The organism is Psychrobacter sp. Ps3, assembly GCF_022129275.1.
Taxonomy (GTDB): Bacteria; Pseudomonadota; Gammaproteobacteria; order Pseudomonadales; family Moraxellaceae; genus Psychrobacter; species Psychrobacter submarinus.
The window spans coordinates 57,672-115,342 of the sequence record NZ_JADQAL010000001.1 but is presented as its reverse complement, the minus strand read 5'-3'; the positions used below and the strand labels follow the sequence as shown (position 1 = coordinate 115,342).

At 44.6% G+C, this 57,671-nt stretch carries 49 protein-coding genes and 1 other RNA gene (2 of these 50 cut by a window edge); 22 read left to right on the top strand and 28 right to left on the bottom strand.

Translation table 11 applies throughout. From position 1 onward, the window contains the following. Positions 1-1,182, top strand: partial view of a sugar transporter gene (locus I3248_RS00505; RefSeq protein WP_238062146.1) — the 3' portion only. It extends 15 nt beyond the left edge of the window; only the last 1,182 of its 1,197 coding nucleotides appear in the window; its start codon lies off the left edge, out of view; its stop codon occupies positions 1,180-1,182. Between the two features lie 34 nt (positions 1,183-1,216). Here I3248_RS00505 and I3248_RS00500 read toward each other — a convergent pair whose 3' ends face one another. Then, the gene (locus tag I3248_RS00500; protein ID WP_238062145.1) at positions 1,217-2,344 is read right to left on the bottom strand and encodes an ATP-grasp domain-containing protein; all 1,128 of its coding nucleotides are present in this window, start codon (positions 2,342-2,344) and stop codon (positions 1,217-1,219) included. A gap of 239 nt (positions 2,345-2,583) precedes the next feature. Between I3248_RS00500 and I3248_RS00495 the strand changes: the two genes are divergently transcribed. Continuing rightward, a complete protein-coding gene (locus I3248_RS00495) occupies positions 2,584-3,852 on the top strand; it encodes a TerD family protein (protein ID WP_201601138.1) in 1,269 nt (422 codons plus the stop codon). A 95-nt stretch (positions 3,853-3,947) separates the two neighbouring features. Here the strand turns inward: I3248_RS00495 and I3248_RS00490 are convergent, their stop codons facing one another. The 3 genes from I3248_RS00490 to I3248_RS00480 all read right to left on the bottom strand — a co-directional run bounded on the left by I3248_RS00490 (position 3,948) and on the right by I3248_RS00480 (position 6,179). Continuing rightward, on the bottom strand, positions 3,948-4,559 hold the full coding sequence (locus I3248_RS00490) for a TerD family protein (protein ID WP_201601134.1): 612 nt from the start codon (positions 4,557-4,559) through the stop codon (positions 3,948-3,950). A gap of 115 nt (positions 4,560-4,674) precedes the next feature. Further along, positions 4,675-5,427, bottom strand: a complete 753-nt coding sequence (locus I3248_RS00485) for a TIGR00266 family protein (protein WP_201610252.1) — start codon at positions 5,425-5,427, stop codon at positions 4,675-4,677. Positions 5,428-5,603: 176 nt separating this feature from the next. Further along, on the bottom strand, positions 5,604-6,179 hold the full coding sequence (locus I3248_RS00480; RefSeq protein WP_025647412.1) for a TerD family protein: 576 nt from the start codon (positions 6,177-6,179) through the stop codon (positions 5,604-5,606). 328 nt (positions 6,180-6,507) lie between these two features. Here I3248_RS00480 and I3248_RS00475 point away from each other — a divergent pair, with 328 nt between their 5' ends. Beyond that, on the top strand, positions 6,508-7,173 hold the full coding sequence (locus I3248_RS00475) for a 7-cyano-7-deazaguanine/7-aminomethyl-7-deazaguanine transporter (protein ID WP_025647410.1): 666 nt from the start codon (positions 6,508-6,510) through the stop codon (positions 7,171-7,173). Between the two features lie 140 nt (positions 7,174-7,313). On the opposite strand, the gene I3248_RS00470 is transcribed toward I3248_RS00475, so the two are convergent. The 8 genes from I3248_RS00470 to queC form a co-directional block, all read right to left on the bottom strand. Beyond that, positions 7,314-8,384 (bottom strand): DUF475 domain-containing protein, encoded by a 1,071-nt coding sequence (locus tag I3248_RS00470; protein ID WP_238062144.1) that lies wholly within the window; start codon positions 8,382-8,384, stop codon positions 7,314-7,316. Between the two features lie 329 nt (positions 8,385-8,713). Then, on the bottom strand, positions 8,714-9,289 hold the full coding sequence (locus tag I3248_RS00465) for a TerD family protein (RefSeq protein WP_201557051.1): 576 nt from the start codon (positions 9,287-9,289) through the stop codon (positions 8,714-8,716). A 182-nt stretch (positions 9,290-9,471) separates the two neighbouring features. Next, positions 9,472-11,760, bottom strand: coding sequence for a bifunctional 23S rRNA (guanine(2069)-N(7))-methyltransferase RlmK/23S rRNA (guanine(2445)-N(2))-methyltransferase RlmL (gene rlmKL / locus I3248_RS00460; protein ID WP_201557049.1), 2,289 nt, complete (start codon positions 11,758-11,760; stop codon positions 9,472-9,474). Positions 11,761-11,903: 143 nt separating this feature from the next. Beyond that, entirely contained in the window at positions 11,904-13,091 is a 1,188-nt protein-coding gene (locus I3248_RS00455) for a mechanosensitive ion channel family protein (RefSeq protein WP_025647401.1), read from the bottom strand. Positions 13,092-13,201: 110 nt separating this feature from the next. Continuing rightward, complete coding sequence (locus tag I3248_RS00450; protein ID WP_238062143.1) at positions 13,202-14,707, bottom strand: dihydrolipoyl dehydrogenase; 1,506 nt, start codon at positions 14,705-14,707, stop codon at positions 13,202-13,204. A gap of 284 nt (positions 14,708-14,991) precedes the next feature. Continuing rightward, positions 14,992-15,492, bottom strand: coding sequence for a peroxiredoxin (locus I3248_RS00445; RefSeq protein WP_025647397.1), 501 nt, complete (start codon positions 15,490-15,492; stop codon positions 14,992-14,994). Positions 15,493-15,716: 224 nt separating this feature from the next. Then, positions 15,717-16,046: a hypothetical protein gene (locus I3248_RS00440; protein ID WP_025647395.1), complete on the bottom strand. Its 330-nt coding sequence runs from the start codon at positions 16,044-16,046 to the stop codon at positions 15,717-15,719. Positions 16,047-16,321: 275 nt separating this feature from the next. Continuing rightward, positions 16,322-17,101 (bottom strand): 7-cyano-7-deazaguanine synthase QueC, encoded by a 780-nt coding sequence (gene queC / locus I3248_RS00435; protein WP_025647393.1) that lies wholly within the window; start codon positions 17,099-17,101, stop codon positions 16,322-16,324. A 340-nt stretch (positions 17,102-17,441) separates the two neighbouring features. On the opposite strand from queC, the gene ttcA reads away from it, so the two are divergent. Next, positions 17,442-18,506, top strand: coding sequence for a tRNA 2-thiocytidine(32) synthetase TtcA (gene ttcA, locus I3248_RS00430; RefSeq protein ID WP_238062178.1), 1,065 nt, complete (start codon positions 17,442-17,444; stop codon positions 18,504-18,506). Between the two features lie 132 nt (positions 18,507-18,638). On the opposite strand, the gene I3248_RS00425 is transcribed toward ttcA, so the two are convergent. The 6 genes from I3248_RS00425 to ccoN form a co-directional block, all read right to left on the bottom strand. Then, positions 18,639-19,223: a FixH family protein gene (locus I3248_RS00425; protein ID WP_201601097.1), complete on the bottom strand. Its 585-nt coding sequence runs from the start codon at positions 19,221-19,223 to the stop codon at positions 18,639-18,641. Between the two features lie 150 nt (positions 19,224-19,373). Next, on the bottom strand, positions 19,374-20,786 hold the full coding sequence (gene ccoG / locus I3248_RS00420; RefSeq protein ID WP_238062142.1) for a cytochrome c oxidase accessory protein CcoG: 1,413 nt from the start codon (positions 20,784-20,786) through the stop codon (positions 19,374-19,376). Between the two features lie 306 nt (positions 20,787-21,092). After that, positions 21,093-22,193 carry a cytochrome-c oxidase, cbb3-type subunit III gene (ccoP, locus tag I3248_RS00415; RefSeq protein WP_238062177.1) on the bottom strand — a complete coding sequence of 367 codons (1,101 nt, stop codon included), beginning with the start codon at positions 22,191-22,193 and terminating at the stop codon, positions 21,093-21,095. Then, a complete protein-coding gene (locus I3248_RS00410) occupies positions 22,193-22,372 on the bottom strand; it encodes a CcoQ/FixQ family Cbb3-type cytochrome c oxidase assembly chaperone (protein WP_025647383.1) in 180 nt (59 codons plus the stop codon). The genes ccoP and I3248_RS00410 overlap by 1 nt, the downstream gene beginning before the upstream one ends. After that, entirely contained in the window at positions 22,372-23,010 is a 639-nt protein-coding gene (gene ccoO / locus I3248_RS00405) for a cytochrome-c oxidase, cbb3-type subunit II (RefSeq protein WP_025647381.1), read from the bottom strand. Before ccoO ends, I3248_RS00410 begins: the two co-directional genes overlap by 1 nt. A 9-nt stretch (positions 23,011-23,019) precedes the next feature. After that, on the bottom strand, positions 23,020-24,501 hold the full coding sequence (gene ccoN / locus I3248_RS00400; protein ID WP_025647380.1) for a cytochrome-c oxidase, cbb3-type subunit I: 1,482 nt from the start codon (positions 24,499-24,501) through the stop codon (positions 23,020-23,022). A gap of 1,153 nt (positions 24,502-25,654) precedes the next feature. On the opposite strand from ccoN, the gene I3248_RS00395 reads away from it, so the two are divergent. Next, on the top strand, positions 25,655-26,044 hold the full coding sequence (locus I3248_RS00395; RefSeq protein ID WP_238062141.1) for an SCP2 sterol-binding domain-containing protein: 390 nt from the start codon (positions 25,655-25,657) through the stop codon (positions 26,042-26,044). A gap of 183 nt (positions 26,045-26,227) precedes the next feature. On the opposite strand, the gene I3248_RS00390 is transcribed toward I3248_RS00395, so the two are convergent. Continuing rightward, positions 26,228-27,196: a hypothetical protein gene (locus I3248_RS00390; RefSeq protein ID WP_238062140.1), complete on the bottom strand. Its 969-nt coding sequence runs from the start codon at positions 27,194-27,196 to the stop codon at positions 26,228-26,230. A 516-nt stretch (positions 27,197-27,712) separates the two neighbouring features. Here I3248_RS00390 and I3248_RS00385 point away from each other — a divergent pair. From I3248_RS00385 to I3248_RS00375, 3 genes are all read left to right on the top strand, one after another. Further along, a complete protein-coding gene (locus I3248_RS00385) occupies positions 27,713-28,951 on the top strand; it encodes a lipoprotein-releasing ABC transporter permease subunit (RefSeq protein ID WP_238062139.1) in 1,239 nt (412 codons plus the stop codon). A 158-nt stretch (positions 28,952-29,109) separates the two neighbouring features. Next, the gene (gene lolD, locus I3248_RS00380) at positions 29,110-29,790 is read left to right on the top strand and encodes a lipoprotein-releasing ABC transporter ATP-binding protein LolD (RefSeq protein WP_025647375.1); all 681 of its coding nucleotides are present in this window, start codon (positions 29,110-29,112) and stop codon (positions 29,788-29,790) included. A gap of 182 nt (positions 29,791-29,972) precedes the next feature. Next, positions 29,973-30,278: a hypothetical protein gene (locus tag I3248_RS00375; RefSeq protein ID WP_025647373.1), complete on the top strand. Its 306-nt coding sequence runs from the start codon at positions 29,973-29,975 to the stop codon at positions 30,276-30,278. Positions 30,279-30,300: 22 nt separating this feature from the next. Here I3248_RS00375 and I3248_RS00370 read toward each other — a convergent pair whose 3' ends face one another. Then, positions 30,301-30,876 (bottom strand): DUF2062 domain-containing protein, encoded by a 576-nt coding sequence (locus I3248_RS00370; RefSeq protein ID WP_238062138.1) that lies wholly within the window; start codon positions 30,874-30,876, stop codon positions 30,301-30,303. 327 nt (positions 30,877-31,203) lie between these two features. On the opposite strand from I3248_RS00370, the gene I3248_RS00365 reads away from it, so the two are divergent. The 4 genes from I3248_RS00365 to I3248_RS00350 all read left to right on the top strand — a co-directional run bounded on the left by I3248_RS00365 (position 31,204) and on the right by I3248_RS00350 (position 37,665). Further along, positions 31,204-34,284, top strand: a complete 3,081-nt coding sequence (locus I3248_RS00365; protein ID WP_238062137.1) for a ComEC/Rec2 family competence protein — start codon at positions 31,204-31,206, stop codon at positions 34,282-34,284. Between the two features lie 384 nt (positions 34,285-34,668). Beyond that, a complete protein-coding gene (gene sppA, locus I3248_RS00360) occupies positions 34,669-35,730 on the top strand; it encodes a signal peptide peptidase SppA (protein ID WP_238062136.1) in 1,062 nt (353 codons plus the stop codon). Between the two features lie 152 nt (positions 35,731-35,882). Next, entirely contained in the window at positions 35,883-36,776 is an 894-nt protein-coding gene (locus I3248_RS00355) for an alpha/beta hydrolase (RefSeq protein ID WP_025647366.1), read from the top strand. A gap of 67 nt (positions 36,777-36,843) precedes the next feature. Continuing rightward, positions 36,844-37,665 carry a CPBP family intramembrane glutamic endopeptidase gene (locus tag I3248_RS00350; RefSeq protein ID WP_238062135.1) on the top strand — a complete coding sequence of 274 codons (822 nt, stop codon included), beginning with the start codon at positions 36,844-36,846 and terminating at the stop codon, positions 37,663-37,665. A gap of 96 nt (positions 37,666-37,761) precedes the next feature. On the opposite strand, the gene dusA is transcribed toward I3248_RS00350, so the two are convergent. The 3 genes from dusA to I3248_RS00335 all read right to left on the bottom strand — a co-directional run bounded on the left by dusA (position 37,762) and on the right by I3248_RS00335 (position 42,117). Next, positions 37,762-38,733, bottom strand: coding sequence for a tRNA dihydrouridine(20/20a) synthase DusA (gene dusA / locus I3248_RS00345; protein ID WP_238062134.1), 972 nt, complete (start codon positions 38,731-38,733; stop codon positions 37,762-37,764). A gap of 230 nt (positions 38,734-38,963) precedes the next feature. Further along, positions 38,964-40,265, bottom strand: a complete 1,302-nt coding sequence (locus I3248_RS00340) for an MFS transporter (RefSeq protein WP_238062133.1) — start codon at positions 40,263-40,265, stop codon at positions 38,964-38,966. A 145-nt stretch (positions 40,266-40,410) separates the two neighbouring features. After that, positions 40,411-42,117 carry a phospholipase D family protein gene (locus I3248_RS00335; RefSeq protein ID WP_238062176.1) on the bottom strand — a complete coding sequence of 569 codons (1,707 nt, stop codon included), beginning with the start codon at positions 42,115-42,117 and terminating at the stop codon, positions 40,411-40,413. A gap of 530 nt (positions 42,118-42,647) precedes the next feature. On the opposite strand from I3248_RS00335, the gene I3248_RS00330 reads away from it, so the two are divergent. The 4 genes from I3248_RS00330 to I3248_RS00315 all read left to right on the top strand — a co-directional run bounded on the left by I3248_RS00330 (position 42,648) and on the right by I3248_RS00315 (position 46,453). Next, the gene (locus tag I3248_RS00330; protein ID WP_238062175.1) at positions 42,648-43,841 is read left to right on the top strand and encodes an O-succinylhomoserine sulfhydrylase; all 1,194 of its coding nucleotides are present in this window, start codon (positions 42,648-42,650) and stop codon (positions 43,839-43,841) included. Positions 43,842-43,915: 74 nt separating this feature from the next. Further along, on the top strand, positions 43,916-44,245 hold the full coding sequence (locus I3248_RS00325) for a YbaB/EbfC family nucleoid-associated protein (protein ID WP_025647354.1): 330 nt from the start codon (positions 43,916-43,918) through the stop codon (positions 44,243-44,245). Between the two features lie 152 nt (positions 44,246-44,397). Beyond that, on the top strand, positions 44,398-44,991 hold the full coding sequence (gene recR / locus I3248_RS00320; protein ID WP_201610277.1) for a recombination mediator RecR: 594 nt from the start codon (positions 44,398-44,400) through the stop codon (positions 44,989-44,991). A 148-nt stretch (positions 44,992-45,139) separates the two neighbouring features. After that, entirely contained in the window at positions 45,140-46,453 is a 1,314-nt protein-coding gene (locus I3248_RS00315; protein WP_238062132.1) for an HRDC domain-containing protein, read from the top strand. Here I3248_RS00315 and I3248_RS00310 read toward each other — a convergent pair. The 3 genes from I3248_RS00310 to I3248_RS00300 form a co-directional block, all read right to left on the bottom strand. After that, positions 46,443-47,132 (bottom strand): alpha/beta fold hydrolase, encoded by a 690-nt coding sequence (locus I3248_RS00310; protein ID WP_238062131.1) that lies wholly within the window; start codon positions 47,130-47,132, stop codon positions 46,443-46,445. The genes I3248_RS00315 and I3248_RS00310 overlap by 11 nt on opposite strands. Positions 47,133-47,245: 113 nt before the next feature. Continuing rightward, positions 47,246-48,082 carry a UDP-2,3-diacylglucosamine diphosphatase gene (locus tag I3248_RS00305; RefSeq protein ID WP_238062130.1) on the bottom strand — a complete coding sequence of 279 codons (837 nt, stop codon included), beginning with the start codon at positions 48,080-48,082 and terminating at the stop codon, positions 47,246-47,248. A 171-nt stretch (positions 48,083-48,253) separates the two neighbouring features. Continuing rightward, positions 48,254-48,766 carry a peptidylprolyl isomerase gene (locus tag I3248_RS00300; protein WP_025647344.1) on the bottom strand — a complete coding sequence of 171 codons (513 nt, stop codon included), beginning with the start codon at positions 48,764-48,766 and terminating at the stop codon, positions 48,254-48,256. A 336-nt stretch (positions 48,767-49,102) separates the two neighbouring features. Between I3248_RS00300 and I3248_RS00295 the strand changes: the two genes are divergently transcribed. From I3248_RS00295 to I3248_RS00280, 4 genes are all read left to right on the top strand, one after another. After that, positions 49,103-50,854: a glutamine--tRNA ligase/YqeY domain fusion protein gene (locus tag I3248_RS00295; protein ID WP_238062129.1), complete on the top strand. Its 1,752-nt coding sequence runs from the start codon at positions 49,103-49,105 to the stop codon at positions 50,852-50,854. A 286-nt stretch (positions 50,855-51,140) separates the two neighbouring features. Continuing rightward, positions 51,141-51,779 carry a peroxiredoxin gene (locus tag I3248_RS00290; RefSeq protein ID WP_025647340.1) on the top strand — a complete coding sequence of 213 codons (639 nt, stop codon included), beginning with the start codon at positions 51,141-51,143 and terminating at the stop codon, positions 51,777-51,779. Positions 51,780-52,100: 321 nt separating this feature from the next. After that, complete coding sequence (locus tag I3248_RS00285) at positions 52,101-52,754, top strand: glutathione S-transferase family protein (protein ID WP_025647338.1); 654 nt, start codon at positions 52,101-52,103, stop codon at positions 52,752-52,754. Between the two features lie 175 nt (positions 52,755-52,929). After that, entirely contained in the window at positions 52,930-53,871 is a 942-nt protein-coding gene (locus I3248_RS00280; RefSeq protein WP_238062128.1) for an META domain-containing protein, read from the top strand. Positions 53,872-54,005: 134 nt separating this feature from the next. Here the strand turns inward: I3248_RS00280 and ruvC are convergent, their stop codons facing one another. Further along, on the bottom strand, positions 54,006-54,590 hold the full coding sequence (gene ruvC / locus I3248_RS00275; RefSeq protein ID WP_025647333.1) for a crossover junction endodeoxyribonuclease RuvC: 585 nt from the start codon (positions 54,588-54,590) through the stop codon (positions 54,006-54,008). Positions 54,591-54,778: 188 nt separating this feature from the next. Between ruvC and I3248_RS00270 the strand changes: the two genes are divergently transcribed. Continuing rightward, positions 54,779-55,408 (top strand): FxsA family protein, encoded by a 630-nt coding sequence (locus I3248_RS00270; RefSeq protein ID WP_025647331.1) that lies wholly within the window; start codon positions 54,779-54,781, stop codon positions 55,406-55,408. Between the two features lie 208 nt (positions 55,409-55,616). On the opposite strand, the gene ssrS is transcribed toward I3248_RS00270, so the two are convergent. Further along, positions 55,617-55,812: non-coding RNA, 6S RNA (gene ssrS / locus I3248_RS00265), on the bottom strand. Between the two features lie 258 nt (positions 55,813-56,070). On the opposite strand from ssrS, the gene gpmI reads away from it, so the two are divergent. Then, positions 56,071-57,671, top strand: partial view of a 2,3-bisphosphoglycerate-independent phosphoglycerate mutase gene (gene gpmI / locus I3248_RS00260; RefSeq protein ID WP_238062127.1) — the 5' portion only. The gene runs 40 nt beyond the window's last position; only the first 1,601 of its 1,641 coding nucleotides appear in the window; the start codon lies at positions 56,071-56,073; its stop codon lies off the right edge, out of view.

The following is a 57,671-nucleotide window of genomic DNA, read 5'->3' as shown; positions in this document are numbered from 1 at the left end:
GAGCCCAATTCCGCTTCTCGCCAAAGCAAATATTTTCAAGTGATATTAATGGGGGTGAGCGCTTTTGTCGTCAATACGACTGAGTTCGTGCCTGTGGCGCTATTGAGTGATATTGCCCAAGATTTTTCGATTACGACTGCAGAGACAGGCTGGATGCTGACGCTCTATGCTTGGGTGGTTGCCGCTATGTCACTGCCACTCATGCTGCTGACCAGTCGCCTCGAGCGTAAACGTTTGCTGCTTGCTCTATTTGCTGTATTTATCGCCAGTCACGCGCTATCAGTGTTTGCTTGGAGCTTTAACGTACTGCTCATTAGCCGCGTGGGTATCGCACTCTCGCATGCGATATTTTGGGCGATTACGGCTGCGATAGCCCTGCGAGTCGCACCGCAAGGCAAAAAAGCCTTAGCACTGAGTATATTAGCGACTGGCACATCTTTAGCACTTGTATTAGGAGTGCCTATAGGACGCATACTAGGTCAATGGTTTGGCTGGCGCACCACTTTTGCCGGTATTGGTATCATCGCTTTTATCGTCTTTATTTTGCAAGCTAAGCTACTGCCAGATCTGCCTAGTATGTTCGATGGCTCCTTTAGTAAGCTGCCTGAGCTGCTCAGAAACCCGCTGCTCATTTGTCTTTATTTATTCTGTTTTGTGGTGTTCACTGCTGACTACGCCGCTTACTCATACATCGAACCTTTTATGAGTAAGATCGGCACTATTAGTGAAAACCAAGTCACCTTTATATTACTCTTGTTCGGCGGTGCTGGCCTTATCGGTAGTTATATCTTTAGCCGCTGGAATGAGCGCTCAACCACAAGGCTTATGCTGATATCTACCGTATTGATACTGGCGGCGATGGTGCTGATGTTGTGGGCGGTCAGCTCGATCTGGCTAATGAGTATCGTGACGGTGGTTTGGGGCACAGCGATGATTTTGTTGATGCTAACCATTCAGTCTAAAGTCATCGAGATTGATGTCAATGCGCAAGATATGGTCATGGCGATGTTCTCAGCGATTATCAATTTAGGCATCGGAATGGGCGCGCTACTTGGCGGCTACGCGGTGACTTATATCTCCTTATCGAGCGTGGGCTTTGTCGGTGCGGCGATAGCAGCCCTTGCTCTAATAGTGATGGTATATATGGTTAGGCGCTTTCCTGAGCTGAGTCATAATAGCTGAGATAGTTTATCTTTTTGCAAGCACGCTACTGTCCTTATACGTCTGTTTCGACCTTGACGCTCGTCACGATAGAACGTATCTGACAAGGAGTGATTTGCTCAATACTATCACTAAGTTTTGGCTTGTCGGTTAAGCCGAGCCAATAGCCAAAGCCGATTTGGGTTAGATCGATACCACTATGGGCGGTGTAGCCAATACCGCCAGAGGGGCGAGAGTTAATCTCTAACACACAGTGCTGCCCCTCGTCATTCTGTTTGGTTTGTACGCTGACGATACCATCACAGTTAAAGGCTTTTATGAGCGCAGTGACGACTTCCATCACAGCCTTGTCGTAGCCTATGTGCTGAATTTTGCCCTCTTTGTAGCGGGTGACTGCCGCTAGTACCTCGCCATATTCACAGACCACATCGATAGAATACTCGCGCCCTGATAGATAGGGCATAAGCAACATAGGAATAGGGCGCTTGTGTACCATTTGGCTATTGGCGTAAGCGTTGACAAATTGCTCAGTGCTAATCTTTTTGCTGTCGGTGAAGTATAAATGCTCAAAGCTATCGTACTGACTGCCGCTATCGAAACTTGCGTCTAGTCGCCAAAATCCTTGTGCGAATATACCCGTCACAGGCTTTACGCATAGTCTTTGTTGGCTATGTTTAGCGAGCAAGGCTTTGAGCTCAGCGGTCGTATCAAAGCGCCAAGCGGTTGCCACAGGAATGTTATGTGCAAGGCAGTGCTGCATAAAAGCAAACTTATCATCGATAGTCTCAAGCGCCGTGACGCTAGTGGCTCCGGTTAGTAGCCGAATACCGGCTTGGGTAAATAAGTCTCTATGCGCCTCATAATCGCGACTATTACGGCCAGTCAGCAGTACTTTGACATGGTTTTTCTTAGCCTGTTCTAGTACGAACTGCCAACGCTCAGCAGGGGCTGGGTTGATGCTTATCTCTTTACTGGTTGCTGCTTTATATGGCTCACGAAAGATAGTATCAGCAAACTCAAATATCTCAGGACGGTCATGGCGATGTGAAGCGATTATGGTGAAAGGTGTTATAGATTGCGCCTTAAGCGCTTGCAGACTCTCAAGCATATCGCGCTGGCTCGATTGTCCTTCAGCAAGCCAAGCCGCTATTATTGGTTCACTGCCATTCATTTTATTAGCCATAACACTGTCCATGATTGTCAAAACTTTAAGAATACTTGTGGTCATTATATACAAATACGCTGACTGATAACTGCTTATAGTGCGCTCATTTTTAAAATAATTTTGCCCAAAGCTAAGCGATAAGTCGCTATAAAACTAGCCTCATATCCGTGCTAGTATATAATCATCTTCAAGTGAATCATCCACAAATGGCTTTCGCAGCTAGCTAAAAAGACTACAAATAGTAAAAGGACAATATAATGAGTCAAACCCAGCCGCAAGAATTAGTAGCGGGTGCTAATGCGCCGCTGCCTAATGACAATATTAGCATTCGTATTTTGAGTCATAACGCAATCGATTGCGCCGCTTATCGCCTAACTAGTAGCGGGAAAGTACGCGGTGACGGTGACATGATTTTTTATGGTCAGACGCGTAGCGATGATGGAAGCGTCAGCTTTCGCGGGCACGATAGCGATGGATTTTTTGATATTAACCTACCTGCACAAGCCAATGAGATTGAAAAAATTGCGCTGGCTTTTTCTAGCAATCAGACGCTCTCGCAATTAGGGGACGTCGATATTCAAGTGTTACAAGGCAGCCAAGTGCTAATAACTTGTCAGCTGAGTAGCGCAGGCCGTGATGAAAAAGCCATTATCTTAGCAGAGTGCTATCGTCGTCAAGGCAACTGGAAGTTTCGATTTATCGCGCAAGGGTTCAACGGCGGTCTGAAACCTTTATCTGAGCATTTCGGAGTAGAGATTGCTGATGAAGCACCTGAACAAAATCAGAGTCAATCACAAGCCATTAACACCCAAAAACCTAATCGCAGTACCCAAAGTAATGGTAATCAAAACACTGCTCAAAGCAATCCGCCGCCGATTCCAGCAAGCCCCTCAGTGAATCTAAGCAAGATTACTTTGACCAAAAATCAATCCAGTATTAACCTTACCAAGCGTGATGACTTCGGTAAGATAGCGGTCAATCTGAACTGGAATCAACGTCCGAATGCTGATAAAGCCGCGCCAAAAAAAGGCCTATTAGGAGATTTATTTAAGCAGCGCGGTTCAGGTGGTATCGATCTCGATATTGGCGCGATGGTGCATTTAAAAAACGGCGAGAAGACCCTAATACAAGCGCTAGGCAATCGCTTTGGTAACTTAAATGGCTCACCTTTTGTATTACTGCGCGCTGACGATAGAACGGGGCAAGTCAGCGATGGCGAATGGCTTGATATCAACGGTCAGCAGTGGTCGCAAATCCAAGAGGTGTTTATTTTTGCTTTCATTTATGAGGGCGTGCCTAATTGGGCACAAACCGATGGCGTAGTGACGATACATGTGCCCGGGCAGCCGCCAATTGAAACGCGATTGACCGAAGGCGCGGGGAATGCGCCGATGTGCGCAATTGCACGGCTCGTCAATCAGCAGGGCAGTATCAATGTCGAGCGCATTAACCAATACTTCAATGGACACAAAGAGATGGATAAAGCCTTTAATTGGGGTTTTAGCTGGAAGCGGGGTAGTAAATAGTAGTGGGGCAGAGTGAATGTTTGGAGCTTATAAAACAAACAGCCTAGCTATCTAGTATAGCTAGGCTGTTTTTTTGCAAAAATTCAAATTGACTTTTAGGCATGCGGAGCGATAGCAGGCATTAAGTCATGGAAGGTGCGGCCAGAAGCGGTCTCACCGATAGCATGCATTTTCCACTCATTATTATGGCGATAAACCTTTGCCATAATCATCGCGGTGTGTCCGCCTTGCGCTGAGAGGTTATAACGCGCTACCTCTGAGTTGTTACTAGCATTGACGATACGGCAAAAAGCATTTTCAACAGTTTCAAAAGTCTGACCGGTAAAGCTATTGACCGTAAATACTAAAGAGGTCACAGCAGCTGGAATTTTGGATAAATCAACATTGATGACTTCATCATCGCCGTCGCCCGCGCCAGTACGATTATCACCGGTGTGCAAGATACTACCATCTTTGGATTGGAGTTGACCGAACCAAATAGCATCGACAGCTTGCTTGTTGCTATCGAACATAATGCACGAAGCATCTAAATCGATAGTGTCGCCCCCGCCACTACCGCCACCAAATAATTTACCTAACAAGCCAGTTTTTTGCGCTTGCGGTGCTTGCGCGACATCCCAGCCGAGGCCCAGCTTGACTTGGGTCAGCGTGCCGCCTGCTTCTTTACTTAAGGATATTTTCTGTCCCTTTTGTAGACTTACTGCCATATTGTATTCCTTTTAGTCGTTATAAGTGTGTTTATAAAAGATAATAGCGACTCATAATATTATAAATAAAGCACTATAGTGAAATTGAGGGCTGCGTCTTGTCTTCAGCTTCGACTTATAGGATATTATCCAAAAAGCCGCCACCGCCGCCGCGACCACCTGCATTGCTACCTAACACGCTTTGAATCCAGCCTTGATAGCTGTCACGGTTACGTGAGCAAATAATGACTTTACCTGAGCCTGAGAAATTCAGCACCATACCTTCGCCACTGGTGACAGAGTTGATGATATTACCCATAAAGCCTTTCTTCTTACTGGTCGAAACCGAGAGTTTATACTCTAAATTAGAATCCCAGCAGACCACATGACCATTATCAATGATGACATCTTTACCCGGCTCCACTTCAATCTCAAATAGCGAACCAAAGCCTGAGACCACGACTTGGCCTTGACCTTGAGTTTGCATTACCATAAAACCGCCAGTGTCGCCAAATACCGCACCGCCAAGGTTACGCTGAATATTGGCTCTGATATCGACGTCTTTTTGTGCAGCCACAAAAGCGCCATCGCTTAAGGTATATTGCTGCGCGCCAACATCGAGTATCTGCATGTCGCCGTCGAGCGTAGGGGCGAGCAGACAATCGCCTTCACCGCCTGTGGCCTCAATCTGCTGCTGAAACAGCGATTCATCATTGGCAAAGCGGCGCATGAGCGACTGCATAAGACCGCCTTGAAGCTTGCCTTTTAATTCAAGATTGGACTCCATCATGACCATAGCATTGGCTTCACAATAGATCGAATCGCCTTTTTGCAGGTTGCAGTGCAAAAAAGGCTCAATGGTACCTATTAAACTAAAAGTCGCGGCCATAACGAATAAATCCTTAAGCTAGTCGTTTAACTGATCATTTATTTTTGCTATCAATGATATAAAAAAGATAAACGGTTGATGAGTGAATAAAATTAAAGCCAACAAATACGGATAATCATCGCACTTGCTAGCTTTAATAGAGAATACTTGCTGCGTAAAGGTTTGAGAGTCTAACCTTAGACGTTCACACCATAAGAAGACGCTAATGGACCTAAGCCGCCGCTAAAGCCTTGACCGACAGCGCGGAATTTCCAATCGCCACTGTGACGGTATAGCTCGCCAAAGATCATAGCCGTCTCAGTGCTACCATCTTCTGATAGGTCATAACGAGCAATTTCGCTATTACCATTGTCATTGACGATACGGATATAAGCTTCGCCTACTTGACCGAAGTTTTGATTACGGGCTTGGCCTTCATAGATAATGGCACAAACGGCGACTTTACTGACATCCGCTGGAATGTTGGCTAAGTTGATTTTGATTTGCTCATCATCACCGTCACCTTCGCCAGTGCGGTTATCGCCAGTGTGCTCAACAGCGCCATTGTCTGACTTTAGGTTATTAAAGAAAATAAAGTCTTTATCATTACGCACTTTACCGCCTTCATTGACCAAAAACGCAATCGCGTCTAAGTCAAACTCTTGACCGTCGGTGGCGCGAGGATCCCAGCCAAGACCGACAGTAATGTTAGTAAGGCCTGGTGCTTCTTTTGATAAGTTGACGTTACCGCCTTTTGTTAAGCTAATAGCCATAAAGTTGTCCTTTTCGTTATAAATAAATGATTTATTAATGAATTATAAGATGATGCATTATTTGCTAAGCCTAGATGCGATGCTGCTTAGCGTTACGTTTTACTATACTAAGCAGGTACTGACTACGCAAGTCGTATTTTGTGGTTATCTGTTTACAGAGCTGTCTTAAGATTATCTATGTTAAGCATGTTTAGCTTTTCATGAAGGGAGTTTATCTAAAGCCGAGACTTAACATTTTTTACCCTAACGGCTTTAGCTATTATCGCTTTTGCTTTATAATATGCGCGCTCAGGTTCCCTCAACCCTGAATTAAAAAAAGGACTCTTCTATGAGCATCAATTCTATTTCAGCCATTCCTACGCAGTCCATTGATTATAGCCGTGCTTTATTTTGGCTTGTGGGTCTCCACATCTTTATCATCGCTATCAGTAATTATCTGGTACAAATCCCGGTTGGCTTCTTTGGTTTTATCACCACTTGGGGCTCGGTGACTTTTCCGTTTATCTTCTTAGTTACTGATTTGACTGTACGTATCTTTGGTCAGCAGTTGGCCAGGCGCATTATCTTTTTTGCGATGCTGCCAGCCCTAGCAATCTCGTACTATTTCTCTGTGGTATTTGCCAACGGTCAGTTTGTCGGGCATGAGCACTTGCTTGATTTTAATCTGTTTGTATTCCGCATTGTGTTAGCCAGCTTCACCGCGTATGTGGTCGGGCAGCTACTAGATATTCAGGTCTTTAATAGACTACGCCAGCTTAAAACTTGGTGGATTGCGCCTTTGGCTTCCACACTAATTGGAAATTTAATCGATAGCTTTTGCTTTTTTGCTATTGCCTTTTACAAAAGCCCAGACCCCTTTATGGCGGCAAATTGGGTCGAGATCGGCACGGTAGATTATGTCTTTAAGATGGTGATGGGCGTGCTTATATTTTTACCACTATACGGTGTGATTTTAGCAAAGCTACAAAAGATGTTATCCGGAAAAGAGAAGTAAGACTGAGCAAAGAAGAAAAGCCGGGCAAAAGGTATAAAAGAGCTAAGCCATTAGATAATCCTCACGCATAAAAAGAGCTATAACGAATGATCGCTATAGCTCTTTTTTATTGTCTCAAGCGGCTAAGTTACAAGCTCTGCTTACCCCTTAGGGTTCGCTAGTGCCTCGGTTTTGCGGTACTTAAGCGAAGCTAATAGCGCCCAACCAATAAAGGCAATACCAATCAGACCCGTAATCAGCTCTGGCACATGGAATTTGACCGATAACAGCATGATGATAGCAAGTGCACCAATCGCATAATGCGCGCCATGCTCAAGATAAATAAACTCATCGAGCGTGCCTTTATCGACTAAGAATATCGTCATCGAACGTACGAACATCGCACCGATAGCCAGACCCAGCATAATCACGATCACATCGTTAGTAATCGCAAATGCGCCAATTACACCGTCAAAGCTGAAGGATGCATCAAGTACTTCTAAGTATAAGAAGCCGATGATCCCGCCTTTCATAATAGCGCTAGTTGCTTGACCTGTGCTATTACCCTCGCTATCGAGCTCTTCTTCAAGATCGCCCTCTAGCATGCCTGAGATAACTTGCACGCCTAAGTATACTAAGATACCCCAAACGCCTGCGATTAGCACCGCTGCCGCTTGCGCCTCTGCTGCAAAGGACACCGCAATCATCAGCACAATCAGCGCGATAAAGACGCTCATCGCATCGACTTTGGCAAGTTTGGCTAAGCGGCTCTCAAGCCAATTAAACCAATGTACGTCTTTATCATCAAAGACAAAGTTTAAGAAGACTAATAATAAGAAGATACCACCAAACGCTGAAATCTCAGCATGGTGCGCCATCAATCTTGCAGAGTACTCTTCAGGGTTGTTCAAAGCCAAATCGACGACCTGCATCATACCTAAGTCGGCAGTGACAGCGACGATGACGATAGGGAAGACCAAGCGCATACCGAAGACGGCGATCAAAATACCGACGGTTAAGAAAATCATTTTCCAAAAGTCGTCCCAGCCTTTTAGGACGGAGGCGTTAACGACGGCGTTGTCAAAGGATAAGGAGATCTCCATAACCGCCAAAATAGCCGTAATCGATAGCGTGGCTATCATTCCGCCTAAACCACCGTTTGAATATCCCCACCAAGCCGCTACCGCCAAGGCAATAGCGGTGAAGATAAAATCTAAATAAAAATGTCTCATGACATATCCTGTCTTATTGCATTAAGCGAATGCTGGGTTAGTCTTGTTTAGTTGGAGTAATAGTCAGTATAAAAGCAGCTAATGATAGCTGCTTTTTTGAGAAAAACTGAGAGAAACATAAAGCATTTTGGACGGTTTGACTAGCAAAAGCTATGCTTTTTTGCCATCCACGCGCTTTCATTCTTAGATTTATTATGGTGGTGGTTCAGCAAAAATAAAGTCACCTCACACAAAATATCAGCAAAAATAGCGCACTGAACGGTACATATTTGGCATCTTAAAAGACACTTTTATGCTTGCGCAACAGCGATTTAAAATAAGCCTTAGAATTAAATATCAACGCCGTACTGATGGCACATTGCTTGCAGACCACCAGAGTAGCCTTGGCCTACCGCACGGAATTTCCACTCGTTATTGTGGCGATAGACTTCACCGAACACCATAGCCGTCTCGACTGAATAGTCCTCTGCTAAATCGAAACGAACCACTTCGGTGCCAGACTCTTCATTGACGACGCGGATAAACGCGTTAGCAACTTGACCGAAGTTTTGACCACGGGCAGCAGCATCGTGAATGGTGACAGTGACGACGATTTTATCAACGTCCGCTGGCACTTGCGTGAGATTGACTTTGATGACTTCATCATCGCCATCTCCTTCGCCAGTACGATTATCACCGGTGTGCTCAACCGCGCCGTTGTCAGACTTGAGCTGATTATAAAAGATAAAGTCATGATCGCCGCGTACCTTGCCGGCGTTACTTAGCAAAAACACGCTAGCGTCTAGATCAAACTCAGCACCTGAGGTGGCGCGCTCATCCCAGCCCAAACCGATTAACAGTTTATTGAGGTTCGGGTCAGTTTTGGTTAGCGATAAGTTACCGCCTTTATTAAGTGATAAAGCCATGGAGATATCCTTTTAGTCATTGTTATAGTACATATAAATGGCAATAAATAGCTTAACCGCACGTAGTACGCTGAGGTATCGACTACTTATTAATGCTCTATCATAACAACAAAAAATGACCCAATCAAAGCTGATCAGGTCATCGTTATCACCGTTATTGTTGCTTTATTATTAACTTAAATTTAACGATGACGAATCTCAAAGCTCTGATGAATAGGTTTTTTGATATTATAATCAAAGCCTATCGTCTGATGGGTAATATCAGTCACCTCATAGCGCTCAGTGAGCTGCTCATCAAGCTCAAAACGAGTAAAGTTATTGGAGAAGTATAGAACCCCTCCAGTAGTTAGGCGGTTCATGGCGCGGTTGATAAGCGCCGCATGATCGCGCTGCACATCAAAGGTACCCTGGAACTTTTTGGAGTTCGAAAAAGTCGGCGGATCGATAAAGATAATATCGAACTGCTCGGTATTGTCTTTTATCCACTCAAAAATGTCAGCAGCGACAAACTGATACTTATGACGACTGATATCAAGACCGTTTAGCACAAAATTTTGCTTACCCCAATCAAGATAGTTCTGTGATAAATCAACGCTAGTGACTTTTTTGGCGCCAGCTAAGGCTGCATGCACACTCGCTGTACAAGTATAAGCAAATAGGTTCAGCACTGATTTATCTTTACTGTTCGCCTTGATACGCGCGCGCATATTGCGGTGATCGATAAATAATCCGGTATCTAGATAGTCGGTAAAGTTGACATAAAAGTAAGCGCCATCCTCTTTTGCGATATAAAACTTACCTTTTTTCTCACTATTGCCTTGTTTGCTATATTGCTCATTACCTGACTGACGGGCGCGAGTTTTGATAAATACTTGCTCGCGATTAATGTCTAAAACTTCTCGAATACCCATTAGCGCCAGATTGAAGCGTTTTTTGGCGGTTTCAGGCGGAATGGTCTTTGGCGGTGCATACTCTTGTACGTGCACATAATCGCCATACAGATCTATAGCGACTTTGAAATCTGGCAAATCAGCGTCATAAGCGCGAATATTACTCACGTTTTGCTTAGCGGCTTGTTTTCTAAGCTTACCTAAGTTTTTTTGCAGACGATTAATAAAGTCTTGACCTTCCTCAACCTTAATTTCACGTTTCTCAAAATCGCTCACCAGATTGCCCGTTTGCCCAGCGATGAGCTGACCGTAGCGAAAATATACCGTTATCGCGCCGTTATGGCAGCGCAGGGTCTTCGGCTCTTTGATCGGCAAGATATCGACTTGCTCGATATGAGCAGCAAGGATACCGAGCATCGGATCGATACCACTACCGGCGAAGCTATCTTGCAAAATAAGCCCTAATGCCTGATAAAGCGGACGAATAAAGTCCTCGTCACCTAAGCGTTCACCATAAGGCGGGTTAGTGATAATTAGCGGATTGCTTAATCGGCCATCTTTGACCATCGGCCGCAAGGTGTGAGTTAATTTATCGAGCGCACGCGTCTCCAGATCGATCAGCGGTAGCAGGTCTTGTAATCCAGCCGCTATTAGGTTTTTTTCAGTTGCTAAGATAGCACCGCTATCGGCATCAAAACCAAGTATCAACGGCAAAGTATCTGGCTGCTCAAGTGCGATAGCGAGCGCATTACGGTGACGATCTTGCGCCTCGTCAATCATCGTCTGCCATAGACTCTCATCGTGATGCTGCCACTGATAAAAACCAAACTGATTAGCGGCTTTATCGATACCAACGGCATAATCTAAATGCATCAAAAGCGCTTCAATAATAAAAGTACCAGAGCCACACATTGGATCAATCAAGGCATTGTATAAAGGGGCGTTATTCTCTTTATTCTTTAGATGCCAGTCCGAGCTGTAGAGTAGGGCAGCTGCTAAGTTTTCTTTTAATGGCGCATCAGTCATTGCCACTCGGTAGCCGCGGCGATGCAAGCTGGTACCGGATAGATCTAAATACAGCTCAGCTTGCTTGTCATTGACGGTAGCAAAAATAGCGAAGTCTGGGTTTTTACTATCGACGTCAGGGCGGCTCTCATAAGCTTCGTTAAAGGTGTCGGCAATGGCGTCTTTGATACGTAGCATCGCAAACTGTTGACTGACCGCCACGCGCTTATCAACTGACAGACGTATAGCAAAGGTCTGCTCTAGGTCGAACTGCTGCGTCCAGTCTATGGACTTAGCTAGCCCATAGAGCTGTTCGGCGACATCATAGTCGCTGTTGATATTTTTACGCTTAATCAGCATCAGTACTCGCGATGCTACGCGCGACCAAAGACAAATCGTATACAGATCACGCAAGCTTGCGCTAACACTCAAGCGCCCAGTGCTTTTGATATCGCTTACAATACCGAAGCTTGACAGCTCAGTTTGTAGCGGCAGCTCAAGCCCATCGGCACAGGTGATAATAAGATCGAGCATCAGCGAGGATGAAGGCTGTGCAGAAAAGGTTGGTTCGGTCATACGGATACCTGTAGCTAAAGGGCGAATCAAAGGAAAAAAAAGAGCGTAAAGCAAAAACGGTCATGTCATTTGACCGATAATTTTAACATATTTAGCACTGATATGGTCCAATGACCAAAGCGCTCTATAATTATCAGTACGCCTTAATCGTTATTCTTAGTCAGAGTTATCTCATCGGAGACCAGTTGCGTGGTGGTTTCAAATGGCTTAGTCGCGATAGGATAATCGACATCCTTTGGCATCAAGAGGCGCATGTGCGGGTAGGGAGTTGAGATATTGGCAGCATCAAAAGCCACTTTGATTTTTTCTTGCAGGTCCTCTTTTATTTTGGGCATCCGGGCGACAGAGGCCGGCTTAACCCAAAAGCGAATAATAAAGAACACCCCATATTCGCCGATTTCTGCCACAGTAGCTGAAGCCTCAGGACGATTTAGTACCGCATCGGTATCCTTTAGCACTTGCAATATCTCTTCTCGCGCTTTTTCGATATCATCTTCAAAAGCGATGCGCATCCGAATATCAAAGCGGATAAAGTTTTTTGAGGTGATATTAGTGACCTCAGAGGAGGCGACGTTTGAGTTGGGAATGATGACGGTGATGTTGTCGCGAGTCAGTACATGAGTGGTACGTAGGGCGATAACCACCACGCGGCCCTCGTTACCATTGATATTGACCCAATCGCCGACCTGAAAGGACTGCTCCAGCAAAATAGTAATACCGGCGATAAAATTAGCAAGCGTGGACTGCGCCGCAAAACCAACAGCAAGACCTGCAATACCTAAACCGGCAACCAAAGAGACAATGTCAAAACCGAACTGCGCCATGACGCTGGCAAGCCCGAGCACCAAAAGTAGTACTGATAGTACGTTTTTGAGTAACTGCTCGATGGAGGCGTTGAGACCATAATGCTGTAGCACTTTATGGATAATCTGTCCGGACGACGTCCATAAGATATAATAAATACCTGCCCAAATACAGGCTTTGGCAGTAGCTTTTACTGTCTCAGGCTCAAAGTTGACTTGACTCATAACGGCGATAAGGCTCGCCACTATCCAGATATAACGCAGCACTGAACGAGCGATTTTGACCCGGCGCTCATTCATGTGCAAGCGCTCACTGTTCCTTTTTATCAGATAGATCGCTAACCAATAAAAGAACCCTATTATAGCCAACAGTATCAGTATCTTAATAGCAGTACTAGCCAGCTCTATGGCATAAGCAGACCAATCTAGATTATCTTCTTCTAATGAGCCACCCAATGCCAAATAAAGACTGGCATGCAAATCACGAATGATTTCCTCAAAAAAATCAGTAATGCTAGCGATGGCCATCTTATTGTCCGTATGAGTGTGTTAATAAAGGCTAGTCTAGGGTCAAACACGCTGCTCTAAAAAACGGCTTAAACCAAGCCACTACCCTAAAAGTGTATCTTAACAGCGCCCTAAAAACCATCTTCTTGCGTGTCGAGTGATTGATAAGGGATAGCCATCTTGTGTTGAACATCTCGCAGCGCCGTACGTAATCCCTCAAGGATAGTAGGATGATAAAAAGGCGTATCAAGCAGCTGTTTTACACAGATCTCATTAGTTATGGCATTGGCTAAAATATGACCGATATATTCAGCGTCTGGGCCAACCATGCTTGCGCCTAATACTTTATCAGTCTCCTTACAACCATAAATGTGCAGCAGGCCGCAGTTGACGCCCATAATACGACTACGGCCTTGATTATCGAAGCTGACTTTACCAATCACGTATTCTAAATCTGGATCGTCTTCAATCTCTTGTTGGGTCATACCGACATTGACGATTTGCGGAGAAGTAAAGACGATGGAAAAAGGAATCGCTACCGGACGAATATAAGCATCGGTATTTTGATTACAAACGATACTACCAGCGCTATAGCCTTCATCACTAGCGACATGTAAGAGTGGAATGTTGGCATTGGCATCGCCAACGATATAGACGTCTAAATCCCCTATCTGACCAGTGTGCTTATCTAAATTTTTGGGTCGGTTTTTATCGTCAAGCTCAACGCCTAAGTTCTCCACACCTAGCTGCTCGATATTATTGCGTCGTCCAGTAGCCACTAACACTCGCTCACCCTGCCAGCGACCTTCATTGCCATCTTTATCCGTATATTCAATAAAAGCCGCTGTCTTACCATCGGTGCTGATCTCGTGACCTATATCATTGATAGTGCTTTTGAGATGCATGGTCAAATCTTCGCTCAAGCAGTCAATAGCTTTGGCATTAATGTCAGCGTCATTTAGACCGGCGACGCGGTTTTCGCGGTTGAACGACGTCACAGCGACTCCTAAACGCGAAAAAGCTTGCGCCAGCTCCAAGCCTACAGCGCCCGTACCAATTACCGCCATAGAGTCAGGCAAATCAGACAACTCAAACACACTGTCAGAAGTCAGTAATGTCTCACCTAGCTTATCAGACCAGCCGTCAGGGACAAACGGCTTACTGCCAGTTGCAACGATGATCTTGTCCGCCTTAATACGCTCATCATTGACTTCAATCAGACCTTCTTTATTAATATAAGCGCGCCCGTCTATTTTTTTATCATCCGGCCAGCTTTCGACTTGCTTTTCAATATAGCTCTTAAAATGACTGCGTTCTGCTTGCACCCGCGCCATGACTTGCCTGCCATTGATGGTCACCTCACTATGGATACCAAACTCTTCTGAGTATTTAGCATCGTGAGCACGCTCAGCGGCGGCAATGAGCAGCTTGCTTGGCATACAGCCGACCGTGACACAAGTCGTGGTCCAAAACCCCTCATTAATAATCACGATATCTTTCTTAATTTTACTCGCTTGGCGAAAGGCGTTTTGCCCTGCAGTACCTGCGCCAATAACAGCGACTGAAACACTGCGCGTGACGCTATCGGAGCTTTGTTTAGACGGTTTATCAGTGAGGTTCTCAGACGATTGGTTCATAATTCTTCCTATTATCAATAATTATAATTTAACAAATTTTCTCACGGCTAGTATCAATACTGACTCTGTTCTTTCAGCTGCCTTTAGAAATGCCTATAGCTGTCACTTGATGACTGATACTCTATGTTCATCCGCTAGGGTAAGATAATCTGTACCAAAGCGCAGCAGGATAAGCGTAGCGAGCTGTTGCAAAAATGTTGAGTTACCAATATTTAGTTATTAACGATTAGTTACCGAAGGCAGGCTAGTGTACGCCTTCGACTAAAAGTTATTTTAAAGATTTATTATTGAGGGGCTAACAGAGACAAGACACGCTCGGCATAGCCTTTGGCACGCAGGTTGCGCTGAGCATGAGTGAGCGTGCCTTCGCTATTAAATATAAAAGCGGAGCGCACCAGACCGATGGTTTTTTTGCCATACATGTTTTTTTCTTTGATAACCTCAAAGTATTGGCAGAGCTTCTCATCGCTATCACTAATTAGCGGGATTTGTAAGTCGTATTTTTCAATAAATTTTTTGTGCGATTCGGCGCTGTCACGAGAGACGCCAATGATATCGTAGCCCAAATCATCGAAATCGTGCAGATGGGCGGTGAAGTCAGTGGCTTGAGTGGTACAGCCAGGCGTATTGTCTTTAGGGTAGAAATAGAGGATTAGGCCTTTTTGTCTGTTCGCTACTAGCTGTTGTAAGCTGATATCCTCTTCAATGAAGTTTCCGTCTAGTAGGCGCACGAGCGTCACTGGAAAATCAGGTAAGGCGATATTTTCGGTGGTTGGCTTAGCCATAATAAGTTCCTTTTCAGTTGAGATTGGCAAACATTAATGGTAATCATCAAGGCTCAGTTTTGCACTTTGTGCGTTCGTTGGCAACTCATCCACAAAAAAAGACTGACAACCGCCAGTCTTATCTTATGTTTTATATGAATTTAATAGAGTAGAGTCAATATAACAAAAGCTTTAACAAGCCTATAATTCATTACTTTATATTGATACGGGTCAAAATGGCTGTATTAAGAGGGTTTTTGTGGCTGCTTTAAGTCTAAACCTTCAGTACATTGCTGTAAGTCTCGCTGCATTTTTTTCACGTAAGGTAAGCTAGAAGGGTCTTTTTTGTCTTGCGCGTAACTCTCAATTTCCCACATTTGACCGATAGTCATGTTACTACGCACATTAATAGTACAGTTACACAGCTTAGAGGCGGTATTTCTATCGGCAACTTTGTATTTAACCGCGCCACTAATACATTGATTTATATTATCTTTTTTAATGTCAGTAGCGTTTGCTTGCGGCATTGCGAACGCGGCAGCTAAGGCTAGGGGGAGTAATGGCAATAACTTCATAAATATCCTCTTGCAGGTAGTGTCAATTTTTGACTCTGGTATTCAATGTGATTTTATAATTAATAGACAGCTGGATCACTGATATGTGAGTGACTGAATCATTGGTGATATCTCATGTAACCTATATTATATGTAATCTATTCAATTGGCAAAAATGATTGTCCATACGATAGCAAGTATGGTGATAAAAATACAATGGCGACGTGCTGTGTTAATGCAAGCGAATGTTTCGCTAATGTTGATTGATGCCGCTGTTTGATAAAAAGTCAGTATCTCTATCCAGCTTGGTAATGAGTAGGGTCAGTGACGCCAGCTTGAGCAAAGCCTTGGCGACGTAGCGCACAGCTGTCACAAACGCCGCAAGCAAGTCCGTTCACATCTGCACGGTAGCAAGAAATCGTTTGTCCATAATCAACGCCCAATGATAGACCAAGCTCAATAGTTTGAGCTTTGGACAGCTTTTGTAGTGGGGTTTGGATAGACAAGCGATGACCGGTAACGCCCGCTTTTGTCGCCAGATTGGCCATGTGCTCAAATGCTTCGATATACTCTGGACGGCAATCGGGATAGCCAGAGTAATCGACTGAGCTGACCCCAATGACGATATGATTGGCATCAGTCACTTCAGCGACGGCTAGAGCATAAGACAAAAAGATTGTATTACGTGCAGGCACATAAGTATTAGGGATAGCATCGTTATCGATTTCATCGTGCTTTTTATTAGGGAATTTGTCGGTATCGCCGTCTGGTACGATCATGCTGTGATCGGTGAGTGATGAGCCACCAAGCTGGGCGATATCAATGTCGATAATTCTGTGGTTGACGCCTGCTGTCTCAGCAATGCGCTTTGCTGCGACAAGCTCACTATTATGACGTTGCCCATAGTCAAAGCTGACCGCTGTCACCGAGGCATAGCGTGCCTTTGCCCAATACAAACACGTCACCGAATCGAGACCACCTGATAAAAGCACCACGGCATTTTGGTTTTTGTGAAGAGTATCGTTGCTGTTGGACGCTTGATTCATTGAGGGATTCTGCAAAGTAACGTTAGTCATAGTAGTATCTATTATTGGTTTACGAAAACGCCATTTTAGCAAAAATACGGTTATTACAGAACCATGAAGCGATCAATCACGCGTCACAAAGGCGACAAAGCCATATCCAATAATATCCTGATAAAATACAGTCTGTATTACTGTCATCTTTTCAATCTGTTAGCATTATTTGTTATAATCGCAGCTTTTAAAGCAGCGACCATCTCGCATCATTGACGGTGCTTTATAGCAAATCGCTTTATAGTAAAATCATCCTTATAAAGATATTGAGTAACTTATGACCACAGCAACCTTGTTTACGCCAGACAACCCTTCTCAGACCAACGATGTGTCTGATGATATGTCTAATGAAGCAGGCTTTAATCGTTATAGTATAGAGGCCGATGCTGAAGAGGATAGTAATGAGGATAGGGCTGCTGACTCACAAGCACCGACTGAATCAGCGCACTTTCGTAAGCTACAAAAAAAGCTACGCCGGCAAGTGTCTGCAGCGATTCAAGATTTTAATATGATTGAGGACGGCGATGTAGTCATGGTCTGTGTCTCAGGCGGCAAGGACAGCTATACTTTGCTCGATATTTTACTGCTGCTAAAACGTGTGGCGCCGATTCATTTTGATGTTGTGGCAGTCAATTTGGATCAAAAGCAGCCAGGCTACCCAGAGGAGGTGTTGCCTAATTATCTAAATGAGCAAGGAATAGCGCATTATATCTTAGAAAAAGACACGTATAGTATTGTCAAAAGCGTAGTACCAGAAGGCAAGACTTACTGTTCAGCGTGCTCACGCTTACGTCGCGGCTCGCTTTATGGCTTTGCCAAACAAATCGGCGCCACCAAAATCGCTCTAGGTCATCACCGCGATGATATGCTAGCGACTTTCTTTTTGAATCTCTTTCATGGCGGCGCGCTAAAGTCTATGCCGCCCAAGCTTCTTAGTGATGACAAGCAAAATGTTTTAATCCGGCCACTGGCTTACGTACAAGAAAAAGACATCATCGACTATGCGGCGCTAAAGGAGTTCCCGATTATTCCTTGCAATCTATGCGGCAGCCAAACCAACCTGCAACGCGCTATTATCAACGATATGCTACGCGAATGGGATGATGCTCATCCGCAGCGCTTGGCTTCTATTTTTAAAGCCATGCAAAACGTTGCGCCGTCACAATTAGCCGATCGCGAGCTATTCGATTTTGAAACGTTGGCCAGTGAGCGCGATGATAGCGAGCGCTTATTTGAAGGCGATAACATTCAAGTCGGGCAGCAAAGCAGTCTTGATGAGATAGGCTTGCCGACTGAGCCCAAAAAACAAGCTTTTAGCGCCAGCAGCCCAGATAAAGAGCATTCGATAGCGACAAATAAAAGCCAGCAAAGCACAAAGATTCCTACCATTAATCCAGTATTATAATTTGAATAAACGGTGGTTAACTTAATAGTATTTATAAACAAGCTAGCCCTTATAAACAAGCTAGCATTCATAAGAAAGCCAGCTAACCGTGCAAGTTAGCTGGCTTTTGCTTTAAGGACTTTAATAACTCTATTAAGAAGTTTTTTCAAACACCGGTAGCGGATCGAAGCTGACCTCCGCACGCGGCAGTTTTGCCACATCTTGCATACGCCAATCATCACTGCCTTCGTTACTGACTTGTAGATAGTATTTGGCTTTTAAAGGGTCAATGTCCGCTTGCGCGGTATATTTATTAGCGCCTTGATGCTCTAATACCACATCACGATCTTTTTTGATGTCCGTGGCATGAGAGATGGACAAGTTCAGAGTATCAGGATAAGTGACTGGCTCACCGTTCAATAAGGTGCCTGATTGTAGACTCTGCTCGGGATAATTCAAATAAAAAACGATCTCGCCTGTGTCAGAGAACTGCATTTGACCATGCAAATCTAAATCGTAAGTGAGCTTATCACGTGAGACATCGTGATACAAAGTCTTGCCATCCATGTACCAGTCATCACGTACTACGCTATCACGGATTTGATAGGAGTAATACACAAAGAAAATACAAGCCACTACCACAAACGCCGGTAGACCAATAACAAAAATAACCACCATGTAATTCTTGTACCATGGCTGGCTATCTTGATGTTTAAAGTTCGATGAGGAAGTAGACATAAAATACCTATTAATAAAATAGCGTTTAATACATAGATAAATGTCCTACATAAGATAATAGCCACTTATCGAATATAAGACATGCAGTAAATTTAAGCAAAAGATCAGCGCTATGTGAATCATCTTATTGGAAGCGCTGACCCTTATTGGCTACAACTGACCTTGTGTGGTAAAGACATTGTCTTTACTGACTTTATATTGACCATCTTCGCTCTCAACATGCAGCGTCACAGGCGTTTGTCCTGGTTCGACAACTTCTGGGTCCCCATAAATGCTAACGGGCATATCAAAGCTTTCACCAGGCGCTAAAGGAACATCATTGAAGCGTAGCTGCAAACTCAAACCGTCTTCAGGCGCTAAAGTAATCTTGTAAGTATGCTCATCCTGCGTTTTATTGGTGAGTTTGACCACGTAGCTGTTTTCAATCATACCTTGCTGATTTAAGGACGACAGCTGGTTACGGTCGCGGCGTATATCGATCTCTAGTGGCACCCGATCGGTTAGCGCAAAGATTAGACCGCCGCACAGTATCGTCAGCAATGCCAGATAAGCAAATAGGCGTGGACGCAGTACACGGCTCGGCTCTTTTTCGGCCAATTGCCGCTCGGTTGTATAACGAATCAGCCCGCGTGGATAGCCAACTTTGTCCATAATCTCATTACACGCATCAATACAGGCGGCGCACTGAATACAAGCAACTTGCAGGCCATCACGAATATCGATACCAGTTGGGCAGACCTGCACACACATGGTACATTCGATACAGTCACCCAGCTCTTCAGGGTGTGTGCCTTTTTTACGCGCGCCGCGAGGCTCGCCGCGATCGTAATCATAAGAGACAATAAGCGTGTCTTTATCAAACATCACACTCTGAAAGCGGCCATAAGGACAAATATGTACACACATCTGCTCACGCATATAACCGGCATTGGCATAAGTGGCAAAGGTAAAAATAAATACCGATACCCATATCCATGTTGGCCAATCAGGGAAGGGGATAAACCCTATTGTCTGCCAGCTTTGATAAATAAACTCAGTACCTGAGACATAACTGACAAAAGTAGTCGCGGTAATCAAAGAAAAGACAAACCAGATAAAGTAAATCAGCGAGCGCTTAATGATCTTTTTTGGGCCCATTGGCGACTTATCGAACTTGATACGCTTGTTACGATCACCGATCACCCATTTTTCGACATGCTGATATAGATGTGTCCAAATCGTTTGTGGGCAAGCATAACCGCACCATACTCGGCCGGCATAGACCGTTACCATAAATAGCGTAAAGGCAGCAATGATGGCAAATATAGCAACAAAATAAAAATCTTGCGTCAAAAATGTCATACCAAAGATGTAGTAGTGCTGCGAGGGTACATCGAACCAAATAGCTTGCCTGCCGTCATAACGTAGCCATGGTAATAACAAAAACAACGCCAAAAAGAAATACATACTAATGACGCGGATATTTTGATAAAAACCAGTAACAAAGCGAGGATGCACTCGATGTTTAGTCGCATCGAGGTCTATTTGTTGTACAGGGATTTTATTTGGTTGTGGAGCTGACATAAACTTGCCTCTTTTTAAAAAAAGAATCAATTCGCAGTCTGATTAGACGCTATAGAAAATGTTGTCATAATCATGTTGTTATAATCTAAAATAAACACTAAGCTTTAGAGATGACTATTTTAACATTTCCCTTAATATAAATGGGGGTATAAGCGCAAATAGCAATATCGGTAGCACTATAACCTAAAGATATTCAAAGCGCTTGAGTCATAAAAACGAGTGGACTGCTAACTAAAAAAGGAGAACTGCATTAACAGTCCTCCTTTAGTAAAATGCTATTATTTCTAAACTTGCGTTATGATTGGCTTAATTATTGCTCGTGTTAGCAGTAGATCTATCCGAAAGTGAGTAAACATACGCGGCTAGAAGCATAATACGCTCGTTTCCTAACTTAGTTTCCCACTCAGGCATCACACCGGCACGGCCATAACGAAGCGTCTCACGTACGGTCTCACGATCACCGCCATATAACCAAATATCATCGGTTAAGTTTGGCGCGCCAGTAGAGATCATACCTTTACCCTCTGGACCGTGACAAAGCACACAGTTGGTAGGCTCTTTAAATATACTTTCGCCCTGCGCGACTAAAGTTTGATCCAGCTCACCATTGCTGGCACCGCCTTTGCTAGGGGAGAGTGATAGTACATACTCAGCTACCGAACGAATACCCTCTTCACCAAGTTGATCACGCCATGCTGTCATACCACCCACGCGGCCTTTATGTAGTGTCGTCAAGATGTTTTCAGGCGCGCCGCCATACAACCAAGCGTTATCTGTTAAGTTAGGATAGCCTACCGCGCCTTTGGCATTAGAACCATGACAGACCGCGCAGTTTTGTAAGAATAAGCGACTACCGACTTTTAAGGCATTCGGATCTTGCGATAGCTTCTCAACCGCAGGCGCAAGCGCAGCGATTCTATCATCAATCTGAGTTTGCAGATCTGCAGGCGGCTCTTCACTACGACGCAGTGTCGTCTGTAAGCTGTTAAGCTCGTCCAAGACGGCTGTCGCATCACTCGCACCAGCTTTTGCTAAGATGCTTTGCTCAAAGTTATCAGTGAAGATCTGATCGTTAGCTTCAAGCTCACTATATAGCTCGTTTTCTGAGGTCCATGGCACCGTTTCGCCATCAACTTCAACGGTAGCTATACCGTTCCAGTTTGTTGGTTGGATAGCTGGAAAGAAAATCCAGTAAGCCGCGCCCCAAATAATTGAACCAAAAAATATCACTAACCACCATTTTGGTAGCGGTTTATCATATTCTCGAATACCATCGTAACTGTGTCCAGTAGTACCGTCTTCTTCGACATCAGGCTTATATTTGAGCACAAATAATAAGACGCCAAGAATACCGGCCCAACAAGCGATACTGAGTATGGTAATCCAAGAACTCCAAAAGAATGTCATCATTTATCCTTATTGCGCTGCTCATCAGACGAATCATCACGGATATCGTCATCGAGCGCAAGTTGTGCATCTTCTTCGAAGCGTTTTTTGTTTTTTGGCGAATAAGCCCACCAAGCAACGCCTATAAAGGCGATGAAGGCAGCAACAGTTGCAAATGTTTGTAATTCACCAATACCCATTAGCGCTGTCCTTCCATCGCTGTACCTAGTTGCTGTAAATAAGCGACTAGAGCATCAAGTTCTGTAGCACCAAGTACGAGATCAGGAGCGCCTTCGATATCTTCTTCAGTGTAAGGAACCCCAAAGCGATCGCGGAATAAGCGCATTTTGGCTTGCACCTTGACTCCGTCCACTTCGTTAGTGGCAAGCCATGGGAAACCTGGCATAACAGACTCAGGTACTAGCGACCGAGGATCAATCAAATGCTGCTTTTGCCAGTCTTCTGAATAGCGACCACCAACCCGTGCTAGATCAGGACCAGTACGTTTCGAACCCCAAAGAAAAGGGTGATCCCACGTCGATTCTGCCGCACGAGAGTAGGGGCCATAACGCTCAACTTCAGCCCGCAGAGGTCGAACCATTTGCGTGTGGCAAACGTGGCAGCCTTCACGGATGTAAATGTCGCGGCCTTCAAACTCAAGCGCTGTCCAAGGCTCCATTGCAGGAAGCGGCGTATTGACCCCGCCATCCTCTGGATTCTTGTTATCGTATATTAGCGGCACAATTTCGACTAGCGTTGCAAAGCTAATAGCGATAACGATAAAGATGACCAACAAGCCTGTATTTTTTTCAATAATTTCATGCGGTGTACCAGCCATGATCGCTCCTTATACTTTAGCTGTCGAAGTTTGGTCAACACTAGGTTCATGATCCGTTGGGTCAGCGATATCGACAGGCTTTCCTTCAGGCATCTTAATAGTACGATAGACGTTATAGGCCATCACAAACATACCCGATACATATAATAGACCACCAAATGCACGGCCGATATAAGGGAAGTGTGAGAACTCAACCGTATCGACAAAGCTGTATACCAAAGTACCATCAGGGTTAGTCGCAAGCCACATCATGCCTTGACCGATACCTGAAATCCACATCGAGACGATATAAAAAATAGTACCTGCTGTTGCCAGCCAAAAGTGCGTGGTGATTAGACTGACAGAATACATTTTGGGTTTATTATAGATACGCGGTAGCATGACATATATCGAACCAATAGTAATCAAACCAACCCAGCCCAGTGCCCCTGAGTGAACGTGACCTACCGTCCAGTCCGTGTTATGTGAGAGCGCGTTGACTGTCTTAATAGACATCATTGGCCCCTCAAACGTCGACATCGCGTAGAACGATAAAGCGACAATCATAAAGCGAATAATCGGGTCAGTACGTAGCTTATCCCAACTGCCAGACAAGGTAAGAACACCGTTAATCATACCGCCCCAAGAAGGTGCGAATAGGATGATAGAGAACACCATAGCTAGCGACTGTGTCCAATCGGGTAGCGCTGAGTAATGCAAATGGTGACCACCGGCCCACATATATGAAGCAATCAACGCCCAAAAATGCACGATAGACAGACGATAAGAGTAGATCGGACGACCAATCTGTACCGGAACGAAGTAATACATCATCCCAAGGAATGCTGCCGTCAGATAAAAACCAACCGCGTTATGCCCATACCACCACTGCACCATCGCATCGGTCGCACCGCCAAACAGCGAGTATGATTTAAACGCACTAACAGGAATGGCCATGCTATTGACGATATGCAGTAGGGCAATCGTAATGATAAAGGCAGCAAAGAACCAGTTAGCGACATAAATGTGTGAGGTTTTGCGTTTGATAAGCGTGCCAAAGAATACGATAGCATAGGATACCCATACTAAAGCAATCAAGATATCGATAGGCCACTCAAGCTCAGCGTACTCTTTACTTGACGTCAAACCTAGAGGAAGGGTAATAACGGCAGCAACGATAACCGCTTGCCAACCCCAAAAGGTAAACCAAGCTAAATACGGGGCGAACAATCGAGTCTTACAGGTACGCTGTACGATGTAATAAGAGGTTGCGAACAGGGCACAGCCACCGAACGCAAAGATAACCGCGTTAGTATGCAGTGGTCTTAGACGACTAAATGTCAGCCATGGAATGTCAAAGTTAAGTGCTGGCCACGCCAATTGTGAGGCAATGAAAACACCGAGACTCATGCCGACGATGCCCCAGATGACAGCCATAATCGTAAAGAATCTTACGATAGTGATCTCATACTCGCGGTCTATAGGGGCGACTGCTGTGTTTTGTAAACTCATTGGATGATTCCTTTACAGCCTAAATTATCAACAGAATTAACTAAAGCTTTGCGGTATCCAAAAGATAGCAAGGTTAAGAGGCGATGCTATCAGCTGAATAGGGATTGCGGCGCATGCTACTGTCAGGCGTATCTATCACTGTAACGAGGTATTAACTAGTGAGCCAAACTCTTGCTATCTCAGCGTTGACTGAGCGGAAAAATAGCCATAAAGGCCAATAATACTATTGAGCAAAGTAAGGATGATTAATATATCGTTAAAGTTAATAAATCTTGTCATACTCAGACCGTAATTATTCAATTGAATGACTAATTTGGGTTACTAAGTCTGATTATTCAGTTTAGTCGCTAATATTAACTACTAAAATCAGTGGTTAGTTCAATGATTAACTTAGTAGTTATCGTAGTGAGTATCTAAGTATTAAGCTACAGTAACTGGGCTCGTAAATATCGACTAGATAACGATTGACCGAGTATAGACTGAAATATAAGTGGATCTTCATCCCTCTTATAAGCTAATGAAAAGTAGATATATGCTAGCGACTGCTGACAAAAAACACGCTCAGGTAACGTTTAGTTAAAACTCCCGACTCTGTTTAAGGGTATTGTAACGCAATCTTAATCAAATATCATCAAGCTGTTGCCCCAAAATACAAACTCTTTGGTAAATAATTTATCGGACAACTTATCTTAATGGGCTTTTGAAACACAAAATAGCGGCGCCACCTCAGTACTGTTTAAGTCTATTGAGCGCATACTGGCACTGTTATATTTGCATGGGTAAAATAGCATTAAGTGTTGAAGGTATCTGGTTTTTGGCTGATGCCACAAGTAAGACCTGCTAAATAAAAGCTAAGCTATCAATTTTGTAACTATTTGGTCATTAACCATGAGATTGGGTTTTACTTCTAGTCAAACTCACCCTTATAATAAAGGCGTATAAATAGTTTTATGACAATAACTACCACTCAATATACTTGTGTAAACTACCACTCAATATACTTGTGTAGACGCTGTTTATATCAATGTCTATGTTTATAGATTCGATGCGTAGCTTGGGGTCAAATCAGTAAGATGACCTCTGTGTCTATTAGTACCGATGATAAGATAAATATAATAAGTATCAATAATAAGTATTCACTAAGGATAAGAATATGGCGGTTTTTTTAACGGATAACTGGTTTGAAGAAGTAGAAAAAATGGGCAATGAAGCCGGTGAGCTCAACCTTCCTCCTGCACTAGAGAACATGGTAATTAACCTAAAAGTCACAGACGGCGATGAGGTGATAGAAAGTCATTTCGCTAATGGCTTATTGCATAAAGGTTTGAATGCTGAGGCAACGACAACTTTGCTGCTAGACCGTAATATTTTGCAGTCAATCATCACGGACTTCGATATGAATGAGATTATGGGTGCCTTTATGAGTGGTAAAATTCGCGTCGAAGGCGATATGTCACAGCTGATGGCGCTACAAACCGCTCGTCCAAGCGATGAGCAAAAAGCACTATTTAAAGATATCAAGTCAATGACGACGCTGGCTTAGTTTTTAGCGTGGTTTTTAGCGTGTGCTACGCGCTAAAGGGTGTTGAGCGTTATGAGTAATACGTTGCAACTATAGCTCTTTAAAGTCGAAGCCCCTGACAATATTAATCTTTGAAAGTATAAGTTAAAAAAACCCCAAACGTCATGTTTGGGGTTTTTTTATGAAGCATTATTAACGGCGTTTTTAGCTGGCTGATTTTGCTTGTTCGTGCTGATTTTCTTTATAGATCGCTGCTTGTAGCCAGATATTTGCTTGCACATAGTCGTGTACTGCAATTGCTTTTGTCTCATCGGTCTCACAAGCGCCAATACGAACCACAAAAGGATCGGCGTCTTGTTCACGCAGGATCACAACATCAAACAAGATAATAGGCTTACCATGAAAGACAGTTTGCTGCTTGCCTAGCACTTGCCCTTGACACCAAGCTTCATCTTCTTGACCTAAAGTGTCGCCGAATAAATAGGCGCACATATGACCTAGATTAATCTCTACGGGTGCCATCTGCTCTTTTGTCTCAGGTTGCCACTCTGCAATTTGCTGCTGCAGATCGTCAGGCATTTTGCCGTCGTTAGCGGCGACGATATCGTTAAAAGCGCGATGATAGCGAATGGCTTCCTCGTCTTCGACTTTAATCACCTCGTTTTGTTCGCTAATTGAGATCTCATGCGCCCAAGCACTAAAGTTTATAAAGTATGAGGTGCCTTGCTGGTATTGGTGACGGTTGGCAGTATAGAGTTGATCAAACGCATAAATGATACTGCCATCACCGCTACGTAAACGCAGTACGGCATCGTGCGAGTTGTCATTGGCAATAATACGCTCGATTTTGCAGTTCAATCCATAGGGGCTATCGACGCACGGGTAGGCGTTAATGAAGCGTTCTGGTCGACCCTCTTTCATAGCTAAAACTTGATTGATATGGCAGGGCTGATCTTCAGACAATAAGAGACAGCTGTCTGAGGCGCTCACATTGCTATTAAGGCCTTTTGGGATAGCTGCATGCTCAATCATTTGCTGTAACCATTCGGGCACATCCTGACTCATATCATCAGTCAAGATACGCCAATGATCAGCATGACCAGCAGTCTGTTCGTCGGATAAGGTGGTTTTGGTAGGGGCTTGTACGTTTTTATACTGATAATTAATGGTCATGAGAATACTCAAACTTAAAACAGTGATAAGGTTGGATAGTGAGCGCTAAGTATTATGTCATGCATCCAAGCGCATAGAGCACGATATGTTGATATCAATAATATTTATATTATAGTTAAGCGATGCTGGCTGCAATGTCGTCACGCTATCCGTTATACCACAATGATGGGTTAATGACATTTGTCTTTAGCATACAATATATAGGTATGATGGCAAACAATAGCAAGCCCCTGCCAAAAAATAATCATAAACCAAGCGGTTTTGCCAAAAAACCCCATTAGTTTATGCTAATCATTGGCACATATTCATAAAATTGTGTCAAACTATCCCCTTTTTTTGGCAGTCTTATTACTCTATCAGGGTGTTGATGGAGTAAATACCCAGCAGATCTGTCTAGAACCCTATTTATATGCCTGTTTATTTGGTTACAAAGCTTTATTCGTCCTATTCGCCTTATTTGTGTAAGGCTGCGGTCACGATAGAGAAGCGCATATAAATAAGATAAAGAGTTTGACTATGTTTCGTCCTTTAGCATTATTTATTGGCTTGCGTTATACCCGAGCTGAGCGCAGTAACCGCTTTATCTCCTTTATATCTTTGATCTCCATGATAGGTTTGACCTTGGGAGTAGCTGTCCTGATCACGGTACTATCAGTGATGAATGGCTTCGATCGAGAGCTAAAAACCCGCATACTCGGTATGGTGCCGCAAGCGACCGTTACCTCATCTGAGGTGATTAGTGATTGGCAGCCATTAGCTGATCGTATCAAGACTGAAGATCCAGAAGTGGCAGCAGTGGCCCCCTTTATCCAGCTACAAGGTATGCTAACAGCGAACGGTCAAGTCGCGGGTATTATGGTCACGGGTATCGAGCCTGAGTATGAGAAAAACGTCTCCATTATTAATAATCATATGATGGAGGGGGATATTGATACCCTACAAAGCGGTGATTTCAATATCGTTTTGGGTGAGGAGATGGTGCAATCGCTCGGTCTGAGTATCGGTGATAAAGTCACTTTGGTGCTACCAGAGGCTTCGCCATCACCAGCCGGCGTTATACCTAGGTTTAAACGCTTTACTTTGACGGGTATCTTTAATATTAGCCCAGACGTCAATACTTTAGCTGCCTTTATACCGATGAATGATGCAGCAAAGCTATTACGACTACCGGATGGCGCGCAAGGTATTCGCTTGAAGCTTGATGATATCTTCCAAGCGCCCACAGCCGCGCAAAAGGCGGCTAGCATAGCGCCGCCTCAGCTGTATCCTAGTGACTGGACCCAAACCCATGGTAACTTGTTTGGCGCGATCCAAATGGAAAAAGCGATGGTCGGCTTATTGCTGTTTTTGATTATTTTAGTAGCGGCTTTTAACATCGTTTCAAGCTTAGTGATGCTAGTAACAGACAAAAAAGCCGATATTGCTATCTTAAAAACCTTTGGCGCGTCGCCGCGGCTGATTACGCAAGTATTTATGGTGCAAGGCGTAGTAATTGGCGTTATTGGTACAGTCGCTGGGACGATACTAGGGGTGATATTTGCACTGACGGTTAGCGATATCTTGGGCTTTATCAATCAAGCTTTTGGTCTGCATTTATTCGATGCTTATTTTGTCAATTATCTGCCTTCACAGCTACGTATAGTCGATGTGGTATTGATTACTGGTGCTTCGTTTATCCTGAGCTTCTTAGCGACTATTTATCCGGCGCGCCGAGCAGCTAAGATTCAGCCAGCCCAAACATTGCGCTATGAGTAACCAAGGTAGTATGCAACTGTAACAGGATTGTCGATTGTCGATTGTCTAGATTATAGTTTGATTTAAATACAAATAATGATACAAACCGGACGCTATATTAGCCTAGACATCAGTGTCGATATAGAAGCGGTAAGCTATTAAAGAATAAAGGAAGCGCTATGTCAGTTATTTTGAAGGCAAGCAATATTAACAAAATCTATGATGATGGAGCGGTACACACCCAAGTACTCACGGGTCTGGATCTCAATATCAGCGCCGGCGAGCGTGTGGCTATCGTCGGTACTAGTGGTTCGGGTAAAAGCACTTTGTTGCACTTATTAGGCGGCTTGGATACGCCCACTAGCGGTGAGGTGTGGCTACATGGTCAGCGTCTTAACGATATGAATGAGACAGAGCGCGGTGCGATGCGTAATCAGTATCTGGGCTTTATTTATCAGTTCCATCATCTGTTAGCTGAGTTTACCGCTATCGAAAATGTCGCTATGCCGCTACTGATGCGCCCAAAAATATCGACTACTGAGGCGCGTCAGCAAGCGATTGAAATCTTAGAAAACGTAGGCTTAGGTCATCGTTTAGAGCATCGGCCTGGCGAGCTATCTGGCGGCGAGCGTCAGCGGGTAGCGATTGCTCGTGCACTGGTAACTAAGCCATCGCTGATTTTGGCCGATGAGCCGACGGGTAACTTAGATTATGATAATGCGCAAAGCGTGTTTGGGTTGTTATCAGAGCTGCAAAGCACAATGAAAACCGCGCTGCTTATGGTGACTCATGATCGCAGCTTAGCCGCGCTTGCCGATCGTCAGCTGTTATTGCGTAATGGTCATTGGGAAGACTATTAAGGTGCTCGTTTATTAAGTTATTAATTTACTAAGTCATTAAGTTGCTCGTTTACTAAGTTATTAGGTCATATCGAAGCAACTTAGCCGCCAGAAAAGCTACGATAGCAATAAATAGTCGCTGTTGTTTTTAACATCAATCGATAGTATCGTTTTGCTATTATTTACTTTTGAGGAGTGACATTATGGATAAGGGAGATGACCCAATTGCTGCTTTTGGTAGTGCAGAAGAGGGAGATGAGCCTTTACTGCCTTATATCGATGTTCAAGCATTTGAGCAAGTCGATAGAGAGGCACAAAAAGAGCAATTGGCTGCCATTTTTGATGCGATTACTTTAGCGGGGGTGGATTATTATTTAGAAGTACAGCAAACGCCGACAGCTAAGCAATATACCTTAACCAAAAATGACAAGGCCGTCACCACGCAGGTAATGGATAATAATTTTAAAGATAATATCCTCGAGGCATTGGACGAGCATCAAAACAATTAGCATGATTTAAAGCATTAGTACATCAAGGTTTAGGCATCTTGTCGGTTCGCAGGCGTTGACGCTTTTGCCAACTGCTGACAGTCTTATAACGCCAAATGCCTTTGAAGGCTAAGCCGCAGATAATACTACTAACAATAGCTAAGATAGTCAGACCAAGACAAAACGCAGTAATCGATACTGCACCTTTATAAGTGATAAAAGGATTGGCACCGTCCGACAATACCCATAGACTAAAATCAGCAATCATCCTACCAATCAGCCGTAAGCTAATCATCGGCACATCAATAATCTTTGCGCCAATATAATAGCCTGTGTAAAAGATGGGCAGCGTCGTCAGCGGGTTAGTAATCCAAGTCAGACCCAGCGCCATAGGCACATTTGCGCGAAAAATAAGCGCACCGATTAAGGCCAGTAGCATCTGGCCCGGTAGCGGAAAAAAAGCGCTAAGCACGCCGATATACACCGCTTTATTTAAGCTGTGGCGATTGAACTGCCACAATCTAGGGTCGCCTAAATGCGGCGCAAAGAACTTTAAGCTGCGGCTTTGTAAGATTTGTTCAGGAGTAGGAAGTAGGTTCTTCAGACGTTTTTTTGACACATGCCTGCCTTTAGTCGTTAATTACAGCCCGCTGCTAAAAAATAAGCCAATCGGTAGGCAATTACGTTGTAAGTCAAAAGTATATCATTATTAATAGTGCTATGATGAGGGGATAGCGACTGAAAGCTTATGAATAAGCTGTTGATAAGTGTTTTTACCGCGATACTTTATTACAAAATCTTTATTATAGCGATTTGGTTATAAAATAGTATAAGGTAATCGTAATAAAGGCACAAATGCTATGGTCAGCGCCAAGCTTAGATAGCGAACCGCTATTGCATCGGCTCTATGCTTAATCCTAGCATAAATTCACATTAGCGAGCGAGGATGTCAATGTATTGGGGAGTTGGCGCGCTAATAATAAGTGTGATGGCAGCTGTATTGACCAAAGCTGCGACTATACCCTTGCCGCAGAGCTTCGCTTTCTTAGATACTAGTCACTATCTGCTTTTACCTAGTCTACTTATCATCATTACGATTCTACTCATCTTATTAAATCAGCGTCTAAGCTTACCTTCATCAGATACTTCTGTTAACAGTCCCCCAAAACTATCTTCAAAATCAGCCTCATCAACTGCTCGTATACTTAGCTTGCTTCAACCGCTGCGCTATCTAATTGTAGCAATCTTGGCACTAGCCTTAATCGTTGGTAGCTTGCTACAAGCGCTTACTGCTCATCAGCAGTTAGAGCGTACCAAGATAACAGCGTCCGAGCGCGTGCAAGCCTGGGTGACCATTGAAGGCATCAGTGATAGCGTGTACGACGCGACGATGAATAGCGGCTATCGGCAGGTCGCGACTTTAAGCGAGATAGTGCCGTTAACCGACGATCTTAGTGCTGAACAGTTGGCTAAAAAAAGCGTTGAGAGTAAGGCGGATGATATCCTGCAGTCAGGTGGCGCATCATCGAATCAGCGGGTACTGCTAAGTTTATATCCCAATAAAGCCAATGATACTGCTAGTGTCGCTAGGTTAAATCGCTTACAGCCGGGCGAGCGCATATTGATGAGCTTAACGCTCGCGCCATTAGTCAGCTCCGAGCAAGCGCTCAATAACCCAACTGGCTTTGATAGCTATCGCTGGCTACGTGCCCGTCACATCGATGGGACTGCGACGATTATTGCGCTCAGCTCAGCCGCTACTAGCTATTCGAATCAGTCGACGAGTGCAGCTAGTACTGTTAGTGATTCGGCCTCTAGTTGGTCGCGGCTGCGTAACACTATTGATAACTGGCGTTTGCAGTTACGTCAGCACTTTTATCAAGACTGGTCTACTAAAAGTGCTGCGAAACAACAAGCAGATGCAGTGACGTTGAGTTTGCTGACCGGCGATCGCAGCTTAATCAATCGCGAAACCAAAGACCTGTATCAGCTTGCTGGCATCTCGCATCTATTAGCGATCTCAGGGACCCATGTGCTGTTTTTGGCGATTATATTAGCTGCTATGGTAGTGATGCTGGTCGAGCGCTTTTATCCGGCACTTTATCGCCTGCTGCCGCGCTGGCAAGTACGCTGGTGGGTGATGATAGCTTCCGCTTTTATTTATGCCTTATTTACCGGCTTTGATGTGCCAGCGGCGCGCACCGCTTGGATGTTATTAGCGATAGGCTTAGTACGTCTGACATTAGTGCCGGTCAGTACTCTGCAGGTATTGTTAGCTCTAGCTATCCTAATGGCTTGGCTAGATCCGTATGTGTTATGGCAAGCCGGCTATTGGCTGTCGTTTATTGCTGTTGCGCTACTGCTGAGCTATGAGGATAAGCTGACAAATCAGACTTCGGCTGCGACTAGCTCCTCGTCCTCCGTTATGGCAGCTCAGTCAGTTAAGATCGGCTATAGCTCCAATAGATTAACTGATATGCACAGTAAAGGTTGGCTATTATTTAAGCGTCTCTTTAGATTACAGTTTTGGTTATTTATAGCGCTACTCCCCATTACTTTATTACTGTTTGGCAAGGCATCGTTATGGGGTCTTGTCATTAACCTATTTGCTATTGGCTTATTCGGCTGGATTATTGTACCGCTGAATCTTTTAGCAGGTTTGTGCTATTTAATCTTACCAAGCAGTGCTGATGGCATTTGGGCAGTAGTCAGTGCCATTGTCTATCACTTACATCAATTAATCGAGTGGCTGACGACGCTGCCTGTGCTAGGTAGCGCTTGGTTATACACCCCCGTTAACTTCGCTATGTTACTAATGGCAGCACTCATGCTTTTGCCTTGGCTATTACCGCGAGGGCTTATAAGTCGCTGGGTGTCCTTAGTACCGCTGACGATTTTATCGATGACAATCTATAGTAATCAGCAGTCTTTCTCGCAGACGCCAACGCTTTATATACTACCGACAGGCGATCGTTACATAACAGCGGCGGTATTGCTTTATCCCGCTGATAAAAACCAAGCCGAGCAAAACGATGCTAATAAAAAATCATTAGATCAAGATAAGATAAGTTGGCTGTTTTTGGCCGATCATAGAGCGCAAGGCAAGCGCACTAGGCCAAGTACGCTGAGCGCTGAAAGATTAGCGGAGCAGCTAGAGCAGCAACTACGTACTCTAGCGATTAAAAGTCTAGACGGTATTGTTGTCCAAAGCAGCATGGTCCAAAGCAGCGCGGCCCCTATGGCGACTCAAATGTCTTCTACATCGGCAGCAAGTAGTCGTCAGTTAGCTTCGCAAGAATCATCTTTGTTACCTTTGAGCGTAACACTATTAAGCCAGCAGCTACCGACAGCGCAGTATTGGCAGGCAGGTCGCCATGAGCGACTGCAAGCGCGACAAAGCGTAGCAACAACAACTGACGATAACCGAATTATCAGCGCGCAAGACTGTCAGCAAGGTAAGCAGTGGCAAGCGCCAAACGGTCAATTAAGACTGCTGGCGCTCACTGGTTGGAATGAGATTGATGACGCTAGCATTTGGGATTGTAGTCTAGCTATCGTCAGTCAATCGCCGATTACCGTTGTGCATTATAATGCTAGCAACCCTCAGCAGCCTATTAAAGCGAGCGTGCAGATGCTTGCCAATGATAAAGCCTTAGCTGATTTGTCTGGTTTGTCTGATTTGTCTGGGACTGCTGGGAATAATAGGATTTCCAGTAATGCTATTTCAAGAAATACTGAAGTGAATGATGCTGTTTTAAATAGTACTGAAACTGAAGACACCGCTTTATCACGACTCATTCTCGATGTCGCCACCCATAAGCGCAGTTGGCAACTGTGGTCACTATTATGCGCCGCTGAGCCTTTAGCCTTTAATATGAGCCAAGCAGATTTTAGTGCAACAACTTGGCTTAGTCATAGTCGCTCTGCGGTAACGGCACCGATATTAATAGCGCAGCAGACTAAGCAAGTACTGACTTATGATGAGCAGCCCTTGGAGGTGGCGCTAGTAACTGAGGCTAGTAACTGAGACTCATGAATAACTATAGTCAAGAGCTAGTGAATAGTTAGTCAGTAGGCAGTGAATAGCGAAACCATTAGGCAGACTATAACAGTATCGCTGCAAAATGCTGCAATAAGGTCACATTCTACTATTGAACCTCAGTGACAATGTCACCATACTTAGCAAACCCTCAATCAGTTATAATTCGACGCGCTTTTATAGACGATATAGTTAAATCACTTTAAAATCGATGCAGTGCATCTAGGATAATTTTGCGCAGCCTCTGGCTGCAACGACACAGCACGCAAGGAAAATTAATACCAGTTGCACGTTGATATTGAGCGTATCGACTTTATTTTGAACTGACTATAGTTGTATTTTGCTCTTGATCGATCTTACCTAGGAAGTTATATGCCCAACTGGCCACCAGACCCTAATAAACGCCCTAAAAATTCGGCAAATCAGCCGGCACCGCTGCAGCAAGTACCGGCCAATCAGCCCAGCGGACAAGAATGGCGTCTTATCGAAAAAACCTTATTAGCTAGTGTTGAAGAGCAGCGCCGCTCAAGGCGTTGGAGTATCTTCTTTAAGCTGCTTACCTTTGGTTATATTTTATTATTATTCTTCACTTTTAGCCGCGGTTGTAGCACCAAAGCGCCTACTGGGCTAGAAGGCATGGATACCAGCTCACCGCATTTGGCGGTAGTAGAGCTGCAAGGCGTTATTAGTAATGCCGATATTGCCAATGCTTATGATGTGAACGAAGCTTTGACCCGCGCATTTGAAAACCCCAACTCGAAGGCCGTGGCTTTAGATATTAACTCTCCTGGCGGCTCGCCGGTACAATCAGATGAGATCTGGCAGACGATGATAGATTTGCGCGCTGAGTATCCTGATAAGAAGCTCTATGCCGTCATCGGTGATATTGGTGCTTCTGGCGCTTATTATATTGCTTCTGCAGCTGATGAGATCTATGTGAATCCTTCAAGTCTAGTCGGCTCTATCGGCGTCATTATGCCAAGCTACAATATCGAAGGACTAATGGACAAAGTAGGGGTGGAAGATCGCACTATTACTGCTGGCGAATACAAAGATATCTTAAGCTTATCGCGGCCGCTGACAGATTATGAAGAGCAGCACGTCGAATCGGTGTTAGCCAATACTCATAAGCACTTTATCAATGCAGTAAAAGAAGGTCGCGGCGATCGCCTCAAAGACCCTGAAGCCAATAAACTATTTTCAGGGCTGTTTTGGACCGGCGAGCAGTCTATTGCTTTGGGGCTAGCAGACAAAAAGGGTAGTATCACAAGCTTAGAGAAGCAGCTTGAGCTTGATAACGTAGTCAATTACAGTCCTGTAGACCCGTTTCAGTTATTTATGGATCGCTTTGCAGTGAAACTAGGCGCAGGGGTCGGCTCAAGTATTAACCTTGATGTATTAGGGCAGCAAGAAGGCAATGCTGAGATGCGCTAAGGGTTTGTATATTAACTTAGTTTTGACTCTATCAGTATCCGGGCTGAGCTAGTAAATAGCTCAGCCTTTTGCTATAACTAAGTTTGGTTTTAGTCGTTGTAATCCACCATCCTATAAATATATTTTAATAATCAAAATAATAGAGAGCTTACATGAATGAGAATGACCACAAGGCGCAGAGATTTGCCTCCTTGCCCGTATCAAAGCTAACCCAAAAGCCAGTGCTACATTTCGCGCATGCTAATGGCATGCCAAGCGCCGTTTATGCGCCTTTTTTTGACGGGCTTGCTGAGTTTTTCACGATTGAATACATCCCTATGCTAGGAGAGACAAGCGGCTATCCGGTAGACAATAATTGGCGCAGTCTGACCCAACAGGTCATCGATAGTGTGGCAGAGTCGTGCAAGCGTCATGGCGTCACACAAGTCGTGGCAGTTGGCCACTCTTTGGGCGCGCTGTGTACGTTGCAAGCGCTGTACCGGGCGCCTAAACACTTTAATCAAGCCGTGCTGATGGATCCGCCACTGATATATGGGCGGAGTAGTTTTTTGATGCATGTGGCAAAGACGCTAGATAAAGTGCCGATGATGAACCACCGCTTGATGGACAAAATGTCACCTTCCGGTATCTCAAAACATCGCCGCGATGTTTGGGACAGCCGTGATGACGCTTATGAGCAAATGCGTCATAAAACCTTCTTTAAGAATTTTGATGAGCGTAGCTTTCAGGGGTATATCGAGCACGGCTTACACGAGCGCGCTGATGGCAAAGTAACGTTAGCGATCTCCAAAAAGAATGAGGTGGCAGTGTTTCGAACCAATCCATCCATGTATTGGCTGACTCCTAATGAAGGACCTAAGCCGCCTGCTCAGCTCATCATTGGTGAGGAGAGTATATTTTTGAAACGTAAATTCCCCCAACAAGTCAAAGCGCGTTTAGGGATAGACTTTCAGACGCATGCTGGCGGTCATATGTTCCCGCTTGAGCACCCAGAGTCCGTATCAGCATTGGTGCTTGATATCATTGAGCAGCAGCTGTCTCAATAGCAGTATATCTTAATACTTAAGCTGTTTTATAAAATGGCGTCGCTTATTATTTTTTGAGTTCTTATCTATGTCGAAATCTGCAAACTCACTAGACGCTATACCGCAAACAGCAAAAACGCCGCTATTTTCTTTATGGGAAGCGTTAGCACTGCTGGTGGCAATGGTGTTTGCTTTTTTTGGTAGTCAGCTATTAGGTATCTATATCGCCGGCAAGCTATTACTACCTTCTACTAAATCCCAAACAGCGGCTGACCTGTTTTATTTTGCTAGCGGCAATGGCACCATCGTTAGTAGCTCGATTGTCTTTAGCGGTGTATTTTTGAGCATTTTAATAGCGCTTATTATTCGCTTAAAAGGCGCGCAAGTTAGTGATTATTTAGCGCTCAAGTCGTTCTCACTAAAAGTCGCTATCGGCAGCTTTGGGCTACTATTACTGTTTATGATTGGTAGTCAAGCGCTGACATATTGGTTGGATAAATCCCCTTCGTTGTTCGTTGATCCTTTGTATGATTCGGTCAGCTCGGTATGGCTGTTAATCATTGCGATGGTGGTGATCGCGCCTATCTATGAAGAGCTCGTGTTTCGAGGTGTTATTTGGTCTGCGCTCAAGGAGCAGTTTGCCATAAAGTTCGATAAAACAGAGCTATCAAAAGCTGAAGGTCTAGCACAGTCAGAAGCGCACGGCGCACTGATGGCAAGTTTGATTACCAGCTTAGTGTTCGCGTTGATGCACTTGCAGTATGGGCTATATGAGATCAGCACTATCGTCGTGCTCGCCTTAATATTTTGTTATGCGCGCTACAAGTCAGGTTCTCTTTTTTTGCCGATAGCGCTGCATATCTTTAATAACGGCTTGGCGATGTGGCAGTATCTAGCGCTAGCTGCTTAACTTGATGCGCTTTTATGACTGATTTAGGTTCTAGCTTAACGAATGCTAAGGTTAGTTTTTATCAGCTGATAAGCTTTTACGCGTACGTAACGCTAATTAAATTCCAGGATTTAGCGCGAGCACTTCCGTGGCAGCTCGTTCAATATCCTCAATCGTCAAGCTAGGTTTACCACTCAAAGCCTGTCGCCATCTGCGCGCGCCACTTAAGCCTTGAAACAGACCCAAATAATGCCGCGCCATCGTCGGTAGTGCTTCGCCAAGCTCGATCTGCTGACGCAAGTAAGGGTACATCTCAGCCAAGATATCAGAGCGTTTTGGTGCAGGCTCGCCCCATAAGCTATTCGCTTCTGCGAGCAAATAAGGGTTTTGATAAAAAGCGCGGCCGATCATCACCCCATCGATGTACTTTAAGTGCTCTGCGATATCATCGACGCTTTCGATACCGCCATTAATCTCAATATCAAGCTCAGTAAACTCTTGCTTAAGCCGGTAGACATCCTCATAGCGCAGTGGCGGTATCTCGCGGTTTTGTTTGGGGCTCAGACCTTGTAGCCAAGCGGTACGCGCATGAACGATAAAGCGAGTACAGCCTGCCGCTGCTACAGTTTCAACGAACTCTTTCATAAACTCATAACTATCAAAATCGTCGATACCGATGCGATGCTTGACTGTCACTGGGATATCGACCGCTGCTTGCATATGCTTGACTAAATCTGCGACCGTAGCGGGCTCTGCCATCAGGCAAGCGCCTATCTTGTTATGCTGCACGCGATCAGAGGGGCAGCCTACATTGATATTGACTTCATCATAACCATGCTGCTGAGCAAATTCGGCGCATTGGGTCATATCCGCATTATCAGCGCCGCCTAATTGTAAAACAATAGGATGTTCGCGCTCATCAAAACTCAAGTGCCGCGCGCGGTTCCCGTATATGAGCGCTCCTGTGCTGATCATCTCGGTATACAGATAAACGTGCGGATTAAACAGGCGCGCAAAATAACGATAATCAGTCGTTGTCCAGTCAATCATTGGTGCAACGGATAAGCGTTTATTGGTCATATCTATCATAACTATAGAACTCTTTTTTAAAGCATTTTTAAAGCATTGCAGCGATGTGTATGATTTTAACTAGGTATATAGTAGGTTGTCGGGAATATTATCCGGCGCAGCACTCATTTTGATACGGTTATTTTAATCAAGCATTGAGGCCTGCGTAATAGTACTATATTTATTTCAAATCGAATCGATGGTAGCGTTGACATCATCTTTATCATTCACAGCCAAAGTATATAGCGCTATTAAATCACTCGGTTCAGTTGTCTCGATTCTGGTAGATGATAAAAATATAAACCAACCATAATACTCATCGCACCGATAAAAGCGATATACAGAGCAGGCGAGATGCTGATATAAAAGGTGGCATAACCGAGTGCAAAAGGCAGCAGGCCGCCCACGATCGCATACATCACATTATAAGACAAAGCGAGACCCGTCAGGCGTACATTAGTCGGAAATAACTGTACGAAAATAGCCGGTATCATGCCTACAATGCCAGCAAAAAACCCAAGTAGAGCGTACATAATCAAGATGTAATCGCCGCCAGTTTGCAGGTGATAATAAAAGGCAAATATCTGGCCGATTAATAAAATTGATCCGAAAACCAAAATTTTACCAAAGTTTTCGTGGTTGGACACAATGCCATAAAAGACACAGCCAAAAATCATAAAGACAATGCCCAAACTATGCGAAAAAACAAACAGATCATTATCTAAACTAAAGCTTAACTCGATCAGGCTTGGCAGTAGTAAAGCCACTACCGTCGTGATGCTAGCAATCATAAGGCTGAGTAAGAGGCCCAAAAAGATAGAATGCTTGCAGTACTTAAATAATAAAGTGAGCGGCTGCCTAACGCCTCGTAAAGGTTTTCGGGTTTGCATCTCAATAAAAAACGGTGATTCGTTAATGAAGCGCCATGCCAGTAGAGGTAAGAAGCTTAGCAGAGCAGCGACAGCAAAGGGTACACGCCAGCCATAATCCAACATCTGAACAGGCGTCATCGAGCCGTTTAGCCAGACAAAAAAAGCGTTAGAAAATAACACGCCCACAAAAAAGCTTGCTGTCACATAGCTACAGGCCACCGATAGATACTGACGCGGGACTTGCTCAGCAACATAAATCCAAGCCAAAGGCACATAAACGCCAAACGCCATTCCCTGTATTAGGCGCAAAATAATAAATAAGCTCGGGGCTATTACGCCCCACTGAGCATAAGTCGGTAGTATTGCTATACCTACCATACAAAGCGCGGTTGCAAGCATACTTATAAGCAATAAGGGCTTACGTCCCTTCATATCGCCATAGCGACCAAACAAAATGCCGCCAAGCGGACGAGCCAAATAACCGACAGCAAATAATCCAAGCCCTTGTAGGCGAGTCATGCCAGAATCGATATTGGCTGGGAAAAAAGCAGAAGAGATATAATCTGCCATATACAAGTAAATCAAAAAGTCAAAAAAAGTGATAGCACTCGTCAAGCAGACAAAAATCACCATGTTTTTATCTTTACCAGACATGAGCGCATATTGAGGGCGAGAAGGCATGGTCGATTATTTTCCCATATACAAGCAAAGCATTACAACGGCCATCACAATGGCCGTTGACGATAAATAAAAAGTTAAAATTGAGCGAAAATAAAACAGAGGGTAGATAAAAGGGTGTTGTACATTATTTTAGATTAAAGCTTATTTATAGCAGCCAATCGATAGGTAACCACGACATAATAGTTAGCCAAATATGATCGGATAAGTCCACTCGCGGCTCAGATTCATAGACCTTTTTCTCACCATTTTCCATAGTGTGCCACTGCAAGTGATTATCATCGGTTAATTTGACTTCATAAGCTTGGCTCAATAAGTCGTCACTGAGCGCTTCATGCAGCTGCCGCGCCAGCTCATCGTCATTGATGATAACGCCCATCTCTGTGTTAATATTCGCTGAGCGTGGATCGACGTTATAGGAACCAATGAAGACTTGATGATCATCAATAGCAAAGGTCTTAGCATGCAAGCTAGTTGAGGACTGACTGCGCGCTTTCCACAGCTTGTTTTCGCGATCCTCTTCACTAGCAGTAGATTTTAGCTCATATATCTTGATACCGGATTTGAGTAGCTTAGGTCGCCACTGGCTATAGCCAGAATGTACAGCGGTTACATCGGTGGCATCAAAAGAGTTGGTCAGTATCTTAATATTAATGCCAGAGTCGGCCAGCTCTACTAACGTATCGACACCATCTTTGGTGGGAACAAAGTAAGAAGAGATGATCGTCAGCTCTTTATCAGGGCGCCCAAGCAAGGTACGTAGCTGCTGCACTAGATTGGTATCGGCAGGGACAGACTTGGTAAGCTTACCGACATCGTCACTCAAAAACTGCATATCCGTCCAGCGAAAAGGAATGCGCTTATTTAATAAATCAGTATCGATAGAAGAGTCCGCAATCGCTGACTTATATACCGATAAGCTGCTTTGGTTATCACTTTTCTCATTGGTACCGAGCTGATCGAGTCCCTCGATAAAGTCCGTCGGCCCATCTTCATCTAAAGTTACTAACGTCTCGATATCGTAAGAGATAGGCGCGGACCAGTAACTGCCAAAGCTATTATCAATATCTGCGACTACTTTCCCAATAAGCAGCACATCTAAATCAGCAAATTGACTGTTTTGATCATTACTTAAGTATTCGTTACCAATATTGCGGCCACCGATGATAGTGATTTGCTTATCAAAAGTCATGCTTTTATTATGCATGCGCCGGTTGATACGAGGCAGACCAGTGACGAAGTTGAGCGCTTGAAACTTACGGTGCATCAAAGGGTTAACAATTCTGACCGCTGTATTAGGGTGGCTTGAAAAACGTAATAACTGCTGATCAAGCGCGGCGCTGCTATTAAAGTCGTCTATTAATAAGCGCACGATAACGCCGCGCTCAGCCGCTTCCCATAAGTCTTTTAGCAGCAACTGACCGGCCTGATCATCATGCCAGATATAATATTGCGCGTCGATGTTGCGCGTCGCCATATCGGTCAATATGCTACGAGAGGCAAACGCATTGGCGCCTGTGACAATCGGATGATACCCTGATAAATCAGGATGGATTTTATTTTGCTCACTAATGGTCGCGACTAAGTCAGTATCATTATTGGCATTGGCGGTATCATCAGTTTCGGTATTGACGTTGCTATCTTCCATACCTGAGTCCAAACGTGAATCTGGAGTGATTGGCTCATCTTGAGCCTTTGTCTTATTAGTATACATAGCATTAACCCGCTCAGAGAGCTCTTTGCTCTGTGCTAAGTGCGGCTGCTGCGGTAAGCTTTGACAGCCAACCAAACTCAATGACAACCCAAGAGTAAGGCTCATCGTCAATTTACTAGAATAAACATCCAACATCGACATCATAAGATGGCCTTAATACACTCAAAAGATTGGCTGAGCGGTCTACACCGCGGCTTTAATTAATAGTAATACGCAGTAACAGCAACATCAGTATTAATATCAACATCAACACTGTACTAGTATGACGCTACAGATAATCATATCTTGCTTAGCAAATATATTGTTGGAGCAATCCGCACAGATATTTTTGCCAAGCTTAGCAGGTACAAAGGTATCTGCCTATAAAAAATACGTTAAATTTTTTAATCCGTAGCAGCGGCTGGTGAATAACCAAAAGTTAGAGCCTAGTGACGAAAAAAAGCGTAGTAGGTGTCTGAAAAGCGCAGTCATGATATGATATTGTGCAGTTTAAAACGTTTACCAATAGTAGTATCGATTCTCCTTGCAGCCTCAACCCTCATTACGGAATACTTATGAGCCAATCGCCAGCACAACAAAATAGCAACGACAGTGGTTTGGAAAGTAGCAACGACAGTGGTTTAGATAGTAACTGGCGCTCAGATGCCTTAGATCTAAGCCTCGATTATGGTATGCAAACCGTCGCCGTACGTGCCGGACAGCATCGCACCGATGAAGGTGAGCATTCTGAGGCTATCTTTACCACCAGCTCCTATGTCTATGAGTCGGCGAGTGATGCCGCCGCACATTTTAATGGTACTAAGACGGGTAATGTCTATTCGCGCCATACCAATCCAAGCGTGCGTACCTTTGAGCGCCGCCTAGCTGCGCTTGAGAATGGCGAGCGCGCAGTCGCCACCGCCTCTGGCATGGGCGCTATTTTGACTATGTGTTTGGCTTACCTAAAAGCAGGCGATCACTTGCTGGCAGCCAATCAGCTGTTTGGCTCGTCTATTGGACTGTTCAATAATTATATGGCTAAATTCGGCGTCGAGGTCAGTTACGTTGACTGCTTTGACAACGATGCTTGGGCCGCGGCCGTGCAGCCAAATACAAAGCTCATCTACTGCGAAAGCCCGAGTAACCCGCTAGCGCAAATCTGCGATATTGGCTTTTTAAGCACGCTCTCAAAGGCCAACGATGTGCTATTGGTTGTTGATAACTGTTTTGCCTCTCCTGCTATTCAGCGCCCGCTAGACTTAGGCGCGGATGTGGTGATTCACTCAGCGACTAAATATCTAGATGGACAGGGCCGCGTGTTAGGCGGCGCTTTAGTCGGCAGCGACAAGCTGATGCAGGAGGCGTTCACAGTAGTGCGCTCAGGTGGTATCAGTATGAGTCCTTTTAACGCTTGGGTATTTACCAAAGGTCTTGAGACGCTCAAACTGCGTATGCAAGCTCACTGTCATAATGCCAATCAGGTCGCTGAGTTTTTGCTGAATCATCCAAACGTTAGCACTGTGCATTTCTCTGGGCTAAAAGACCACCCAGCGCACAAGCTTGCAACACGCCAGCATCATATGGCAGACGCTTATGGCGCGATTATGGGTTTTGAAGTCAAAGCGACCGATTCTGCTAATGGTACGCAAAATGGCAAAGCTGCTGCTTGGCAAGTGATAGATGCGACACAAATGATATCTATCACCAACAATCTAGGCGATGCTAAGACGACAATCACCCACCCTGCGACGACGACGCACTTTCGCTTAACTGCTGAGGCTCGCGCTGAGGCAGGTGTTAATGATAGCCTAATTCGACTGTCTGTAGGGCTGGAGGATGCTGAAGATATTATCAAAGATTTGGCTCGCGGCTTAGACAGTTTATAAAGATAACGCTATAATTAGCTTAACGTTTTATTTTTATCTAAATTCACCCGGATTACAAAGACAAAGAGAGTATTATGAATATTCAAGCCTTGATGCAACAAGCACAATCCATGCAAAAGAAAGTCGAAGCCAACGTTGAGACCGCCAAAAAAGAGCTGGCCAATAAAGAAGTGCAGGCAGAAGCGGGCAGTGGCCTTGTCAAAGTGACGATGACCGGTCGCCATGTGGTTAAGCGTTTATCTATCGACCCTAGTCTTTTAGAAGATGAGCCTGATATGATCGAAGATCTAATCGCCGCTGCTATCAATGATGCTGTTCGTCAGGCCGATGATCTGTACGAAGAGACAATGGCTGGCGCGACCTCAGGTATGGGTCTACCACCAGGTATGCAAGGTATGTTCTAAGCGATAACTCATTGCTAAATAACATAAAAAGCGTATAAATACTGACTGTAGTAGTCAATAGATGGGGTTGTTATCGTAACGATACGACCCCATTTTTATAACTAGAGATTAAGTTATAGCGTCCGTTTTTATAATTGCAAAAGGATAATAATTTGCTTACTGCCAAATTCGATCAGCTAGTCAAGCAGCTGCGTATATTGCCTGGTGTCGGTCAAAAAAGTGCTCAGCGTATGGCGCTGCATCTGCTGAGCAAAAAGCGCCCGCAAGGCATGGCGCTAGCACAAGCTCTAGACGAGGCGATGCGTGAGATTGTGGAGTGTCAGCGCTGTCATAGCTTCAGTGATGAGAGTATCTGCCCGCTGTGCCAAGACCCAAGACGCGATAATACCCAGCTTTGCGTGGTCGAGACTGCCGCCGATGTGATGGCTATAGAGCAAACGGCGGGCTACCGCGGATTATACTTTGTATTGGGCGGTCACTTGTCGCCTATCGATGGCATTAGCGCCGATGATCTCAATATCGATCAGCTGGTCTGGCGGGTCAAAGACGAGCCGGTAGATGAGCTGATACTAGCGACTGGCACGACGGTAGAGGGGCAGACGACGGCGCACTTTATTAGTGAAGCGGCCAGTCGCCATGTCAAAAAGGTCACGCGCCTAGCACAAGGGGTGCCAATGGGCGGTGAGCTTGAGTATCTCGATAGTATGACTTTAGGCCAAGCGCTACAAAACCGCTCTTTTTTATAATGCAGCGTTTTTTTATTCGTTGACGACTCAGTAGACTAGGCGTTATGCCTAGTTTTTTATTTTTGAAATAAATGACACTCGCCCAATTAATACGCCGATATTGTTATAATCGGCTCATTAACTTTTCAATTTAAGCAGGTATCTGCCCGTGTCTAACTCCTCTTTGACAACGCTAACCACTTCGCAAGATGATATAGCTACTGATAATAACACTATAGATCCGCTTGATAATCCAGCCATTTCTGCATCAAACGCCTTGCCTACAAAGCCTGATATTGATGCTTTACTTGATAGCGCTGATGAGCTACCGGTGACTTGGATCAAAGAGCAGTCCCAATTGACACCCGTCATTGAGGCTTTGAAAAGCTGTGGTCGGGTGGCACTGGATACGGAGTTTATCAAGCGCGATACTTATTATCCGCGCTTGGCTTTGGTGCAGATAAACGTAGGCGAGCATATCTATTTATTAGATGCCCCGCAGTTACAGTTACAGGACGTCTGGCAAGCGCTAAGCGCAGTTGATGTCGCCATTTGGCACGCTTGTGGCGAGGATTTAGGCATTTTTTACTTACTATCTGATTGCCCGCCGCTGACCAATATCTTTGATACGCAAATTGCGCTATCGTATTTAACCGGTCAGTTGCAGATGGGCTACCAGCAAGCGCTCGATGATCAGCTAGATATGCATATTGATAAGGAGCAAAGTCAGTCCGACTGGCTGCGTCGGCCGCTATCTGATGAGCAAGAACAGTACGCAATAGATGATGTGCGTTTTTTGCCAGCGCTATATTTGAGCTTAGAGTACGAGCTAAAAAAGCAAGGCCTGTACGAGTATGTCTGGGCGGATTGTCAGCTCTATGCTCAAGAGCTGTATGACTCGCAGCAGGTTGCTGATGAGGATATGTACTTAACCATGGCGGACTATCGCTACGATACGCAGCAAATGGCAATACTGCAAGCGGTAGCCAGTTGGCGTGAACAGCTAGCGCGCGCGACCAATCAGCCGCGCACCTTTGTGATAAAAAAACAAGCGGTACGCGAGATTATCACTGAAAAGCCCAAATCTATGCGCGAGCTTGCGCACAAGACCACTATGCACCGTAGTATGCTCAGACTCTATGGTGAAGAGCTACTCAAGGAGATTAAGCAGGCTCAGCAGTTAGCGCCTGCCGAGCGTCCGCCGAGACTGCCTGCGCCTTATCGCTCCAAGAACAAAGCGCTGTCAAAAGCCGTTCAACATGCGACCCAGATACAAGCAGAGAAAACCGGTATACCAGCGAATGTATTAATGCGCAAAAAGTGGCTGCATCAGCTATATGAAGTCATTGCTTATGATAAAGACTTAGCTGATCTGCCAGAGGGCTTACAAGGTTGGCGTCATGAGTGGGTGATGCAGACTTTGATACCTGTGATTGAGGAGCATAAAGCTGAGCTTAAACAAGGTATGGGCGTTAAAGGTTAATCGCTATATGCTTAAACCGCCCATGATCCAAAAACCAAATCACTTGCCGCGAGACTTCTGTACTCATTAGCATGCCAGTATGAGTGACGGGCAAGATGATATGGTCAGTAGCGCCGGCGAGCTGAGTCTCAGTGACATATACGGTGCCGTCATGAGCTAAGCTTTTGTCTTCTATGTCGCTATCAGCCTTACGCCGTTTACGATTGTGGTAGCTCAAAATCGGCTGACCTAATCCCTGTGCTTTATTACCAGCGATTACACCAAGCTCAATATCGTCAGGCAAAGACGCAACCGTGCCGTCTAAAGCTTGCTTGTATGATTTACCGACAATAAAAGGCGCTAATCGCCAACTATAATCACCACTGACGCTGCCCAAATGGGGCGTACCTAAAGTGACACAGCGTCCAATCTGCCACTGCGGATAATGAGCGACAAAATCGCGGATTATCAGCCCGCCTAAGCTATGACCAACCAGATCAATTGGCTGATCAGGGCGATGATGACTCTCAAGCCAAGTGTTTAAGCGGGCACTGTTGGTTTTGATATCGTCGCGCATGCTGCGATAGCCAAATTGATGAGTATCAAACCCTCGTGCTTGCAAGCGTTTGGCCAGTGGCCGCATAACAAAGGCCGCTTGATGCAGACCGTGAATAAGAATGACGAGATTAGGTTGAGGCATAGTATCTACTAGGGCTATGTTTACTGTGATGAGTATCTATTATTATAGATGTCAGTTATTATAATTAGGTTTTGCTGCACAAAGCGCTCTTTATGCGCTTATACCAGCTGGGTTTATACTGAGTAGACAAACTCAACTAAGCTAAATTCAGCCTCTGCTGAGTGCGCCTCTGCTACAACCGCTCCAATCACTGCGCTCACCTTTGGCAGGCGCGTTTCGTTATCGATATGCCGCCAATCACCGAGCACGTAACGAGTTTTACCATTGATCGTTTTATGAACGTTGGGTCTATGGGTATGACCATGTAGTAGCGCATCGTTATCAGTGACCGCTTGCGCGACCGACTGCTCATTGACGTCCATGATATAGGCGTCTTTGGTGCGGTTATTGAGCTTACTCTTCGCGCGGATATTATCAGCGATGGCTAAGCGCCTCGATAGGGATTTATTGAGTAGATACCATTTGCTCAGCCGGTGACGTATCACCTTTCGAAACCATTGATACTTTTTATCATCGCTGCACAGCGCGTCGCCATGCTCTAAGCGATAGCTTTGTTTACCAACGTCTAGGCTATAGGGCTCATCAATCAGCTCACCGCCAAACAAATTGAGAAAACCGCGATCTAATAAAAAATCACGATTTCCGTGCATGACTAATATCTCACAGCCCTTTATACGCAGCTGCTTAAGTTTATTAATTAATGGCGTGAGCCAGTGCGCTTGCCTGTCGTCATCTGCCAATGATAGATAAACATCATCGCCAAGCCAAACCTCAAACCAGTCGCCTAAAATAAACAAGCGTTTGAGATTCGGCAGAGCGAGGCAGTCATCAAGCAGCGCCAAAAAAGCCTGCACAAGGGCAGGCTCGTCTAGCGATAAATGCAGATCACTAATTAATACTTGCCGTACATCATGCGGGCGAGTGGTTATTAGATGATTAAAGGTTTGCATTTATAATTATCCTAATGAGTGTTTCTAATTATCTTTTAGCGCGGAACTGGTATAAATTTTCCTAGCGTACTGTGTCTACGCTGTTTCGATGTTGCGCAAAATTAATTCCAGTTCCGCTGGATCGTTTTTATACTGATATTACTACAGCTATCTTTCTCAGCTAGCGTTTGCTTATTGAGAAACGACTTTAGCAGAGTTGATAGTGATAGGCTCGTTTGGCACATCAGCATGCATACCAAAACGGCCTGTTGCAACGCTGCGCATTTTTTCAATTACATCCATACCGTCGGTGACTTTACCAAATACCGTGTAACCCCAACCTTGCATGTTTTTGCCCGAGTGGTTCAAGAAGTCGTTGTCTTTGACATTGATAAAGAATTGGCTAGTGGCTGAATGCGGGTCTTGAGTGCGCGCCATAGCGATAGTGCCTTTGTCGTTCTTAAGGCCATTATCCGCTTCGTTTTCGATTGGTGCGTTGGTTTTTTTCTCATTCATTTGGGCGTCCATGCCGCCGCCTTGAATCATAAAGCCATCAATAACGCGGTGAAAGATAGTGCCTTCATAATGACCTGAGTTGACGTAGTTTAAGAAGTTTTCTACGGTTTTTGGTGCTTTTTCTTCATTGAGTTCAATAGTGATATCACCCATTGACGTCTCTAACTGTACTACTGGCATATCGCTCATGGTTGTCTCCTGATTGTTGGTGTTGGAAAGTGAATTGGGCTGAGTGTCTGAAATCATTGTGTTGTTAGTATTGGTGCTGGCACAACCTAATATAAACAAAGGGGCAAATAAGCTGGCAAACCCGAATGTTTTGATAGCATGCATAGATATTCCTTTTCGCTCATAAGAGGCAGTGTTAATTTAGAGGTCAGTCTAACGGCTTTTTTGCCTGATGTCATGTATCTAGCTGTTAATGAGTTTGCAAAAGCTGATAGAATAACGCAACTCTACCTTTATTCTTAATTTTATAATTATTTTAATTCAAGCCGCTAATAAGTGGCTTAGGAGCAATAGTTGATGAGTGCTAAACCTAGTAATAACGAGAGCAATGATATAAAAAAAGATGAGCCGAAAAACGACTTTATTCGTAATATTATTCGTGAAGATATAAAAGAGCAAAAATACGAGCAAATCGTGACCCGTTTCCCGCCTGAGCCTAACGGCTATTTGCATTTAGGACACGTCAAGTCTATTTGTCTTAACTTCGGGGTGGCTGAAGAGTTCGATGGCCTTTGTCATTTGCGTTATGACGATACCAATCCGACCGCTGAAAAGCAGGACTATATCGACAATATAGAAAAGGACGTCCAGTGGTTAGGCTTTGAGTGGGCAGGCGAGGCGCTACATGCATCGAGCTATTTTGATCAGCTGCATGCGTGGGCGGTACAATTGATCGAGCAAGGCGATGCATATGTCGATTTGCAAACTCCTGAGCAAATCCGCGATAACCGTGGCTCTTTTACCGAGCCTGGCAAGCCCTCGCCGCAGCGCGATGCTAGCGTGCAAGACAATTTGCAGCGCTTCGCCGATATGAAAGATGGCAAATTTGCCGATGGCGAAGCGGTGCTGCGTGCCAAGATCGATATGTCTGATGCCAATATGAATATGCGCGATCCTATTATCTATCGGGTCATGCATCAAGAGCATCATCAAACGGGCGATAAATGGTGCATCTATCCGATGTATGATTTTGCCCATCCTTTGTCGGACGCTATAGAAGGTATTACTCACTCACTCTGTACACTAGAATTTGAGGATCATCGTCCCTTTTATAACTGGATTATCGAGAAGATTGGCTTTGACATACCGCCGCATCAGTATGAGTTTAGCCGCTTAAATGTCGATCATACTTTGACCAGTAAGCGTAAGCTTAAGCAGCTCGTCGATGAAGGCATCGTTGAAGGTTGGGATGATCCGCGTATGCCAACAATAGCGGGTATGCGTCGCCGCGGCTATACGCCAGAGGGGCTACGTGATTTCTGTGCTCGCGTTGGTATCGCAAAAGCCGATGGCGTCACTGACATGCGCCTGCTCGAGTTCAGTATTCGCCAATCTTTGGAGACGACCACCGCACGCGGTATGGCAGTACTCAAACCGTTAAAAGTCACGATTACCAACTTCACCGAGGCGGTGAGCCAGTGGCAAGATTTAAAAGCTGATAGCGTCGCCGCGCGCTTTGATGAAGACAGTCAAACCTTATGGCTGACTCAGCCCAAGCATCCTAATGTCGAGATGGGCGCGCGCGAGATTCCTTTTACCCAAACCCTTTATATCGATCAAGGCGATTATGAGATCGTGCCGCCGGCGGGTTATAAGCGCCTATCCCCAGAAAAACCTGAAATTCGTTTGCGTAATACGTATGTGCTTGCGGTCACTGAGCACATTACCGATGATAATGGCGACGTGGTTGAGCTCAAAGCAACTATTGACCCGGCGACACTAGGTAATAATCCTGAAGGCCGAAAAGTTAAAGGCGTCATTCATTGGGTCTCAGCCGATCAAGGTGTGCCAGCAACGGTACGACTCTATGAGCCTTTATTTAGCGCAGAAGATCCCAGTAGCGTAAGTGATGTGCATGAGGCGCTGAACCCGAATTCTTTGACGGTGTTAAATGCGGTCGTGGAGCCATCGCTTGCGCACGCGGATGCTGGCACGCGCTTCCAGTTTGAGCGCGAAGGTTACTTCATCTCAGATAGCGAAGAGCACAGTAGCGATAAGCCAGTATTCAATCAAATCGTCAGCTTACGTGATAGTTATAAGCCCGCTTAGGTATTGATCTTAACTATCAACCTGAACTATCAATATTAGTTTGCAAATGAGCCCATTTCTAGTAATCTAGGAGTGGGCTTTTTGCTTATCATTAAACAGAATAAGCGCATTACAATCTCTCACAAGACATTCATAACTGTTTTGGTAAGCTAGAGAAGCTTGTTTACTAAATATAGCTATATAGTTGTACAACTATATAGCTATGATAACAATACAGCGTGGCAGCCCTGTAGGCGCTGACGCTGAAACATTAATAATTTCAAACACTAATAACAGGGATACTATTATGGCAGTTTTACGTTTAGGTGACGACGCTCCAAATTTTGATGCAGTCACAACCGAAGGCAATATTAATTTTTATGATTGGGCAGGTGATAGCTGGGTGGTGCTTTTCTCGCATCCTTCAGATTACACGCCAGTTTGTACGACAGAGCTGGGCCGTACCGCAGCGCTAGGCGGCGAGTTTCAAAAACGTAATGTCAAGCCAATCGCCTTGTCAGTAGACGGTTTAGATGATCATAAGGGCTGGGCGAAGGATATTGAAGAAACTCAAGGCACTGCCGTGAATTTCCCTATTATTGCCGATTCCGATCGTAAAGTGGCTGATCTTTATGACATGATTCACCCCAACGCTGATGATACTGCCACAGTCCGTAGCGTATTTATTATCGATCCAAATAAAAAGGTGCGCTTAACGCTGACTTATCCAGCCAGCTGTGGCCGTAACTTTGATGAGATCGTGCGCGTCATTGATGCTATGCAATTGTCGGATGAGTACAATGTAGCCACGCCTGTTGATTGGAAAGAAGGCGATGACGTTATCATTCCACCGAGTGTTAAAAACGAAGATATCGCTGCTAACTATCCAAAAGGCCATACTGAAGTGAAGCCTTATTTGCGTACCACTCCAGCGCCAAACAAATAAGCGGCTTTGAATTAAGTTACTTTAAGACGTTACTGTAATATGTGGCTTTAATATGTGGTTTTAATAAAAAGTAACTTAATAGCCAGTATTCAATAAAAGCTCTATGACATAAAGTTATAGAGCTTTTTTACTATTCGTAGCAAAAGTTTTAATCAAGTTTGCTATGATAAGCAAAGTAGGCTGACCATTAGGCAGCGCTACATAAAGCTAAAATAAATATTATTTAGTACGGTTAATTAACAGTGCGAATTAGTAATGCTAATTAACCATACTAAAGCTCTTACAGTCAACCAAAACTCATTCACTTACAGGGAAGTTACTATGAAAAAGCTATATATTACGCGCACGGCACCCAATCCACGTAAAGCGATTATTCTATTGGCCTCAAAAGGCATCGATGTTGACGATATGAATGATCTGAGTGTGGTGGATATTGACTTTGCTCGCAATGAGCAGTTCTCAGAGTCTTTTACTGATATCAATCCAATGCAAACTGTGCCAGTGCTGACTTTAGGCGATGGCACTGTGCTCAATGACTCGCAGGCAGTCTGCGAATATCTTGACCGCGTTTATGGCGAGCGCTCGGTGATGGGTAATGATGTGGTACAGCGCGCGCAAGTCTGTGCTATGCGCCGTATTGCTGAGTTTGAAGTACTGTACAATTATATGCTAGCGTTTCAGCATAGCCACCCTTCTAAAGCTCAGCGGGTCGAGCAAGTACCAGAGTTTGTAGCGCCGTCTATCGCTCGCGCTGTTAAAGCTTTACCTTACTTTGACAATGCCCTTGAAGGCCGCGACTATTTAGTCACCGATCATCTCACTTTTGCTGATATCGTACTGTATTTAGGTCTTGATTTCGGTAAGGCTCTGAAAGTCAATCCTTTAGAGCAAGGCGACAATCTTGCACGCTTTTATAACAGCATGCATGAGCGTTTTAGCATTAAGGTTATGGCAAAGCCTAAGTCTGACTCTTAAATAAGATATATAACCCCTAAGATATATAAACAATAAACGGCTCAGTCTATACTGATATAGTCGTTTATTGCGGTAAGTGTGATGAATAATTATAAATAGTATCCACGTAACGTAAACCCTAAAAAGTAACGTAAACCTGTAAAAATTTAGACTTGTTTTAAAAGAGAGATTGCCTATGCTAACGACGACGAACCCACCAGCTGTGAGAACCACGTTAAAAACGGCTTTTTTGCCCAGTTTGCTAGCAGCAGCAATGACTTTGAGTGCTTGTAGTGACAACGCTCCAGTAGCAGATAATGAGGATGCTAATGCTGCGGCTACTGAAGAGGGTGAAGTGGCAGCAGAGGTTGATGCTAATGATAGCGTTAGCACTGCTGAGTCAATAAGTGCTGAGGATCAGCTATTGACCAAGCTTAGTGATTACCGCTGGGTATTAGCGACAGCGACGGATAATAACGATCAGCCGATTACCTCGCTTACGCCTATCAAAGAACAAGTGACTTTGCTGGTTAATTCGCAAAACAATGATATCTTGAACTATAGCGTTGGCTGCAACACGATGGGCGCATCTTTTGCGCTCACAGGTGATAAATTGACGATTAGTGAAAGTATGAGTACCAAAATGTCTTGTGGCGAGCTTGATAAAGCGGAAACCAAGCTTAATCAGCTTATGCAAGGGGAGAGTCAGATCAGCATATCAGCTACGGCCAGTAACGCTGAAACCCCAATGTTAACGCAAGTTACTAGCGATGATAGTACTTTAGTTTGGAGAGGTAGACTGACATTACAAGCCAAGTACAATAGTAATGGCGAGACTATATTTTGGGAAGTGGCAGCGGAATCAGCGCCGTGTCAGGATAATGAGACGCAGATGTGCTTGCAAGTACGGCCAATCACTTATGATGATCAAGGCTTAAAGACCAGCGAAGGGCAGTATATGGACTTTGCAGGCAGCATTGATGGTTATCAGCATGATGGTCAGCATAATGAGATATTGCGTCTGCAGCGTTTCAAGACAGATACTGATACCGTATTAGTCGATAATGCCGATTCACAATACGCTTATGTACTAGATACAGTGATCGAAAGTACGTTAGTGGACAATAGCTCTGAATAAGTAGTGGTCTATCTAAACTAGAACCTAACAAACCTGTACCGCCATATCGTAAAAACGCGCTAATATCAGCGCGTTTTTTTATTACAAAATTTTTTATAGCTTTTGATCTATTTATTAGAATATAACTGATACTGTCAATTTAGGTTGCCTAAATCCTCTTCGCTTAAACGCCAGCGACCCTTTTTCTTAGAGGAGCTGCGGCCTCGTAGTGCGCTATTGAGAATGAGCTTATTCATTGAGTGGCTAGAGTGCGCGTGACAAATGGCGCAGGCGAGACCATCAGCGGCGTCTTGCTGCGGCACCACCTCTAAGGTCAAAATACGGCATACCATATCTTGCACTTGCTCTTTGGCAGCCGCGCCATAGCCGCAGACTGCTTGTTTGATTTGCCGAGCGGTATATTCGGATACTTCTAGATCTAGCGCCACCATAGCGGCGATAGCGGCGCCGCGTGCTTGCCCTAATTTAAGCGCTGAATCTGGGTTGTCGGCCATAAATACTTGCTCGATAGCGGTATAAATAGGCTCATCAGCGTATTTGAGGTGATGCTGAGTGATGCGAGTTAAACCATTGAAGATACGTTTTAAGCGTTCAGGCATCTCTTTGGTATCGGTGCGAATGGTGCCGGCATCTATATAACTCAGTTTGTCGCCTGTTTGCCGTATGATGCCATACCCTGTCATACGTGAGCCCGGATCGATTCCGATGATAATTGCCATAACTCTCCACTATCTTGATTGTTTTGCTAGTGATTACTGTCTTCGCATCTAGGTCAATATAAAGTAATTTATCAGATGACTATTTACTTAAAAATGCGCTACAAGTTTGATAGTATAGCAAGCCATCCCCATATACATCATATGTTAGCCATTTTAATTTTTTAAGTTTATTTTAAGGACGACACGTCATGGGTCAGATAGTTGGGATTGCCATTGTTTGGTTTATTATTGAGATGCTGGTTTGGTATTTGATTGCCCAGTTCACCAGTGGCTGGCTTGTATTTATGTGGTTTATTATTGCCGCAGTGATCGGTATCTCGCTTATACGTAAAGGTATGGTAGCTCTGAACCCGATGGCGCAGCAGATGAAAGCTGGCGGTATGATGAACCCAGCTATGCGCCCGCAAGAATCTACTATGCTAAAAAGTGTCGCGATGGCGGTTGCTGGCATCTTACTATTAATACCTGGGGTCATTAGCGACGTATTAGCGCTATTGGTCGTCCTGCCGCCAGTGCAAAAGCTGCTCAAAGATAAAGCCAATAATTATGTTATGAATAATCAGCAGAAGATGATGGAGATGATGGCTAAGCAAATGGGCGGCGCTGGTGGTATGGGCGGCATGGGTGGTCAAAACCCGTTTGGCGGTATGGGCGGGCAGAACCCGTTTGGCGGCATGAACAATCAACAAAATCCATTCGGTCAACAGCAACAAAACCCGTTCAGCGATGTGTTTAAGCAGCATACGACAGTAGATGGCACGGCCAAAAATGTACCTAAAGATGTCAAAAAAATCACTAAATCGGCTAATGACGAATAGCCAGTAATGCTCAATCTCTTATAGTGCTAGGTTTTTGTATCGCTTTGGGTGGTCTTTAAGATTGTAGGGTCTTTAAAAATTTTAATTTCCTATTTTGAACGTCCATAAAAAAAGCCCCTATCTGCATAAGATAGGGGCTTTTTGGTGGTTGGTGCTCTCTTTATTGAATATTACTGTATTCGCTATAAATAAGAACACCTAACCGAATGTAACAACCAAAGTGTCGCCGTAAGATGGTAACCCATGAACCGTGAAGTTCAGGGCGGATGTGTCATTGCCTCGGCAGGTTTCCTGATACACTGCAAGCAGTGCAGGCATACACAATGAAGCAATAGGTAGCACATCCTGGTAAAGCATTATCGGCTCAGGGAATAAACATCTACTAGCCAACACTTCAGAATAGTTTTATCTTAACCAATGAAATTAGGTATTGCAAGTCTGATTTACAGATTGATACCCTTTGTTATTTGCACGAATAGTTGCCATATATCAGTAGAGAGGAAGATAAAAAGCCGATTTTTCAGCAATTTCAAGATGTGTGCTAATATAGACCACTTTATATTGTCTGAATCAATAAAGCCCAGTTGCGTACATGTATTCGATTGACAATATCTCACTATTTAAGCAGTACAGGTTTTCATTCATTTGAGGAGCGGTAATCTATGGCTAGTAAGCAACAACCATCAGAGTCTATCAACGACAAGACCCAGTACAGCGATCAGCAAAATAAAAAAACGCCACACGTATTAATGATATTAGATGGCTTTGGGCATCGTGAAGAAAATGACGATAATGCTATTGCTGCCGCCAATATGCCAAACTTAGATCAGATTTATCAGCAGTATCCGCACGGATTAATTTCAGGCTCAGGAGAAGACGTCGGACTGCCGCCGGGTCAGTTTGGTAACTCTGAAGTCGGTCATATGAATCTGGGCGCTGGACGCATTCTTTACCAGGACTCAACGCTCATCTCAAGCGAGCTTGAGAGTCGTGAGTTTTACAAGAATGAAGCGCTAGTAGGTGCGGTAAAAGCGGCTAATGAGCTTGGCGGTAATGTGCATATTATGGGCCTGCTCTCTGATGGCGGTGTGCATGCGCATCAAGATCATATTGAGGGTATGTGTCACTCCGCGCTCGTTCACGGTGCCAAAAACGTTTTTGTACATTGCTTCTTAGATGGTCGTGACACGCCGCCTAAATCTGCGGATAAATATATCAATCGTTTGCGAGAGTATTTAAATAAACTAAACTCGCACTACGAAGGCAACGTACAGATAGCCAGTATCATCGGTCGTTACTATGCTATGGATCGTGATAACCGCTGGGATCGCGTACAAAAAGCTTATGAGCTGATTACCGAAGGGAAAGCGGAGCGCATGTCAACGCGGGCGGATGGCGCCATTCAAGCAGCCTATAAAGCGCGCGAGACTGACGAGTTTGTCAGTCCAACTACCGTTATCGAGCATGGCGAAACCCCATGCACTGTCGAGAATGACGATGCGGTAATTTTTATGAATTTCCGTTCTGATCGTGCGCGTGAATTGGCACAAGCTTTTGTACTGCCTGATCATGAATTCTCAGGTTTTGCGCGTCATAAGCAGCCAAGGCTCGCCGCTTTTGTTATGTTGACTAAGTACTCAGACGTGCTCGCGGACAACCCCAAAACGAGCATCGCTTATCATCCGACATCACTCAGCAACACTTTAGGCGAGTACTTACAAAACCAAGGTAAGACGCAGCTACGCATCGCCGAGACAGAGAAGTATGCGCATGTGACCTTTTTCTTCAGTGGCGGCCGTGAAGAGGAGTTTACTGGAGAAGAGCGCATTTTAGTGCCTTCACCAGATGTGGCAACTTACGACCTACAGCCAGAGATGAGTGCGCCGGAGGTGACCGATGAGCTCGTTGAAGCTATTGAGTCTGGTCAGTATGATGTGCTGATCGTCAACTATGCTAATGGCGATATGGTAGGGCATACCGGTATCTTTGATGCAGCAGTCAAGGCGGTAGAGGCATTAGATGTCTGTATCGGCCGCGTTAAGACAGCGGTGCGCGCCGCTGGTGGAGATATGCTTATTACTGCTGATCATGGTAACTGCGAGCAGATGCAAGACTATGAGAGCGGGCAGGTGCATACTCAGCATACCACTGAGCATGTGCCACTGATTTATATTGGTGACAGGGATGTCAAAGTACGTAGCGGTGGCCGATTAAGTGATGTCGCGCCAACGATACTTTCGTTGATGGAGCTAGAAGTCCCAAG

Coding starts and splice junctions, on each gene's coding strand:
- ttcA (WP_238062178.1), top strand. CDS start 17,442: ATGTCTAATGAAGCAGGCTTTAATCGTTATAGTATAGAGGCCGATGCT.
- I3248_RS00395 (WP_238062141.1), top strand. CDS start 25,655: ATGGCGGTTTTTTTAACGGATAACTGGTTTGAAGAAGTAGAAAAAATG.
- ccoO (WP_025647381.1), bottom strand. CDS start 23,010: ATGGCTGGTACACCGCATGAAATTATTGAAAAAAATACAGGCTTGTTG.
- dusA (WP_238062134.1), bottom strand. CDS start 38,733: ATGATAGATATGACCAATAAACGCTTATCCGTTGCACCAATGATTGAC.
- ccoP (WP_238062177.1), bottom strand. CDS start 22,193: ATGACATTCTTTTGGAGTTCTTGGATTACCATACTCAGTATCGCTTGT.
- I3248_RS00325 (WP_025647354.1), top strand. CDS start 43,916: ATGAATATTCAAGCCTTGATGCAACAAGCACAATCCATGCAAAAGAAA.
- I3248_RS00350 (WP_238062135.1), top strand. CDS start 36,844: ATGTCGAAATCTGCAAACTCACTAGACGCTATACCGCAAACAGCAAAA.
- I3248_RS00495 (WP_201601138.1), top strand. CDS start 2,584: ATGAGTCAAACCCAGCCGCAAGAATTAGTAGCGGGTGCTAATGCGCCG.
- I3248_RS00280 (WP_238062128.1), top strand. CDS start 52,930: ATGCTAACGACGACGAACCCACCAGCTGTGAGAACCACGTTAAAAACG.
- I3248_RS00445 (WP_025647397.1), bottom strand. CDS start 15,492: ATGGCTAAGCCAACCACCGAAAATATCGCCTTACCTGATTTTCCAGTG.
- I3248_RS00330 (WP_238062175.1), top strand. CDS start 42,648: ATGCAAACCGTCGCCGTACGTGCCGGACAGCATCGCACCGATGAAGGT.
- I3248_RS00385 (WP_238062139.1), top strand. CDS start 27,713: ATGTTTCGTCCTTTAGCATTATTTATTGGCTTGCGTTATACCCGAGCT.
- I3248_RS00470 (WP_238062144.1), bottom strand. CDS start 8,384: ATGAGACATTTTTATTTAGATTTTATCTTCACCGCTATTGCCTTGGCG.
- sppA (WP_238062136.1), top strand. CDS start 34,669: ATGCCCAACTGGCCACCAGACCCTAATAAACGCCCTAAAAATTCGGCA.
- I3248_RS00440 (WP_025647395.1), bottom strand. CDS start 16,046: ATGAAGTTATTGCCATTACTCCCCCTAGCCTTAGCTGCCGCGTTCGCA.
- lolD (WP_025647375.1), top strand. CDS start 29,110: ATGTCAGTTATTTTGAAGGCAAGCAATATTAACAAAATCTATGATGAT.
- I3248_RS00270 (WP_025647331.1), top strand. CDS start 54,779: ATGGGTCAGATAGTTGGGATTGCCATTGTTTGGTTTATTATTGAGATG.
- I3248_RS00295 (WP_238062129.1), top strand. CDS start 49,103: ATGAGTGCTAAACCTAGTAATAACGAGAGCAATGATATAAAAAAAGAT.
- I3248_RS00480 (WP_025647412.1), bottom strand. CDS start 6,179: ATGGCTATTAGCTTAACAAAAGGCGGTAACGTCAACTTATCAAAAGAA.
- I3248_RS00285 (WP_025647338.1), top strand. CDS start 52,101: ATGAAAAAGCTATATATTACGCGCACGGCACCCAATCCACGTAAAGCG.
- I3248_RS00375 (WP_025647373.1), top strand. CDS start 29,973: ATGGATAAGGGAGATGACCCAATTGCTGCTTTTGGTAGTGCAGAAGAG.
- I3248_RS00490 (WP_201601134.1), bottom strand. CDS start 4,559: ATGGCAGTAAGTCTACAAAAGGGACAGAAAATATCCTTAAGTAAAGAA.
- I3248_RS00300 (WP_025647344.1), bottom strand. CDS start 48,766: ATGAGCGATATGCCAGTAGTACAGTTAGAGACGTCAATGGGTGATATC.
- ccoN (WP_025647380.1), bottom strand. CDS start 24,501: ATGAGTTTACAAAACACAGCAGTCGCCCCTATAGACCGCGAGTATGAG.
- I3248_RS00455 (WP_025647401.1), bottom strand. CDS start 13,091: ATGGCCATCGCTAGCATTACTGATTTTTTTGAGGAAATCATTCGTGAT.
- I3248_RS00305 (WP_238062130.1), bottom strand. CDS start 48,082: ATGCAAACCTTTAATCATCTAATAACCACTCGCCCGCATGATGTACGG.
- I3248_RS00340 (WP_238062133.1), bottom strand. CDS start 40,265: ATGCCTTCTCGCCCTCAATATGCGCTCATGTCTGGTAAAGATAAAAAC.
- I3248_RS00390 (WP_238062140.1), bottom strand. CDS start 27,196: ATGACCATTAATTATCAGTATAAAAACGTACAAGCCCCTACCAAAACC.
- I3248_RS00335 (WP_238062176.1), bottom strand. CDS start 42,117: ATGTCGATGTTGGATGTTTATTCTAGTAAATTGACGATGAGCCTTACT.
- rlmKL (WP_201557049.1), bottom strand. CDS start 11,760: ATGACCGAACCAACCTTTTCTGCACAGCCTTCATCCTCGCTGATGCTC.
- I3248_RS00450 (WP_238062143.1), bottom strand. CDS start 14,707: ATGAACCAATCGTCTGAGAACCTCACTGATAAACCGTCTAAACAAAGC.
- I3248_RS00310 (WP_238062131.1), bottom strand. CDS start 47,132: ATGCCTCAACCTAATCTCGTCATTCTTATTCACGGTCTGCATCAAGCG.
- I3248_RS00410 (WP_025647383.1), bottom strand. CDS start 22,372: ATGGGTATTGGTGAATTACAAACATTTGCAACTGTTGCTGCCTTCATC.
- ruvC (WP_025647333.1), bottom strand. CDS start 54,590: ATGGCAATTATCATCGGAATCGATCCGGGCTCACGTATGACAGGGTAT.
- I3248_RS00485 (WP_201610252.1), bottom strand. CDS start 5,427: ATGGCCGCGACTTTTAGTTTAATAGGTACCATTGAGCCTTTTTTGCAC.
- I3248_RS00355 (WP_025647366.1), top strand. CDS start 35,883: ATGAATGAGAATGACCACAAGGCGCAGAGATTTGCCTCCTTGCCCGTA.
- I3248_RS00425 (WP_201601097.1), bottom strand. CDS start 19,223: ATGTCTACTTCCTCATCGAACTTTAAACATCAAGATAGCCAGCCATGG.
- queC (WP_025647393.1), bottom strand. CDS start 17,101: ATGACTAACGTTACTTTGCAGAATCCCTCAATGAATCAAGCGTCCAAC.
- I3248_RS00465 (WP_201557051.1), bottom strand. CDS start 9,289: ATGGCTTTATCACTTAATAAAGGCGGTAACTTATCGCTAACCAAAACT.
- I3248_RS00290 (WP_025647340.1), top strand. CDS start 51,141: ATGGCAGTTTTACGTTTAGGTGACGACGCTCCAAATTTTGATGCAGTC.
- I3248_RS00500 (WP_238062145.1), bottom strand. CDS start 2,344: ATGGCTAATAAAATGAATGGCAGTGAACCAATAATAGCGGCTTGGCTT.
- ccoG (WP_238062142.1), bottom strand. CDS start 20,786: ATGTCAGCTCCACAACCAAATAAAATCCCTGTACAACAAATAGACCTC.
- I3248_RS00365 (WP_238062137.1), top strand. CDS start 31,204: ATGTCAATGTATTGGGGAGTTGGCGCGCTAATAATAAGTGTGATGGCA.
- I3248_RS00475 (WP_025647410.1), top strand. CDS start 6,508: ATGAGCATCAATTCTATTTCAGCCATTCCTACGCAGTCCATTGATTAT.